Annotated in this window: 47 protein-coding genes (2 of these 47 cut by a window edge); 27 read left to right on the top strand and 20 right to left on the bottom strand. The window is 62.4% G+C overall.

What is annotated here, in order from left to right; translation table 11 throughout:
* The 7 genes from infB to pnp all read left to right on the top strand — a co-directional run.
* Positions 1–1,410 carry the 3' portion of a translation initiation factor IF-2 gene (gene infB, locus B3B04_RS02810; RefSeq protein ID WP_422653062.1) on the top strand. 825 nt of this gene lie to the left of the window's left edge, so only the last 1,410 of its 2,235 coding nucleotides appear in the window; its start codon lies off the left edge, out of view; it ends in the stop codon at positions 1,408–1,410.
* Between the two features lie 138 nt (positions 1,411–1,548).
* Positions 1,549–2,076: a hypothetical protein gene (locus tag B3B04_RS02805; RefSeq protein WP_292039649.1), complete on the top strand. Its 528-nt coding sequence runs from the start codon at positions 1,549–1,551 to the stop codon at positions 2,074–2,076.
* Between the two features lie 2 nt (positions 2,077–2,078).
* The gene (locus B3B04_RS02800) at positions 2,079–2,792 is read left to right on the top strand and encodes a DUF2459 domain-containing protein (protein ID WP_292039648.1); all 714 of its coding nucleotides are present in this window, start codon (positions 2,079–2,081) and stop codon (positions 2,790–2,792) included.
* 96 nt (positions 2,793–2,888) lie between these two features.
* Positions 2,889–3,341 (top strand): 30S ribosome-binding factor RbfA, encoded by a 453-nt coding sequence (gene rbfA, locus B3B04_RS02795; protein ID WP_292039647.1) that lies wholly within the window; start codon positions 2,889–2,891, stop codon positions 3,339–3,341.
* Positions 3,341–4,273: a tRNA pseudouridine(55) synthase TruB gene (gene truB, locus B3B04_RS02790; protein ID WP_292039644.1), complete on the top strand. Its 933-nt coding sequence runs from the start codon at positions 3,341–3,343 to the stop codon at positions 4,271–4,273. The genes rbfA and truB overlap by 1 nt, the downstream gene beginning before the upstream one ends.
* A gap of 12 nt (positions 4,274–4,285) precedes the next feature.
* The gene (gene rpsO / locus B3B04_RS02785) at positions 4,286–4,555 is read left to right on the top strand and encodes a 30S ribosomal protein S15 (protein ID WP_292039642.1); all 270 of its coding nucleotides are present in this window, start codon (positions 4,286–4,288) and stop codon (positions 4,553–4,555) included.
* Positions 4,556–4,814: 259 nt separating this feature from the next.
* Positions 4,815–7,043, top strand: coding sequence for a polyribonucleotide nucleotidyltransferase (gene pnp, locus B3B04_RS02780; RefSeq protein WP_292039640.1), 2,229 nt, complete (start codon positions 4,815–4,817; stop codon positions 7,041–7,043).
* 264 nt (positions 7,044–7,307) lie between these two features.
* Here pnp and B3B04_RS02775 read toward each other — a convergent pair whose 3' ends face one another.
* Complete coding sequence (locus tag B3B04_RS02775) at positions 7,308–7,673, bottom strand: hypothetical protein (RefSeq protein ID WP_292039637.1); 366 nt, start codon at positions 7,671–7,673, stop codon at positions 7,308–7,310.
* Between the two features lie 118 nt (positions 7,674–7,791).
* Positions 7,792–8,511 carry a ribonuclease PH gene (gene rph, locus B3B04_RS02770; protein WP_292039635.1) on the bottom strand — a complete coding sequence of 240 codons (720 nt, stop codon included), beginning with the start codon at positions 8,509–8,511 and terminating at the stop codon, positions 7,792–7,794.
* 223 nt (positions 8,512–8,734) lie between these two features.
* Between rph and hrcA the strand changes: the two genes are divergently transcribed.
* Positions 8,735–9,820, top strand: coding sequence for a heat-inducible transcriptional repressor HrcA (hrcA, locus tag B3B04_RS02765; RefSeq protein ID WP_292039633.1), 1,086 nt, complete (start codon positions 8,735–8,737; stop codon positions 9,818–9,820).
* Positions 9,817–10,440 carry a nucleotide exchange factor GrpE gene (gene grpE / locus B3B04_RS02760; RefSeq protein ID WP_292039630.1) on the top strand — a complete coding sequence of 208 codons (624 nt, stop codon included), beginning with the start codon at positions 9,817–9,819 and terminating at the stop codon, positions 10,438–10,440. Before hrcA ends, grpE begins: the two co-directional genes overlap by 4 nt.
* Positions 10,441–10,517: 77 nt before the next feature.
* On the opposite strand, the gene B3B04_RS02755 is transcribed toward grpE, so the two are convergent.
* Both B3B04_RS02755 and B3B04_RS02750 read right to left on the bottom strand, forming a co-directional pair.
* A complete protein-coding gene (locus B3B04_RS02755; protein WP_292039628.1) occupies positions 10,518–11,429 on the bottom strand; it encodes a dienelactone hydrolase family protein in 912 nt (303 codons plus the stop codon).
* An 84-nt stretch (positions 11,430–11,513) separates the two neighbouring features.
* On the bottom strand, positions 11,514–12,143 hold the full coding sequence (locus B3B04_RS02750) for an alpha-ketoglutarate-dependent dioxygenase AlkB (RefSeq protein WP_292039626.1): 630 nt from the start codon (positions 12,141–12,143) through the stop codon (positions 11,514–11,516).
* Positions 12,144–12,193: 50 nt separating this feature from the next.
* Here B3B04_RS02750 and dnaK point away from each other — a divergent pair, with 50 nt between their 5' ends.
* From dnaK to B3B04_RS02730, 4 genes are all read left to right on the top strand, one after another.
* On the top strand, positions 12,194–14,335 hold the full coding sequence (dnaK, locus tag B3B04_RS02745; RefSeq protein WP_349679359.1) for a molecular chaperone DnaK: 2,142 nt from the start codon (positions 12,194–12,196) through the stop codon (positions 14,333–14,335).
* Between the two features lie 303 nt (positions 14,336–14,638).
* Entirely contained in the window at positions 14,639–15,850 is a 1,212-nt protein-coding gene (dnaJ, locus tag B3B04_RS02740) for a molecular chaperone DnaJ (protein WP_292039624.1), read from the top strand.
* Positions 15,847–16,596, top strand: coding sequence for a 4-hydroxy-tetrahydrodipicolinate reductase (dapB, locus tag B3B04_RS02735; protein ID WP_292039622.1), 750 nt, complete (start codon positions 15,847–15,849; stop codon positions 16,594–16,596). Before dnaJ ends, dapB begins: the two co-directional genes overlap by 4 nt.
* A gap of 19 nt (positions 16,597–16,615) precedes the next feature.
* A complete protein-coding gene (locus B3B04_RS02730) occupies positions 16,616–17,527 on the top strand; it encodes a DMT family transporter (RefSeq protein WP_292039621.1) in 912 nt (303 codons plus the stop codon).
* On the opposite strand, the gene B3B04_RS02725 is transcribed toward B3B04_RS02730, so the two are convergent.
* The 3 genes from B3B04_RS02725 to coaBC are packed head-to-tail and all read right to left on the bottom strand — an operon-like array spanning position 17,524 to position 19,641.
* On the bottom strand, positions 17,524–17,931 hold the full coding sequence (locus B3B04_RS02725; protein ID WP_292039619.1) for a BLUF domain-containing protein: 408 nt from the start codon (positions 17,929–17,931) through the stop codon (positions 17,524–17,526). The genes B3B04_RS02730 and B3B04_RS02725 overlap by 4 nt on opposite strands.
* A 21-nt stretch (positions 17,932–17,952) precedes the next feature.
* Positions 17,953–18,402, bottom strand: coding sequence for a dUTP diphosphatase (gene dut, locus B3B04_RS02720; protein WP_292039617.1), 450 nt, complete (start codon positions 18,400–18,402; stop codon positions 17,953–17,955).
* 9 nt (positions 18,403–18,411) lie between these two features.
* Entirely contained in the window at positions 18,412–19,641 is a 1,230-nt protein-coding gene (gene coaBC, locus B3B04_RS02715) for a bifunctional phosphopantothenoylcysteine decarboxylase/phosphopantothenate--cysteine ligase CoaBC (protein WP_292039616.1), read from the bottom strand.
* Between the two features lie 119 nt (positions 19,642–19,760).
* Here coaBC and B3B04_RS02710 point away from each other — a divergent pair, with 119 nt between their 5' ends.
* Positions 19,761–20,243 carry an S-type pyocin family protein gene (locus tag B3B04_RS02710; RefSeq protein ID WP_292039615.1) on the top strand — a complete coding sequence of 161 codons (483 nt, stop codon included), beginning with the start codon at positions 19,761–19,763 and terminating at the stop codon, positions 20,241–20,243.
* A gap of 3 nt (positions 20,244–20,246) precedes the next feature.
* On the opposite strand, the gene B3B04_RS02705 is transcribed toward B3B04_RS02710, so the two are convergent.
* Positions 20,247–21,110, bottom strand: a complete 864-nt coding sequence (locus tag B3B04_RS02705) for a glutamate racemase (protein WP_292039613.1) — start codon at positions 21,108–21,110, stop codon at positions 20,247–20,249.
* A gap of 118 nt (positions 21,111–21,228) precedes the next feature.
* On the opposite strand from B3B04_RS02705, the gene B3B04_RS02700 reads away from it, so the two are divergent.
* On the top strand, positions 21,229–23,400 hold the full coding sequence (locus B3B04_RS02700) for a M3 family metallopeptidase (RefSeq protein ID WP_292039610.1): 2,172 nt from the start codon (positions 21,229–21,231) through the stop codon (positions 23,398–23,400).
* Positions 23,401–23,539: 139 nt separating this feature from the next.
* Here B3B04_RS02700 and B3B04_RS02695 read toward each other — a convergent pair whose 3' ends face one another.
* Positions 23,540–23,863, bottom strand: coding sequence for a UrcA family protein (locus tag B3B04_RS02695; protein ID WP_292039609.1), 324 nt, complete (start codon positions 23,861–23,863; stop codon positions 23,540–23,542).
* 62 nt (positions 23,864–23,925) lie between these two features.
* The gene (locus B3B04_RS02690; RefSeq protein ID WP_292039607.1) at positions 23,926–24,207 is read right to left on the bottom strand and encodes a UrcA family protein; all 282 of its coding nucleotides are present in this window, start codon (positions 24,205–24,207) and stop codon (positions 23,926–23,928) included.
* Between the two features lie 553 nt (positions 24,208–24,760).
* On the opposite strand from B3B04_RS02690, the gene ffh reads away from it, so the two are divergent.
* The 3 genes from ffh to rimM all read left to right on the top strand — a co-directional run bounded on the left by ffh (position 24,761) and on the right by rimM (position 27,398).
* A complete protein-coding gene (gene ffh, locus B3B04_RS02685) occupies positions 24,761–26,281 on the top strand; it encodes a signal recognition particle protein (RefSeq protein ID WP_292039605.1) in 1,521 nt (506 codons plus the stop codon).
* 25 nt (positions 26,282–26,306) lie between these two features.
* A complete protein-coding gene (gene rpsP, locus B3B04_RS02680) occupies positions 26,307–26,777 on the top strand; it encodes a 30S ribosomal protein S16 (RefSeq protein WP_292039604.1) in 471 nt (156 codons plus the stop codon).
* A gap of 96 nt (positions 26,778–26,873) precedes the next feature.
* Positions 26,874–27,398, top strand: coding sequence for a ribosome maturation factor RimM (gene rimM, locus B3B04_RS02675; RefSeq protein WP_292039603.1), 525 nt, complete (start codon positions 26,874–26,876; stop codon positions 27,396–27,398).
* Positions 27,399–27,490: 92 nt separating this feature from the next.
* Here rimM and B3B04_RS02670 read toward each other — a convergent pair whose 3' ends face one another.
* The 4 genes from B3B04_RS02670 to B3B04_RS02655 all read right to left on the bottom strand — a co-directional run bounded on the left by B3B04_RS02670 (position 27,491) and on the right by B3B04_RS02655 (position 30,185).
* Positions 27,491–27,664, bottom strand: coding sequence for a YegP family protein (locus tag B3B04_RS02670; protein ID WP_292039600.1), 174 nt, complete (start codon positions 27,662–27,664; stop codon positions 27,491–27,493).
* A gap of 104 nt (positions 27,665–27,768) precedes the next feature.
* Positions 27,769–28,923, bottom strand: a complete 1,155-nt coding sequence (locus B3B04_RS02665) for a benzoate/H(+) symporter BenE family transporter (RefSeq protein WP_292039598.1) — start codon at positions 28,921–28,923, stop codon at positions 27,769–27,771.
* A complete protein-coding gene (locus tag B3B04_RS02660) occupies positions 28,916–29,338 on the bottom strand; it encodes a DoxX family protein (RefSeq protein ID WP_292039596.1) in 423 nt (140 codons plus the stop codon). Before B3B04_RS02660 ends, B3B04_RS02665 begins: the two co-directional genes overlap by 8 nt.
* Positions 29,339–29,369: 31 nt before the next feature.
* Positions 29,370–30,185 carry an enoyl-ACP reductase FabI gene (locus B3B04_RS02655; RefSeq protein ID WP_292039594.1) on the bottom strand — a complete coding sequence of 272 codons (816 nt, stop codon included), beginning with the start codon at positions 30,183–30,185 and terminating at the stop codon, positions 29,370–29,372.
* Positions 30,186–30,329: 144 nt separating this feature from the next.
* Here B3B04_RS02655 and B3B04_RS02650 point away from each other — a divergent pair, with 144 nt between their 5' ends.
* The gene (locus B3B04_RS02650; RefSeq protein ID WP_292039593.1) at positions 30,330–30,665 is read left to right on the top strand and encodes a DUF2794 domain-containing protein; all 336 of its coding nucleotides are present in this window, start codon (positions 30,330–30,332) and stop codon (positions 30,663–30,665) included.
* A 103-nt stretch (positions 30,666–30,768) separates the two neighbouring features.
* Here B3B04_RS02650 and B3B04_RS02645 read toward each other — a convergent pair whose 3' ends face one another.
* Positions 30,769–31,515, bottom strand: a complete 747-nt coding sequence (locus tag B3B04_RS02645; protein WP_292039590.1) for a Bax inhibitor-1/YccA family protein — start codon at positions 31,513–31,515, stop codon at positions 30,769–30,771.
* A gap of 124 nt (positions 31,516–31,639) precedes the next feature.
* On the opposite strand from B3B04_RS02645, the gene thpR reads away from it, so the two are divergent.
* The 3 genes from thpR to mmcB are packed head-to-tail and all read left to right on the top strand — an operon-like array spanning position 31,640 to position 33,234.
* Positions 31,640–32,179 carry an RNA 2',3'-cyclic phosphodiesterase gene (thpR, locus tag B3B04_RS02640; protein ID WP_292039588.1) on the top strand — a complete coding sequence of 180 codons (540 nt, stop codon included), beginning with the start codon at positions 31,640–31,642 and terminating at the stop codon, positions 32,177–32,179.
* Positions 32,176–32,760: a GNAT family N-acetyltransferase gene (locus B3B04_RS02635; RefSeq protein ID WP_292039586.1), complete on the top strand. Its 585-nt coding sequence runs from the start codon at positions 32,176–32,178 to the stop codon at positions 32,758–32,760. Before thpR ends, B3B04_RS02635 begins: the two co-directional genes overlap by 4 nt.
* Before the next feature lie 18 nt (positions 32,761–32,778).
* On the top strand, positions 32,779–33,234 hold the full coding sequence (gene mmcB, locus B3B04_RS02630) for a DNA repair putative endonuclease MmcB (protein WP_292039583.1): 456 nt from the start codon (positions 32,779–32,781) through the stop codon (positions 33,232–33,234).
* A gap of 98 nt (positions 33,235–33,332) precedes the next feature.
* Here the strand turns inward: mmcB and B3B04_RS02625 are convergent, their stop codons facing one another.
* Together B3B04_RS02625 and B3B04_RS02620 are read right to left on the bottom strand one after the other, a co-directional pair.
* Complete coding sequence (locus B3B04_RS02625) at positions 33,333–33,887, bottom strand: ActR/PrrA/RegA family redox response regulator transcription factor (protein WP_292039582.1); 555 nt, start codon at positions 33,885–33,887, stop codon at positions 33,333–33,335.
* A 52-nt stretch (positions 33,888–33,939) separates the two neighbouring features.
* On the bottom strand, positions 33,940–35,442 hold the full coding sequence (locus B3B04_RS02620; RefSeq protein WP_292039579.1) for an ActS/PrrB/RegB family redox-sensitive histidine kinase: 1,503 nt from the start codon (positions 35,440–35,442) through the stop codon (positions 33,940–33,942).
* Positions 35,443–35,515: 73 nt separating this feature from the next.
* Between B3B04_RS02620 and B3B04_RS02615 the strand changes: the two genes are divergently transcribed.
* From B3B04_RS02615 to B3B04_RS02605, 3 genes are all read left to right on the top strand, one after another.
* The gene (locus B3B04_RS02615; RefSeq protein WP_292039577.1) at positions 35,516–36,136 is read left to right on the top strand and encodes an SCO family protein; all 621 of its coding nucleotides are present in this window, start codon (positions 35,516–35,518) and stop codon (positions 36,134–36,136) included.
* A 104-nt stretch (positions 36,137–36,240) separates the two neighbouring features.
* On the top strand, positions 36,241–37,500 hold the full coding sequence (locus tag B3B04_RS02610; RefSeq protein WP_292039576.1) for a polyhydroxyalkanoate depolymerase: 1,260 nt from the start codon (positions 36,241–36,243) through the stop codon (positions 37,498–37,500).
* Entirely contained in the window at positions 37,475–38,203 is a 729-nt protein-coding gene (locus B3B04_RS02605) for a M48 family metallopeptidase (RefSeq protein WP_292039574.1), read from the top strand. Before B3B04_RS02610 ends, B3B04_RS02605 begins: the two co-directional genes overlap by 26 nt.
* A gap of 9 nt (positions 38,204–38,212) precedes the next feature.
* On the opposite strand, the gene B3B04_RS02600 is transcribed toward B3B04_RS02605, so the two are convergent.
* Both B3B04_RS02600 and B3B04_RS02595 read right to left on the bottom strand, forming a co-directional pair.
* On the bottom strand, positions 38,213–40,288 hold the full coding sequence (locus B3B04_RS02600; protein ID WP_292039573.1) for a transglycosylase domain-containing protein: 2,076 nt from the start codon (positions 40,286–40,288) through the stop codon (positions 38,213–38,215).
* Positions 40,289–40,375: 87 nt separating this feature from the next.
* Positions 40,376–41,332: an alpha/beta fold hydrolase gene (locus tag B3B04_RS02595; RefSeq protein ID WP_292039571.1), complete on the bottom strand. Its 957-nt coding sequence runs from the start codon at positions 41,330–41,332 to the stop codon at positions 40,376–40,378.
* 110 nt (positions 41,333–41,442) lie between these two features.
* On the opposite strand from B3B04_RS02595, the gene B3B04_RS02590 reads away from it, so the two are divergent.
* A complete protein-coding gene (locus B3B04_RS02590; protein WP_292039569.1) occupies positions 41,443–42,552 on the top strand; it encodes an aromatic ring-hydroxylating oxygenase subunit alpha in 1,110 nt (369 codons plus the stop codon).
* Between the two features lie 81 nt (positions 42,553–42,633).
* Here the strand turns inward: B3B04_RS02590 and B3B04_RS02585 are convergent, their stop codons facing one another.
* Positions 42,634–43,290, bottom strand: coding sequence for a TetR/AcrR family transcriptional regulator (locus tag B3B04_RS02585; protein WP_292039567.1), 657 nt, complete (start codon positions 43,288–43,290; stop codon positions 42,634–42,636).
* A gap of 475 nt (positions 43,291–43,765) precedes the next feature.
* Between B3B04_RS02585 and B3B04_RS02580 the strand changes: the two genes are divergently transcribed.
* Positions 43,766–44,321, top strand: the start of a protein-coding gene (locus B3B04_RS02580; protein ID WP_292039565.1) for a M13 family metallopeptidase. Its footprint extends 1,571 nt past the window's final position; 556 of the gene's 2,127 nt are visible here — the first part of the coding sequence; it begins with the start codon at positions 43,766–43,768; its stop codon lies beyond the right edge, outside the window.

The following is a 44,321-nucleotide window of genomic DNA, read 5'->3' as shown; positions in this document are numbered from 1 at the left end:
ATCACCCAGCACATCGGTGCCTATCAGGTTCGTCTGGAAGGCGGTCAACGCATCACCTTCCTCGATACCCCGGGTCACGCCGCCTTCTCGGCCATGCGTGCTCGCGGTGCGACCGTGACCGACATCGTGGTTCTGGTTGTGGCTGCCGACGACGGCGTGATGCCGCAGACGGTTGAAGCGATCCAGCACGCCAAGGCTGCCGGTTCGCCGATCATCGTGGCCGTGAACAAGATCGATAAGCCCGGTGCTGACCCGCAAAAGGTCATCAATGAGCTGCTGCAACACGAAATCGTGGCCGAAGCCTACGGCGGCGACACCATGATCGTGGAGCTGTCGGCCAAGGAACGCACCAACCTGAACGGCCTGACCGACGCCATCCTGCTTCAAGCCGAAGTGATGGACCTGCGCGCTAATCCGGACCGTTCGGCCGAAGGCGTTGTCATCGAAGCCCAGCTCGACAAGGGCCGTGGCGCGGTGGCGACCGTTCTGGTCAAGCGCGGTACGCTGAAGCGTGGCGACATCGTCGTGGCCGGTTCGGCATGGGGCAAGGTTCGCGCCCTGCTGAACGAGCGCAACGAACAGCTTTCCGAAGCCGGTCCGGCCCTGCCGGTCGAAATCCTCGGCCTGTCCGAGGCTCCGACTCCGGGCGACGTGTTCGCTGTGGTGGAATCCGAAGCCCGCGCCCGCGAGCTGGTGGAATACCGTCAGCGCAGCAAGCGCGAGAAGTCTCAGGTGTCGGGCGGCGCTCTGTCACTGGCTGACATGATGGCCAAGCTGGGCTCGAAGAAGATCAGCGAACTGCCGGTTGTCATCAAGTCGGACGTGCAAGGCACCGCCGAAGCGATTTCGGCTTCGCTGGACAAGATGGGCACGGACGAAGTCCGCGCGCGTATCGTGCTGAGCCAAGCGGGTGGTATCACCGAGAGCGACGTGAACCTGGCCAAGTCGGCCGGTGCTCCGATCCTCGGCTTCAACGTCCGTGCTTCCAAGCAGGCACGTGATCTGGCCGAGCGTGAAGGCGTCGAGATCCGCTACTACTCGATCATCTACGACCTGCTGGATGACATTAAGGGCGTGCTGTCGGGCATGCTGGCACCGATCCAACGCGAAACCTTCCTGGGTAACGCCAAGGTGCTGCAAGCCTTCGACATCACCAAGGTTGGCCGTATCGCCGGCTGCCGTGTCACCGAAGGCGTGGTCCGCAAGGGCGCTCGCGTCCGTATCATCCGCGACGACGTGGTGGTGCTGGAACTGGGCGTGCTCAACACCCTCAAGCGCTTCAAGGACGAGGTCAACGAAGTGCCGTCGGGTCAAGAGTGCGGCATGCAGTTCGCCGGCTTCCAGGACATCAAGGAAGGCGACTACATCGAGTGCTTCACCGTGGAAGAGATCAAGCGCACCCTCGACTAGGATGCGATCTGATCCGCACGGCGGACGTTCAGGACAAGAGGCGCGGTTCACACGAACCGCGCCTTTTTCTTTGGCCTTCACCGCTGCAGGCCATCACGCTAGGGTGGTACGACGCGGGGGTGTCGGGAGAGATTGTGTATGCGACGTATGAGGATGGCTTACAGCCTCATGGCTCCGGTGTCGGGTCTGCTGGCTATGGCGTTCGCCTTGCCAGCTGCGGCTGATGTGCGCTTTTATAGCTATGACGCCGCTGACCGCCTGACCCAGTCGCTGACGCGCGGTATTACGCTGGAGGTGGATCGCGGGATGTTTGGCGCGACCGCGCTGCGGGGCCTGTTTTCGACCACGGCGCGGGGCTCGGCCCGTTTTGTGCGCGGAGGCCCGTCACAGGTGCTGGGCCAACTGCCGGAAGGCTCGACCGCCAACCAGATCTACAGCCTCGGCCCGCAAGGTGACGGCCCAGCTCTGGGCCGCGCCCTGTGTCCGGGGGCCGATCAGACCTGGATCATCGCCAGCCGCCTTCGCACCGGTACGCCCACCACATTACACGCGGTCGGACTATGGGCGGACGGCAAGTATCGCCATTGCGCCGCGCTCAGCTATCGCTATCGCGGCGAATGGGCCCAGCCACCGGGTGCCGTCAGCGAACTGCCTGCGGATCGGTAAAGGTGAAAGTCCGTTGGATCACCCTTCTGTCCCTGCTGGCCGTCGCGGCAGGGCTGGCGGGATGGTGGACTGCTGACTGGAAGGGCCGCTTGCCATCAGGCCCAATCAGTCATACCGTCTACTTGCTGGACAACGGCTATCACACGGATCTGGCCGTACCGCGCGCCTTGATGCTGGCCAAGGATGATGCCTTGGCGGAAGCCGTCAGGCAGACCTCGACACGCAGCGGGCAGGGGGAATGGGTCCTGATAGGCTGGGGTGATCAGACCTTTTACCAGTCCCGCGAACCTATCCGAGATCGCCTGCTGGACGGTGCTCGGGCGCTGTTTTCCCCGGGCGGCTCAGCGGCTGTGCTGCAACTGATTGCGATTGACCGCACGCCTGTGCAGATGTGGGGCGACGAAGCCTATGCCGCCCCGCTGACCGATGAGGGGGCCTTGGCTCTACGCGCACGTATTGCCCGATCCGTCGCCGTATCACCCGAAGGCCAACCGATACTGACCGGCCATCGGGATGCCTATACCCCTGAAGACACCCGATATTTCGCCAGCCGCGAACGGTTCTCGGTGTTCAAGCTTTGCAATCACTGGATGGCGGCGGTGCTGCACGCAGGCGGGCTGGATATGCCTGTCGGTCGCGCGCTTTTGTCGTCCGAAGTGGCCCGGTCTGTCCGACAGTTACCTCCAAGGTCTGACCCTTCGTCCCAAGGGGTCTAACTGGACTTGCGCGCTCAAGATGACTAGACCGCCCCCTTCGCGTTGGTCAGCCGGCGTCCGATCCCCGGCGGCGCGAAGATGAAGGAGGCAGGTCCCATGGCCCGCAAACAACACACCCGCAACGCCACCGGCCCGCAAGGCCCCAGCCAGCGCCAGCTGCGCGCAGGCGAGCTGATCCGTCACGCGCTGGTCGATGTGCTGCGTGAAAACGAAATCCACGACGAAGTCCTGACCGGCGTCTCGCTGACCGTCACCGAAGTGCGCATGAGCCCCGATCTGCGCCACGCTACGGTCTTTGTCGAACCGCTGGGCGCAGGCGTCACGACCGCTGACACCAATGGCCTCGAAGACGACGTCGAAAAGGCGCTGAACGAACACGCCAAATTCGTGCGCGGCCTGCTGGGTCGCCGCATCGATATGAAATACACGCCTGAACTTCGCTTCTTGCACGACAAGAGCTTCAATGCCGCGCACGCCATGGACCAGTTGTTCAGCGATCCGCGCATTCAGGCCGACCTGCAACGCAAAGACGAGCCGCAGGAAGACTGATGGCGCGTCGCAAGAAGGGCGATATCGTCAACGGCTGGGTCTGTCTGGATAAGCCTTACGAAATGGGCTCGACCGAGGCGGTGACCAAGGTACGCCGCCTGTTCAATGCGCAAAAGGCAGGTCATGCCGGTACGCTCGACCCACTAGCCTCGGGCATTCTGCCGATCGCGCTGGGCGAGGCGACCAAGACTGTGCCCTTTATGATGGAGGCGCAGAAAATTTATCGCTTCGTCATCCACTGGGGCATTTCAACCGACAGCATCGACCGTGAAGGCCAGGTGATTGGTCGCTCGGACGTGCGCCCCAGTGTGGACGCGGTGGAAGCTGCCCTGCCTCAGTTCGTCGGCGACATCGATCAGGTGCCTCCTGCCTTCTCGGCGATCCGCGTCAATGGCGAACGCGCCTATGATCTGGCCCGCGAAGGTGTTGAAGTTGAACTGCAATCGCGTCGTGTCACCATCCACGAGGCGGCGGTGACGAATGCGCCGGATGAAGACCATGTCGAAATCACCATGCGCACGGGCAAGGGCGTTTATGTCCGCTCGCTGGCGCGCGATCTTGCCTCGGTACTGGGGGCAGAGGGGCACGTTTCGGTCCTGAGACGCGAAATGGTGGGGCCGTTCAACGTGCAGAACGCCGTCACACTGGATTTTCTCGAGGATTTGGCGCATAAGGGCAGCGCCTCGGATGGCTTACTGCCCGTCTCGACCGCTCTGGACGACATCCCGGATTTGGCCGTGACGGAACAGGACGCCTTCTCTTTGAGGCAGGGACGACCCATTGTTTTGCTTCCCCGACAGGTTGAGCAGCTTGAGGCCCGGCTAAACACCGGATCGCAACTGGTCTCGGCTTTCGAGGGCGAAACACTGGTGGCGCTCTGCAGTCTCAAGGCCGGTCGATTAGAACCCGACCGCGTTTTTAACCTCCCTTAATGGAGTTACACGATGTCGATTACTGCTGCCCGCAAGGCTGAGGTCATCGCTGAAAACGCTCGCTCGCAAGGCGACACCGGTTCGGCCGAAGTGCAAGTTGCAATCCTCTCGGAGCGCATTGCCAACCTGACCGAGCACTTCAAGACCCACAAAAAAGACAACCACTCGCGTCGCGGCCTGCTGAAGCTGGTCTCGCAGCGTCGTCGTCTGCTCGACCACCTGAACAAGGTGGACAGCGCCCGTTACCAGGCGCTGATCGCCAAGCTGGGCCTGCGTCGTTAAGGCGCCCCGGTTGCAGATCGGATAAGATCCACGAGGCGCGGACGGTCACGTCCGCGCCTCGTTCTGCACCTAGTATCTAGTTTCCCGAGCGCCGCGGGACGTCACGGCGCAACCACGCGAGGGCCGAGAGAAAAGGGTCCTCATTCACCGATCTGGAGGCAAGTCGTGCCCTCAGGTTTTCGGGGACCGAAGGACTGAACGGCCTGAAGCTCCGCACACCCCCGACGGGAATACGCCCGCGGGAGACGAAAGAAGAAGAATGTTCGATATCAAACGCAAGACGATCGAGTGGGCGGGTCGCCCGCTGACGCTGGAAACCGGTCGCATCGCCCGTCAGGCTGACGGCGCTGTGCTGGCCACCTACGGCGAGACCGTGGTTCTGGCCACCGTCGTCTATGGTCGTGCACCGAAGCCGGGAATGGATTTCTTCCCGCTGACCGTGAACTACCAAGAAAAGACTTTCGCAGCCGGCAAGATCCCGGGTGGCTACTTCAAGCGTGAAGGCCGTCCGACCGAGAAGGAGACGCTGGTTTCGCGTCTGATCGACCGTCCGATCCGCCCGCTGTTCGTCAAGGGCTTCAAGAACGAGACGCAAGTCATCGTCACCGTTCTGCAGCACGATCTGGAAAATGATCCGGACATCCTGGGTATGGTCGCCGCTTCGGCTGCCCTGACCATCTCGGGCGTTCCGTTCATGGGTCCGATCGGTGCCGCGCGCGTCGGTCTGATCGACGGCGAGCTGGTGCTGAACCCGACCATCGAGCAAGTCGAGACATCGGATCTGGATCTGGTCGTCGCCGGTACGGCCGACGCCCTGATGATGGTTGAATCGGAAGCCAAGGAGCTCTCCGAAGAGAAAATGCTCGAGGCTCTGATGTTCGCTCATGCGGGCATGCAGCCGGTGATCGACGCCATCATCGAACTGGCCGAGCACGCTGCCAAGGAGCCGTTCGACTTCCAGGCCGAAGACCATTCGGACGTTGTCGCTTCGATCAAGGCTCTGGTCGGCGAAGAGATCAAGGCGGCCTACGCCCATCCGGGCAAGTACGACCGTCGCTCGGGCGTTGAAGCCGCCAAGAAGAAGGCTGCCGAAGCCCTCGTGAAGACCGAAGAGAACCCGGACGGCGTTGACTCGTCGAAGTTCTCGGCGGCCTTCAAGGAATGTGAAGCGGACGTCTTGCGTCGCGACATCATCGAAAACGCCCACCGCGTTGACGGTCGTGCGCTCGACAAGGTCCGCGCTATCGTGTCGGAAGTCGGCGTCCTGCCGCGCACCCACGGTTCGGCCCTGTTCACCCGCGGTGAAACCCAGGCTCTGGTCGTTGCAACGCTGGGTACCGGTGAGGACGAGCAGTACATCGACAGCCTGACCGGCACCTACAAGGAAAACTTCCTGCTGCACTACAACTTCCCGCCGTACTCGGTCGGTGAAGCTGGCCGCATGGGTTCGCCGGGTCGCCGCGAAATCGGTCACGGCAAGCTGGCATGGCGCGCCATCCGTCCGATGCTGCCGGCCAAGGAAGACTTCCCGTACACCATCCGTCTGGTGTCGGAGATCACCGAGTCGAATGGCTCGTCCTCGATGGCAACCGTTTGCGGTTCGTCGCTGGCTCTGATGGACGCCGGTGTTCCGCTGATCCGTCCGGTGTCGGGTATCGCCATGGGTCTGATCCTGGAGCCGTCGGGCGAGTTCGCCATTCTGTCGGACATCCTGGGTGACGAAGACCACCTCGGCGACATGGACTTCAAGGTGGCCGGTACGTCGGAAGGCATCACCAGCCTTCAGATGGACATCAAGGTCGCCGGCATCACCAAGGAGATCATGGAGCAGGCTCTGAGCCAGGCTTCGGCAGGCCGTCTGCACATCCTGGGTGAAATGGCCAAGGCCATGGACGCACCGCGTACCGAGCTGGGCGAGTTCGCTCCGAAGATCGAGTCGATCAAGATCGCTGTCGACAAGATCCGCGAAGTCATCGGTTCGGGCGGCAAGGTCATCCGCGAGATCGTGGAAAAGACCGGTGCCAAGATCGACATCGCCGACGACGGCACGATCAAGATCGCTGCCAACGAGCAAGAAAAGATCGACGCGGCGCGCGACTGGATCAACTCCATCGCCGCCGAGCCGGAAGTGGGCACCATCTACACCGGCAAGGTTGTGAAGGTTGTCGACTTCGGCGCGTTCGTGAACTTCTTCGGTGCCCGTGACGGTCTGGTTCACGTGTCGCAAATGGCTCTGGAACGCGTGGCCAACCCGGCTGACGTTGTTTCGGAAGGCCAAGAGGTCAAGGTCAAATTCCTGGGCTTCGACGATCGCGGCAAGACCAAGCTGTCGATGAAGGTTGTTGATCAAACCACGGGTGAAGACCTGACGGACAAGATCAACGCCGAGCGCGCCGAGCGTGGCGAAGCCCCGCTGTCGGAAGACACCGGTGGCCGTCCGAAGCGCGAAGGTGGTGACCGTGGTGGTCGTCGCCCGCGTCGCGACTAAGACTTTCTAAGTCACAAAGAGAAAACCCGTCGGACATTCGTCCGGCGGGTTTTTTCTTTGTTGTGACAGAAGGCGAAGTCTCCTGTCAGGCGCTATCGCTCGCTTCGCGGGAGCTCGCTACTTGAGCGCATATTAGGGCGCTATCGCTCGCTTCGCGGGAGCTCGCTACTTGAGCGCATATTAGGGCGCTATCGCTCGCTCCACGGGAGCTCGCTACTTGAGCGCATGATTGGGCACCATCGCTCGCTCTACTGGAGGTCGCGTTTAAGCGGCGCATTCTGCGGGCTTGGTGCCATCGGCGGGCCAGCTGTCGCAGTTGCGCGTGATCTCGTTTTCCATCATCGCGCAGGGGTTCTGAACATTACATGGCGGGCGCGTGGCACCGCTGACAGCGAGACAACGCTCGACCAGACGATCGGCGGCCACCTTGCCGCGTTCGCTCAGACACGATTGGGGGCTATCGGCTACGGCAGCCGATGCGGTCGGTGCCACGGGCGGCGCCGGCGTTTCGGGCGCGGCAATGGCTGGACTTTCCGGTGCAGACTGCGGTGGCGTGCCTTCATTGCTGCAGGCGGCCAATGGCAGGACCATCAACGACAGACCGGCCATGAGGGTCGTCTTGATAAACATGGAGTGTCCTTTCCCTTCCTTGATTATGGAATGGGAAGCCTCAGGCCGCGTTACTGTTCATTTTTGTGAGCCACAAAATGAAAAAGGGCGGAGATGTCTCTCCGCCCCTTGATGGTTTTTATGCCTCCTCGACGGCCTCTTTCTGCAAGGCAAACAGCTCGGTGCAGCCCTTTTCAGCCAAGGCGAACAACTGGTCGAACTCGGCGCGGCTGAAGCCACGCTTTTCGCCGGTGGCTTGAATCTCGACGATATTGCCATCGCCAGTCAGCACATAGTTGCTGTCGGCCTCGGCGGTGGAATCCTCGTCGTAATCGAGGTCCAGCACGGCCACGTCATTGTAGATGCCGCACGACACCGCCGCGACTTGGTCAAGGATGGGGCTCTTGGTCAGGGTGCCGGCCTCGACCATCTTTTTGAAGGCGATGGCCATGGCCACCCACGCGCCGGTGATCGAGGCGGTACGGGTGCCGCCATCGGCCTGAATGACGTCACAGTCCACGACCACCTGACGCTCGCCTAGAGCTTCCAGATCGACCACGGCGCGCAAGGAGCGACCGATCAGGCGCTGGATTTCCTGTGTGCGGCCCGACTGTTTGCCCGCAGCGGCTTCACGGCGGCCACGGGTGTGTGTCGCGCGCGGCAGCATGCCGTATTCAGCGGTCACCCAGCCTTTGCCGGTGTTGCGCATCCAGCCGGGCACCTTTTCCTCGACGGAGGCGGTGACCAGCACCTTGGTATGGCCAAAGCTGACCATGCACGAACCTTCGGCATAGCGGGTCACACCCGTTTCCAGCGTGACAGTGCGGAGTTGGTCGGGGGTGCGGTTGGAGGGGCGCATAGGGTATCCTTGGAAACAGCTTCAGCGGTGCTTATCTCGAAACCGGCAGCCTGTCCCCCCTTTCCACGCTCCGACAGTTGTCAGGGCTTGATGGACCGAGGCGGGTGACCCACAGCTATGTTTGAGGTGTGGGCTTTATCCCTGCGGGGTGCAGGCTATTTGATAGAGAAGATCGCCTTGGCCGTGCTGGACGGCAAGGCATGGCTGGAACGGAGGAGGATTTATGAGTTTGATCCATCCGACACCGGGTCTGTCCACGCTGGATGCGCGGGCCCGCGATATTTTCCGGCGTGTGGTCGAAACCTATCTGGAAACGGGTGAGCCGGTCGGCTCCCACACCATCCAGCGCGGCGGGGTGACCCTGTCGTCCGCTTCGATCCGCAATACCATGCAGCAGCTCACCCAGGCGGGTCTGCTGCTGTCACCCCATACGTCGGCAGGGCGTGCGCCCACCCATGCGGGTTTGCGCCTGTTTGTTGACGGCCTGATGGAGGTCGGGGACATCGGGCTGGAAGAGCGCCGCGAGATCGACGCCCGTCTGGGTGATGTCGCGCACAAGGGCCGCTCCAACAATGTCGAAGAAGCGCTGGAAGCGGCCTCGGCCCTGTTGTCGGGTTTGGCGGGCGGGGCAGGGATCGTTGCCACCCCGATCAGCGAGTCAGGCGTTCGCCACGTCGAGTTTGTGAAGCTGGCACAAGATCAGGCGCTGGCGGTTCTGGTGGCCGAGGACGGCACGATTGAAAACCGCCTGATGCCGCTCAGCGCAGGGGTGACCCCTTCTGTACTCCAAGAAGCCTCCAACTTCCTTAGCCAGCGCCTGAAAGGCCGCCCGTTGGCCGATGCGCGTCAGGAAATGAAGGCCGAGGTCGAGGTGGCCCGCCGCGAGCTGGATGCTGCGGCAGCGCGTCTGGTCGAGCAGGGGCTGGCCGCCTGGACAGGGCAGGGCGAACGTGACCGCAGCCTGATCGTGCGCGGCCGCGCCAATCTGCTGCAGGACAACAGCGCCGCCGAAGACATCGAGCGGGTCAAGGTGCTGTTCGATGATCTGGAGCAGAAGGAACAGCTGATCGGCCTGCTGGACGATGTTGGTGCGGCACAGGGGGTGCGCATCTATATCGGCGCAGAAACCAGACTATTTTCGCTTTCGGGTTCCGCAGTGATTGCGGCTCCCTATATGTCGGGCAGACAGCGTGTCCTTGGCGCGATTGGCGTGATAGGACCCGCCCGATTGAACTATGCCCGTGTCATCCCGTTGGTGGACTATACCGCCCGGGTGCTGGGCCGGATTCTGGACGGACAGGAAACGTGACGGACCATAACGAAGAGACCCGGGATCAACTCGAGCAAGACCTCCAAGAGTCGATCGATACCCCCGAGACGGAACAGGACGACGACGGCCTTGATGCGCTGGACGCCCTGATCGCCGAGCGCGACCAGTGGCGCGACCGCGCCCTGCGCGCCGCCGCCGAGGCTGAAAACACCAAGCGCCGCAGCGAGACCCAGCTGAACGATGCGCGTGCCTATGCCATTCAGCGCTTCTCCAAGGATCTGCTGGGCGTGGCCGACAGCCTTGAACGCGCTCTGCAAGCGGCGCCCAAGGATTCCGAAGGCGCAACCGCCAGCCTGGTGACCGGCCTTGAGCTGGTGCAAAAATCGCTGCTGTCGGCTTTCGAGGCCAATGGTCTGAAGAAGGTCGCGCCGGAAGCGGGCGATGTCTTCGATCCGAACCTGCATCAAGCCATGATGGAGCAGCCGTCCGAGACGGTGCAGGGCGGCAAGGTCATCCAGACCCTGCAACCGGGCTATGCCCTGTTTGACCGGACCGTGCGTGCCGCCATGGTTGTCGTCGCCGCCAAGGGTTCGGGTGCGGCTGCCGGTGGCTATGGTGCCGATGCCGAAGTGGGCAAGAACCTCGACGAAAAGGCCTAATCGGTTTTAGCGTCGGAGAAAACAAAGCCCGCCGATCTGTCCGGATCGGCGGGCTTTTGCATTATTGGCCCTTGGCGTTAGCTGCCTTTCACGAAGGTGGCGAAATGGACGAACATACGCTGTTCGGCCTCGGCTGCGGCGGCGGGGTTGTACATGGGGCGATAGTCGGCATGGAAGCCATGCTGTGCCCCTTCATAAAGGGTAATGTGGCTGTCGGTTTTGCCCGCCTCTCCCAGCGCCTTGTTCATGGCGGCGACTGTATCGTTGGGAATACCGCTGTCTTGATCGCCATAAAGGCCGATGACGGGGGCACCCAGTTCGCTGGCCAGATCGATCGGCCACGGCTTGCCGGCCTCGATCTGCTCGGGCGTGGCATTGGCAGCAGGCGACAGGCGGCCATACCACGCCACGCCGGCCTTGAGTTGCTGCGGGAAGCGCGCCACGGCCTGCCACACCACCTTGCCGCCCCAGCAAAAGCCGGTAATCCCCGCGCGGCTGGCGTCTGCAAACGGCTGGGCCTCGGCCCAGGCCAGCGCACCGGCCACATCGCCCATCACCTGCTCGTATCCGGCCTGATTGACGATAGCGATCACCTGCTGGAAGTCGCTCAGAGGGGCCGGATCGGCCACTCGCACGAAAAAGGCCGGCGCAATGGCCACATAGCCCTGATGGGCCAGACGGCGGGCGACGTCGCGGATATATTCGTGCACGCCGAAGATCTCGGACACGACGATGACCACAGGATGCGGCCCATCGCCTTGTGGCCGCGCCACATAGGCGGGCAGTTCAAACCTGCCCGATGCCGGATAGGTAATCTCGGCCTCGATCAGGCCGTCGGTCGATGTGCGCACCGGCGTTGCTGATTGGGCGAAGGCGGCGGGAGCATAGGCGGCGAACATGGCCCCGCCAGCGGCTACCACGCCCAATCCGCGTCGGGTGGGCGCGATCTGGTCGGGTGTGCGGCCTTCGGGCGTCGTCAGAATGGTCATCGGCGTGTCCTGCTGCGGGTGAAGTGCCGATGAAAAGGCCACGCTGGCCGAATGTCAAAACGCAGTTTTGTCAAACTGTGCGATCTAGAGTGCCTTGCGCAGCGTCAGATTAATGCGCCCGCCCTGAGGCACCAAGGTCGATGATCCGACCAGCAGGCGATCAATACCGTGCCGTGCCAGTCTCGCTGGCCCTGTCAGGGCGCACACATCGCCGGACGCCAGTTTGACGGACCTCGTGCCGCCACCCTCGGCCGGACCAAAGCGGAACACCGCCGTGTCGCCTAAAGAGATCGACAGCACCGGCGCGCCCAGATCGGCCTCGTCCTTGTCTTGATGCAGACCCATGCGGGCGGTGTCATGATATAGGTTTACCAGACAGGCATCGGGCGGTTCGGGCCATCCGGTCAGGTCGCGCCACAGATCCAGCAATAACGGCGGGATGTCCGGCCACGGTTGGTGCATCACCGGATGGGTGCGCTGATAGCGATAGCCCTGTTTGTCCGACACCCAGCCCAGCGGGCCGAAATTGGTCATCCGTACCGAAAAGGGCCGTCCACCGGGTGTGGCAGGCTGATAGAAAGGGGCGCGGGCCACGCGCGTCTGAACATCGTGGAGCAAGGCCTTCTGGGTGTCGGTGTCCAAAAGCCCCGGCCACAGACGAAAGCCGTCCAGTCCGGTGTCCGTTTCGGTCCAGGGCTTTGCGGGATAGGCCATGGAGTCCAGATAGGCACGAATGCCACTACGGTCGAGCTTTGCAGTAAGGATTGCAAAAAACTCTCGTTGGGAGCCGCATATGGCGTTTCAAGCCCTTGCAGGGACGAGGGACTTTCCCATATCCGGAGCCAAGCGGTGATAACCCCAAATGTGATGGGGGTTTGAACCGAAACAATTTCTGCCGATCCGGCTTGCCGGGGAGGCGTCTCAAGCCCAACTGGGGGCGGTCAAGCGCGGCGCTTTTCAAGGCCGCCGCATCGCCCGCCGCAAGGAGTGAAAAAGACAAGGCCATGGCCAAGATTATCGGCATCGACCTCGGTACCACCAACTCGTGCGTCGCCGTCATGGACGGCACCAACCCCAAGGTGATCGAAAACGCCGAGGGCGCTCGCACCACCCCGTCGGTGGTCGCCATCCAAGACGGTGGTGAAGTTCTGGTGGGTCAGCCCGCAAAGCGTCAGGCTGTCACCAATCCGGCCAACACCTTCTTCGCCATCAAGCGCCTGATCGGCCGCACCTTTGGCGATCCGGTTGTGGCCAAGGACAAAGACATGGTTCCCTTCGAAATCTCGAAGGGCCCGAACGGCGACGCCTGGGTCAAGGCCCACGGCAAGGACTACTCGCCGCAACAGATTTCGGCCTTCACCCTCACCAAGATGAAGGAAGCGGCCGAGGCCTATCTGGGTGAAACCGTCACCCAGGCCGTCATCACGGTTCCGGCCTACTTCAACGACGCCCAGCGTCAGGCCACCAAGGACGCCGGCAAGATCGCCGGCCTCGAAGTCCTGCGCATCATCAACGAGCCGACCGCTGCCGCTCTGGCCTATGGTCTGGACAAGAACGACGGTCAGAAGATCGCCGTTTACGACCTCGGCGGTGGTACCTTCGACGTCTCGATCCTCGAGATCGGCGATGGCGTGTTCGAAGTGAAGTCGACCAACGGCGACACCTTCCTTGGCGGTGAAGACTTCGACATGCGTCTGGTCGACTACCTGGCCGACGAGTTCAAGAAGGAGCAGGGCGTTGACCTGCGTTCGGACAAACTCGCCCTTCAGCGCCTGAAGGAAGAGGCTGAAAAGGCCAAGAAGGAACTGTCCTCGACCACCCAGTACGAGGTCAACCTGCCGTTCATCACCATGAACGCCTCGGGCCCGCTGCACCTGAACATCAAGCTGTCGCGCGCCAAGCTGGAAGCTTTGGTCGAAGACCTGATCGCCCGCACCATCGAGCCGTGCAAGAAGGCTCTGGCCGACGCCGGTTTGAAGGCTTCGGACATCGACGAAGTGGTGCTGGTCGGTGGTATGACCCGCATGCCTGCGGTTCAGGAAGCCGTGAAGAAATACTTCGGCAAGGAGCCGCACAAGGGTGTGAACCCTGACGAAGTCGTGGCTCTGGGCGCTGCTGTTCAGGCTGGCGTTCTGCAAGGCGACGTCAAGGACGTGCTGCTGCTGGACGTGACCCCGCTGACCCTGGGTATCGAGACCCTGGGCGGTGTGTTCACCCCGCTGATCGAGCGCAACACCACCATCCCGACCAAGAAGGCTCAGGTCTTCTCGACCGCCGAGGACAACCAGTCGGCTGTGACCATCCGCGTGTTCCAAGGCGAGCGTCCGATGGCTGCGGACAACAAGATCCTGGGTCAGTTCGACCTGATGGGTATTCCGCCGGCACCGCGCGGCATGCCGCAGATCGAGGTGGCCTTCGATATCGACGCCAACGGCATCGTGCACGTGACCGCCAAGGACAAGGCGACCAACAAGGAGCACTCGATCCGTATTCAGGCCAACGGTGGCCTGTCGGATGCGGATATCGAGAACATGGTCAAGGAAGCCGAAGCCAATGCGGCCGCTGACAAGGCCCGCAAGGAACTGGTCGAAGCCGTCAACTCGGCAGATGCCCTGATCCACTCGACCGAGAAGGCTCTGGCCGAACACGGCGATAAGGTTGGCGAAGCTGAAAAGACCGCCATCCAGACCGCCATCGACGACCTGAAGACGGCCAAGGACGGCACCGATCCGGAAGCTATCCGCGAAAAGACCAACACCCTGGCCCAAGCCTCGATGAAGCTGGGTGAAGCCATGTATGCCGCCCAACAAGGCGGTGACGCTGGCACCGCCGAGCAACCGGCGGAAGAGGGTGTGGTCGATGCCGAGTTCGAGGAAGTCTCGGACGACGCCGACAAGAAGTCCTGATCCTTCGGGGCTAAATCCTGAGATGGCCCCGCTTGCCACATGGTAGGCGGGGTCTTTCTTAAGTCGTCCTACCGCCCTTCGGGCGACTTGAGGGCGGCTTTGTTCAGTTGTCCTACCGCCCTATCGGGCTATTTGAGGACAGTTTAGTTCAGTTGTTCTGCGGGCCGTCGGCCTGATCTCGAGACAGCTTTAAACTTGCATCATTCGATCCCGCACCCAATCTCTGCTGGATCAATCCGCATCCTGAAGGCCTGACACAGACGGGCTACAGAGCGGCGGGGAAGGTAAGAGGACGAACGCCTGATGGCGCAGCGTGACTATTACGAAATCCTGGGCGTAGAGCGGACGATTGACGCCGCCGGCCTCAAGAGTGCGTATCGCAAACTGGCGATGCAGCATCACCCGGACCGTAACGGCGGGTCCGAAGAGTCTGTCGCCAAATTCAAGGAAATTTCGGAAGCCTATTCGGTCCTTTCCGACGAGCAGAAACGCGCGGCCTATGACCGCTATGGCCACGCGGGCGTCAATGGCGGCGCAGGTGGCGGCGGCAATCCGTTCGGTCAGGGCGGTGCCGGCTTCCACGACATCAACGACATCTTCAGCCAGGTCTTCGGCGATGCCTTTGGCGACGCCTTCGGCATGGGCGGGCGCGGTGGCCGTGGCAACCACGGCCCGCGCCGTGGCTCGGACCTGCGCTATGACATGGAGATCACCCTCGAGCAGGCCTATCAGGGCTCCGAGGTCGAGATCGCCATCCCCACCATGATGACCTGCGAGCCGTGCGACGGCTCGGGGGCCAAGGCTGGTACCAAGCCGACCATCTGCACCACCTGTGGCGGTGCCGGTCGCGTGCGTCAGGCCAATGGCTTCTTCCAGGTCGAGCGCACCTGTCCGCACTGCGGCGGCTCGGGCGAGATGATTTCCGACCCGTGCCCGGACTGCCGTGGCCAAGGTCAGGTCCGCAAGACCCGTCGTCTGTCGCTCAAGATCCCTGCGGGCGTCGATGACGGCTCGCGTATCCGACTGACGGGCGAGGGCGAGGCCGGTCAGCGCGGTGGCCCGCGCGGCGACCTCTATGTCTTCCTGTCGGTCAAACCCCACGAACTGTTCGAGCGCGACAACCTCGACCTGCTGGTCACCGTACCGGTGCCGATGATTGTCGCAGCGCTAGGTGGTGTGGTCGAAGCGCCCTGTCTGGTGTCCACCGCTTGCGACGGTGCCTGCCGTCAATCGGTCGAGGTGCCCGCAGGTTCCCAGACCGGCAAGACCGTGCGCATCAAGGGCAAGGGCATGCCCCACCTGAACGGTCGCACGCGCGGCGATCTGGTGGTGGAACTGTTTGTCGAGACCCCCACCGATCTGACCGCCCGCCAGAAGGAACTTCTGGAAGAGCTGGCCGCTTCCTTGGGCGAAAAGCAGACGCCGCGTAACACCAGCTTTGCTGGCAAGGCCAAGCGTTTCTGGGCGGACATTATGGGCGGGGACGCCGACAATTCGAAAGAAGACGCTGCGTGAGTGATTTCTTCCACGCCGGTATTTCCGGTGCCCGGGGCCGCATGGGCCGTGCTGTGTCCAAGGTGCTGGATGATCGGGCCGATGTTGTGGTGGCGGCCCGTTTCGACCGTGGAGAAACGGTCGATCTGTCGATTTGCGATGTGATCATCGACTTCTCGACGCCCGAAGCCTCTGTGGCTTTGGCACAGGCCTGCGCCGAGGCGGGCGGTCCGGCATTGGTCATCGGCTCCACCGGCTTTACCGATGAACAGGAAGCCGCGATCGAGGCCGCTGCCGAAAAGGTCGCCATCGTCAAAAGCGGCAACTTCTCGCTCGGCGTGAACATGCTGATCGGTCTGGTCCGCAATGCCGCCCAGCGTCTGAACGCCAAGGACTGGGACATCGAGATCACCGAGGCCCATCACCGCCGCAAGGTCGACAGCCCGTCGGGCACCGCCCTGATGCTGGGCGATGCTGCTGCCGATGGTCGCCGCGTTGATCTGGCCGAAGTGCGCACCGCCCCTTACGATGGCGTGCAGGGCCCGCGCGAAGAAGGCAAGATCGGCTTCTCCGTCATTCGTGGCGGTGGCATCATCGGCGAGCATTCGGTGATGTTTGCGTCGGACGACGAAGTGCTGACCCTGTCGCACTCGGCCATCGACCGCAGCCTGTTTGCCAAGGGGGCCGTGGCCGCCGCAGCATGGGTGCGCACCCGCCCGGCCGGACTTTACGACATGCAGGACGTTCTGGGTTTCCGTCAGGCCTGATTAGGCCTACACCCCAGACATGATCCGGCAAGGCACCAGCTACGGCATGGCGCTGCGGGCCTGTTCGGCCCTCAGCTTTTCCCTGATGTATGCCCTGATGAAATGGGCGGCGTCTCTGGAGCCGGTTTCGGCGGGGGAGATGGTCTTCTACCGCTCCCTGTTCGGCCTGCCGGTTGTGCTGATCTGGATACTGAGCCAGCACAGCGGTCTGGATGCTATCAAGACCAAACGCCCCATGGTTCACGTCTGGCGTTGCGCGTTGGGCGTGTCGGGCATTCTGCTGATCTTCCAAGGCCTGCGCCTTCTGCCTTTGGCCGATGCGACCACGATCAGCTTCACCTCGCCCATCTTCGCTACCCTGCTGTCGATCGTGGTGCTGAAGGAACAGGTGGGCAAGCATCGTTGGGCCGCTATCGCGCTGGGCTTTCTCGGGGTTCTGGTCGTGTTGAGGCCGGGGCTTGAGGGGGCACCGCCTCTGGGTGGACTGCTGTTTGCGCTGGGCGGTGCCTTTGTGGCGGCGTCTGTCACCGTCACCCTGCGTCAGCTGGGCAAGACCGAAAGCGCGACCTCCATCGTCTTCTGGTTCTTCATCGCCTGCGCTGTGGTGGGCGGGCTGTTCACTCTGTTCGACAGCCATAGCCACAGTCTGAGCGTACTGGCTATTCTGGCGGCGGGCGGACTGGCAGGCGGGTTGGCGCAAATGCTGATGACCACCTCGCTGCAACACGCGCCGGTCTCGGCCTTGGCTCCGCTGGACTATCTGCAAATGGTCGGCGCGGTGATACTGGGCTGGCTGCTGCTTAGCGACGTGCCCACGGTGTTCACCCTGTGCGGAGCCGCGCTGATCGCGGGCAGCGGGCTTTATACAGCTTGGCGGGAGCAGGTGCGCCGCCGCGAGGTCAGTGCCTCTGCGCCGTCTTCCAACCTCTAGGCAGGATCGGCAACCAGTTCGAGCAGAGCGGCCCGCCACGGCGCGATACTTGCCGACGGGTTCGCCAGAAGCTTCGACAACTGGCTATGCGGCTCTCTATTCGCTGGTGGCGCGATCATGGCCCATCCAACGGTCTGTTTGCGCGAAATACGCTCACGCGCCACGACCACGATATCCTCGTGCCGCTCGTCAAAATGCAGATGAATCATCAATAGATCGAGGGCTGCAGGAGCGCCCTCCAACATTTGCACGAAATAGCCGTCCTGAAGGGTCAAAATGCCGGTAATCGACGCCTGAGCATTAAGAAAAGCAGACACCTTTACGATGTCTGCCAGTTCTTGTGCAGAGATCTCTTGCGTTAGCTTCGATCGGCTTATGTAAACCAGGCAGTCCAGCGTGTTCATGACAGTGAGTGTGGAATAGGATTATCGTCCTGTCGAGCCAAACCCGCCTTCACCACGCTCTGTTTTGTCCAAATTTTCAACACATTCTATAAAGGCTTGTTCGTGGCGGGCGATGACCATTTGCGCAATGCGCTCGCCGCGACGGATTTCGAACGGCACCTGACCGTGATTGATCAGGATAACACCCAGTTCGCCACGATAGTCGCTGTCGATGGTGCCCGGCGAGTTCAGCGTCGTGACGCCATGCTTCAGGGCCAGCCCGGAGCGCGGTCGCACCTGCGCCTCATAGCCCGGCTCCAGCGCAATTTTCAGGCCGGTCGGCACCAGTGCGCGGGCCCCCGGCTCCAGTATCATCACCTCATCGGCACCGATGGCGGCGCGCAGGTCCATGCCCGCCGAGCCGGGGGTCTCATAAGCGGGAAGGGCCAGTCCCTCTGCGTGCGGCAGGGGCAGGATACGAAGCGTGGTCATTGAGGAAACTCAGGCCTTGAAATGGTCGGCGATGCGCTGGGCCAGCTTGCGGGCGACGTCGGTCTTGGACTGACGCTCCCAGGTCTCGCTGCCTTGGCGGGTGAACAGGGTGACGGCATTGCCGTCCGATCCAAAAACGTCGTCGGACACATCATTGCCCACGATCCAGTCACAGCCCTTGCGCGACAGCTTGGCGCGGGCGTTGTCTTCCAGGTCCGACGTCTCGGCGGCAAAGCCGACCACCAGTTTGGGGCGCACCGATCCGGACTTGGATACCGATGCCAGAATGTCGGGGTTTTCGATCAAATGCAGGGCAGGCGGCCCGCCGGGAGCCTTTTTGATCTTTCCGGTGGCCACGCCGTCCACGCGCCAGTCGGCGACGGCGGCGCTCATCACGGCAATGTCGACGGGCGATGCATTCAGCTCGGTCTCGACGGCGGCTTTCATTTCGGTCGCGGCCTCGACCTCGACGCGGCGCACGCCCTGCGGAGTGTTGAGGAAAACGGGCCCTGACACCAAAACCACCTCGGCACCCAGATCGGCCAGGGCGGCGGCGATCGCATAGCCCTGCTTGCCGCTGGATCGGTTGGTCAGGCCGCGCACCGGATCGATCGGCTCGAATGTCGGGCCTGCTGTCACGACGGCGCGACGGCCAGCCAGCGGGCGCGATCCCGCCCCGATCAGACGGTCAATGGCCTGAAGTATAACGGCAGGCTCGGCCATACGGCCAAAGCCATACTCGCCGCACGCCATCTCGCCCTCATCGGGACCGACAAAGGCACCCTGATGAAAGCCGGTAAAACTCTTGAGTGTCGCCACATTGGCCTGAACAGCCGGATGCTCCCACATCCGCACATTCATCGCCGGTGCCCAAAGGGTCTTTTTATCGGTGGCCAACAGGGTCGTGGAAGCCAGATCGTCGGCCATGCCATTGGCGGCCTTAGCGATCAGGCCTGCCGTGGCCGGAGCCACCACCACAAGATCGGCCCAGCGTGACAGCTCGATATGGCCCATGGCGGTCTCGTCCTCGGGCATGAACAGGTCTTGCCGGACAGGGTGACCGCTCAGCGCTGCCAGCGACATGGGCGTAACAAACTCTGCGCCGGACTTGGTCAGCAGGGTCATGACCTCGCCCCCTGCCTTGCGGATCAGGCGGACAAGTTCAAGGGCCTTATAGGCGGCAATGCCCCCGCCAATGATCAGCAGGACGCGACGGCCGGAGAGGTGAGCGGTGGTCATGGTGCATCTGTACCGTTCGACATGGCCGCCGTCGAGATGACCCCCGCGCGCTTGTCAGCCCGTCCGAACAAATATAACTGCGTTATGTAAATAACACCGGGGGTGACATGAGGCGTTTTGTGGGGCGAACTGTCACGGGCCTGTTGATGGCGGGGGTGCTGCTGGCAGGGTGCGGTAACGGCGGATCAGCGGTCGAGACCCGCTCGCGCGATGCCGAGCCTGTCTCGCTGCCCTCGGCTGAAAGTACGGCCCCGATCGAGGTCGCGCCGACTGAAACCCTGAAGGCTCCCGCCAAGGCTGCCACGGTTCTCACCGGCAACCGGCGCGAGACGGCCAGCGACAAGGCCATCCGCCTGTTTGAGCGCAATGGTGCCGACTTCGGAGCCAAGGACCCCGAGGACTTTCTCAGAAAGGTCGAGGCCTTCACCAAGGCGCCCCCGCCGGACGCCGAAATTGTCCAGCGTCCCAATGGCGATGTGCTGATCTATCAGGCCAGCTCCAACACCTTTGCGGTGCTCGATCGGAAAGGCGTGGTGCGCACCATGTTCAAGCCGTCCAGCGGACAGGACTACTGGCAAAACCAGAAGGCCCTTATCCGCTAGGCGTTAAGCGGCGTCGAAGGTCAGCGGCGCGCCCCAGAAGCGGGCGATCAGGTCCGACTGCGGCCCCGGCTGGCCGGTGGTCAGGAAGGTGCGGCGCCCACTGTTGCCCAGATCATATTCCGGATGGCGCTTGAAATAGCGCTCCAGACTGTCGGCCACGGCGGCGGGCTGGCTGATCACCTGAACCCCTTCGGGCAGGGCCTCGGCAAACAGGTCGGCGACGATTTCATAGTGGGTGCAGCCCAAAATGGCTTTGTCGGGGTGGCGGCCAATACGGCGGCGCAGGGCATCGACGTGGTCGCCGACCACCACGCGCAGCTCTTCTTCCGGCGCACCCAGCTCGATCAGACCGGCCAGACCGGGGCAGGGCTCGGTGAAGACCGCCAGATCTTCGCGGCGCTTGTCGATTTCGATTTCGTAGACGCGGCTCATAGCCGTCGCGGCCGTGCAAAACACGCCGGTGATGTCGATGGCTTCTTTCTTCTCGCCTTCCAGACGGCCCTCGCGCTCGGCCTCGAACGACCACGGCAGGCCGGTGGCCGCTTCGATGGTGGGCACAATAATGCCCAGCACATTGACCGGACGACCCAGCTCTTCGCGCAAGGTCGGGATCCATGTTTGCTGCAGGCGACGCAGGGCAATGGCCGAGGCGGTGTTACATGCCAGCACGACAACGGACGCGCCTGCGCGGAACAGGGTCTCGCATCCGGCACGCGTCAGTTCGACGATATCCTCGCCGCCGCGCCCACCATACGGCGCATGGGCCTGATCGCCCAAATAGATGAAGTCCTGTGCCGGAAAGCGCGACACAAGTTCACGGTGGACCGTCAGTCCGCCCACGCCGGAGTCAAAAACACCAATAGCCATACTGTCGCGTTTAGACCCCAAGGGTTTCGCCGTCCATCACTTCGCATTACACCTCTGGGAAGAAACGTCGAAGTTGTAGGCTTCGACGGGCGAAACAACCAAGGCTGGGAGAAACCGGATGCATAGACGCCATCTTCTTATCGGGGGCGCGAGCCTGTTTGCACTGGGGGGCTGCGCTGCAGCTGGTGCCGATATGGGCGGGGCTATCAGCCAAGCCGCTTCGGCCAATGAAATCGCAGTCGCCCGCGATGTCCTGCCGAACACGGCACCGCGCGCCGAACTGCTGCAGGCCTGGACCGGCCCGTACGAAGGCGTGCCGCCGTGGGATAAGGTGACCCCGGCCAAGCTGCGCGAAGCCATCCTTGAAGGCATCGAACTGCGCCGCGCCGAAATCAACGCCATCGCAAACAATCCCGAACCGGCGACCTTCGCCAACACCTCGGTGGCCATGCAGCTGGCAGGCGAGCCGCTTGGCCGCGCCATGGCCCTGTTCGGCGTAATGACCGGAAACATCGGCACGCCGGAATACCGCGCCCTGCAAAGCGAGCTGTCGCCCCTGCTGTCGGCAGCCAGCGACGAAACCACCTTTAACGAAGCTCTTTTCGCACGCATCAAGCATGTCCACGACACGGCCGCCTCTGCCGGTCTGAGTGCCGAGCAGGCCCGCATTGCCGAGCGTTCCTACAACAGCTTCGTGCGTAACGGCGCGGCGCTGGATGCGGCAGGCAAGGCCGAACTGGGTCGCATCAACACGGCCCTGTCGAACGCCTTTACCAGCTTCGGCCAAAAGGTGGTCGAAGACGAAAAAACCTACATCCACATCTCTGACGAAGCCCAATTGGCGGGCCTGTCGGCAGGTGACAAGGCCGCCGCAGCGGCGGCTGCGCGCGCCAACAACCTGACGGGTTGGGCGATCACCAACACCCGCTCCAGCGTCGATCCGTTCCTGTCGTTCGGCGATGACCGCGCCATGCGCGAAAAGGTCTGGCGTGCGTTTGTGAACCGCGGTGACAACGGCGATGCCAATGACACCAACGCCACCATCGCCGAGATCGTGTCGCTGCGTCAGCAGCGTGCCCGCCTGCTGGGCTTCACCAACCACGCCGAATGGCGCATGCAGGACACCATGGCCAAGACCCCTGCGGCGGCTATGGAGCTGATGGAGCGCGTCTGGGCACCGGCTAAGGCCCGCGTGGCCGAGGAAGTCGCCGACATGAAGGCGATTGCCGGTCACGACATCGAGCCGTGGGACTATCTGTACTACGCCGAGAAGGTCCGTAAGGCGAAGTACGACCTCGACCAGAACGAGATCAAACCCTACCTCGAACTGAACAACGTCAAGCGCGGCGCCTTCTACATGGCCGAACGCCTGTACGGCTTCACCTTCCACAAGATCACCGACGGTTCGGTGCCGGTGTTCCATCCGGACGTCGAGGTGTTCGAGGTCAAGAACAAGTCTGACGGCTCGCATGTCGGCCTGTTCTATTCGGACGACTTCGCCCGTCCGGGCAAGCGTTCGGGCGCATGGGCGACCACCTACCGTTCCTATTCGTCGTTTGACGGCGAGAAGAACGTTCTGGCCTCGAACAACAACAACTTCATCAAGGCCCCGTCAGGCCCGCTGCTGATCTCGCTGGACGACGCCGAGACCCTGTTCCACGAGTTCGGCCACGCGCTGCACTCGCTGTCGTCCCAGGTCCGTTATCCGGCGCTGGCCGGTACCCCGCGCGACTATGTGGAATATCCGTCGCAGGTGCACGAGCACTGGGTGCTGACCCGTCCGATCATTGAAGGCTTCCTGAAGCACGTCGAGACCGGCCAGCCCATGCCGCAGGCTCTGGTCGAGAAGATCGAGTCCGCTTCGACCTTCAATCAGGGCTATGCCACGGTGTCCTATCTGTCTTCGGCCCTGGTCGATATGGATCTGCACACCCAGGCCACCCCGCCGACCGACATCGACGCCTTCGAGCGTGAATCTCTGGCACGCTTTGGCATGCCCAAGGAGATTGTGATGCGTCACCGTCTGCCGCACTTCAATCACCTGTTCACCTCGGACGCCTATTCGGCAGGCTATTACTCCTACCTGTGGTCCGAAGTGATGGACGCCGATACCTGGGCCTATTTCGAAGAGTCCGGTGACGTGTTCAATCCGGAGATCGGTGCCAAATACAAGGCCATCATCCTGGCCGAGGGCAACTCGACCGACCGCGCCGAGGCCTATCGTCGCTTCCGCGGCCGCAACCCGGATGTGACGGCCCTGCTCAAGGTCCGCGGCTTCCCGACCAACTGATCGGACGGCTAAAAGCCAGACCTAAAAGAAGCGCCGCATTCCTTGATGGAATGCGGCGCTTTGCACTTGGGGGTTCAACATCAGAACTCTACGCAACGCCTACTCTCACTGGGTACGCCGACTAAAAGTATAGGGGGGCTTAGCCCTCGTTCAGGCCGTGGGCTACTGCTGCCTGGCGTACCTCTGTGGCAGGCTCAATGGCCTTGGCGTCTTGATAAGCCAGGCGGACCGGCTCGGGCAGTCGTTCCATAGCCTCGGCGTACACCGCATTGCGGCACTGGCTTTGCTGAATGCCGCGCAAGCCAGCGCACAGGGTGCGGGCGGCGCGGTTGACGCGGGCGTCAAAACGGGCGGCCCCCGCTTCGGTATGGATATTTTCGACCTTGATGGCCACGGGCGCCTGGGCGTGGGCAGCACCGGCGATAGCCATGATGGCGGCCGAGAGGCAAAGCGTTCTCAACATTTCGGATTGTCCTTCGAGCGGCTGATGCGATCAGCGCGTGTGTGGGGTGAAGGCGGCGCGGCTCAGCGCGCTTGACGCGACTGTTTCCAGCGGGTGAAGGCGGCGCGGTCATCGTCTGACAGCTGGTTGACCGCCTCAGCCATGATTTCAGAGCGGCAGCCCGGTTGCTGGGCCGGTGTCAAGCCGCGGCACAGACGCAGCGAGGCAGTGCGCACGTCACGATCGAATTTCATCTTGCCAGCGGGCGATTGCAGATCGCCGACAATGATAACGGAGGAGGTATGGGCTTGGGCCGCACCTGCCGTCAGGCAGAGTGCGACAAGGGCGCAGGCAACTTTCTTCATTTGAATGGCCTTCAGGCTGATAAGGATTGGAGGAGCACTGAGGGCAATACTGCGCAGCTCAATCTGGAAAACTGTCGTTCGGTCAGTGTCCGAAATCGGGCAAAGCAATAATTTTTCTTATGTTTTCAGTTATTTAGTGAACACCCTGTAACCTTCCTGTGTGTGGCGGTAATGTGGGCATTGATAAGCGATACGGTCATGCGAAGGTGCCGCTCGACCCGCCGTGCAAGAGCGTCGACACCCTGAGTCGACATTTGCTTGCAGATGAGGCATAAGCCCCCACTTCCGGCGCAAGTGAAACTCGCGTCTCCACCTGCACGACAGCTTTGTCGAGTGTGCTACCGCGCTTTGCGCTACTTGAGCACGGCCCTTCGGGCACTCAAGATCCGCAAGCGCCGCTTGTCCCTTCGGGGCTCAAGTAGGCCGACCGGCCGATAGCCCCACTCAATAAAGAACGAGGCAGGCGAGAACCCTCTGTCGACGTGTTACGTCCACAGAGGCCGTTGTCGTATGGAGCCGATCTCGCTGTCCCGCCATGGATTTGAGGTTTTGAATGTTTGATGCTCTGAACGAGCGGCTGTCAGGCGTATTCGACCGGATCACCGGTCGTGGCGCCCTGTCCGAAAAGGACGTCGAAGAAGCCCTGCGCGAAGTCCGCGTAGCCCTTCTCGAGGCCGACGTTGCTCTGCCGGTCGTCAAGGACTTCATCAGCCGCGCCAAGGCCCAAGCCACCGGCGAAGAAGTGATCCGCTCGGTGAAGCCGGCCGATCAGGTCATCAAGATCGTCTATGACGGCCTTGTGGAAATGCTGGGCGGCGAAGAGCCGGTCCCGCTGAACACCAATGCCACCCCGCCTGCGGTCATCCTGATGGCCGGTCTGCAAGGCTCGGGTAAGACCACCACCTCGGCCAAGCTGGCCCTGCGTCTGACCAAGTTCGACCGCAAAAAGGTGATGATGGCCTCGCTGGACACCCGTCGTCCGGCCGCCATGGAACAATTGGCCACTCTGGGCCAACAGATCGAAGTCGCGACCCTGCCGATCGTGGCCGGTGAAAGCGCCGTCCAGATCACCCGCCGCGCCTTGCAATCGGCAAAGCTGCAGGGCTTTGACGTTCTGATCCTCGACACCGCCGGCCGTATCACGCTTGACGAAGCGCTGATGAACGAAGTCGCCGAAGTGGCCGACATCGCCAAGCCGATCGAAACCCTGCTGGTGGCCGACAGCCTGACCGGTCAGGATGCCGTGCGTACCGCATCGGCCTTTAACGAGCGTCTGCCGCTGACGGGTCTGGTTCTGACCCGTGCCGACGGTGACGGTCGTGGCGGTGCCATGCTGTCCATGCGCGCCGTGACCGGCCTGCCGATCAAATATCTCGGTGCCGGTGAAAAGGTCGACGAGCTGGACGTCTTTGACGCCCGTCGTGTGGCTGGCCGTATCCTCGGCCAAGGCGACATCGTCGCCCTGGTGGAAAAGGCCGCGGGCGAGCTGGATCAGGCCAAGGCCGAGAAGATGGCCCGCAAGCTGGCCAAGGGTCAGTTTGACCTCGACGATCTGGCGGCCCAACTGGGCCAGATGAAGAAGATGGGCGGTCTGCAGGGCATTATGGGCCTGCTGCCGGGCGTGGCCAAACTCAAGAACCAGATGGCCGAGAGCAATGTCTCGGACAAGCTGATCGATCGCCAGCTGGCCGTCATCTCCTCGATGACCAAGGCCGAGCGCAAAAAACCCGACATCCTCAACGCCAGCCGCAAGAAGCGTATCGCTGCGGGTGCCGGCGTCGAGGTTCAGGACATCAACCGTCTGCTGAAACAGCACCGGCAGATGGCCGACATGGTCAAGTCGCTGTCCAAGGGCGGTGGCAAGAACCTGCAAAAGATGGCTGCCATGATGGGCGGTCTGCCCGGCATGGGCGGCGGCGGTCCGGATATGGCCCGCCTGAAAGCACTGGGCGGCGGCAAGATGCCCGAACCCAGCGCAGACGAATTGAAAGCCCTTCAGGACCGCATGGCCGGCCTGGGTGGCGGACAACTTCCGGGGGGGCTTCCGGGTCTACCGGGCTTCCCCAAAAAATAACTGACTTTCCTAGAAAGAGACTAAAATGCTGAAGATCCGTCTGGCCCGTGGTGGCTCCAAGAAGCGTCCTTACTACCACATCGTCATCGCCGACGCCCGTTCGCCGCGCGACGGTAAGTTCCTCGAGAAGGTTGGCTCGTACAACCCGATGCTGCCGAAGGACGGCGCGACCCCGCGCGTCTCGCTGAAGGTCGAGCGCATCGCTGAATGGCTGGGCAAGGGCGCTCAGCCGACCGACCGCGTCGCTCGCTTCCTGTCGCAAGACGAAGTGCTGGGCGAAAAGGTCAAGTGGGTCCAGGGCAACAACCCGAACAAGGGCACCCCGGGCAAGAAGGCTCAAGAGCGCGCTGCTGAACGTGCTCAACGCGAAGCTGACCGTCTGGAAGCCGAAGCTGCTGCCAAGGCTGAAGCCGCTGCTGCTGCTGAAGCTGCCGCTGCTCCGGCTGAAGAAGCTCCGGCTGCCGAGGCTGCTGCTGAAGAAGCCACCGAAGCCTAAGTCTTTCACAGTTCACACTGTGTCTGAGGGAAGGGCAGCGTCCGCAAGGGCGCTGCTTTTCTGCTATGAGGGCCACAGTTTGATGAGGAGCCCACGTTGAGCGGCGACAACTATATTCTGGTGGCCCAGATCGGCGGCGCCTTTGGCGTGCGCGGCGAGGTCAAGATCACGGCCTACACGGCGGATGCCCAGTCCCTGCTGGACTATTCCCCTCTGCTGGATGCCAAGGGGCAACCCGCGCTGACCATCATCTCGGCGCGTCCGGACAAACACGGTCTGGTCGCCAAGGTGAAAGAGCTGACGACCAAGGAGGAGGCTGATGCCGCCCGTGGGCGCAAACTCTACATCCACCGTGACCAGTTGCCCGAACCGGATGAAGACGAGTTTTACCTGACCGACCTGATCGGACTGGAAGGCCGCGATCCGGACGGTACTGTGATCGGCAAGGTCAAGTCGGTGCAAAACTTCGGTGCCGACGACATGCTGGAAATCACGCCTGCCGAGGGTGGACCGACCTGGTATCTGCCCTTCACCAAGGCGGCCACGCCCGAGATCCACGTCAGCGAAGGCTGGCTGCGCATCGTCAAGCCGACCGAAGTCAGCGAACGCGACGAAGACTGATCGTCGCCAAGCTTTGAGATATGAAAAGGGCGCGTGACCGGCCGGTCGCGCGCCCTTCGTCTTGAAATGGGTGTCGCAGAGCGATCCTGCGCTCAGACCTCTTCGGTCGGCGCATCGACCACATATTTCTTGATCGATTCAATAGCGCGCTTGGCTCCGGACTTGTCCGAATAGCCCTCGGTCGAGAAAATGACCTCGGAATTGTATTTGAAACGGACGCGGTATTCGCCGGCCTTGTCCTGATAGACTTCGAATTTGTGAGCCATGTTTGCCTCGCAGAAAGGGCCGCCATCCGGCCAAGGCAAAGCTGCCACGCGGGGCCGTGATTTGAAAACCGCGTAAATGTAAAATTGTTGTCAGGGCCTGATTTTCAGGTCCGACGCAAAATAACCAGCGCGGCAAAGCCTGCCAGCAAGCCCCAGAATGCGGACCCGATACCCGCGAGGGCCAGCCCCGAGGCCGTGACGCAGAAGGTGAGCACGCCGGCTTCGCGGCCTGACTGATCGTCCATCATGGAGCTGAGGGCTCCGATGAGAGGGGCCAGCAGGGCAATCCCTGTCACAGCCGCCAGCACGTGGGTGGGCATGCCGATGAACAGACCGGCCAGCGGCGCAGCAAACACCGCCACCAGCAGATAAAGCAGGCCATAGATCACCCCGACCCGCCATCGCTGGCTATGGTCCGGATGGGCCTCGGGGTTGGTGCATATGGCGGCAGTGATGGCGGCCAGATTGATCCCGTGGCTTCCGAACGGCGCGGCCATGGTGCTGGCGGCACCGGTCCAGAAGATCAGGCGGTTCGCGGGCGGCTCATATCCCGCAGCCCTCAGTACGACGAGACCGGGGAGGTTCTGCGAGGCGAGCGTGACAAGATACAGAGGTATGGCCAATCCTATGACCGCCTTCATGTCAAAGACGGGCATTACCGGAGCGAGTTGGCCAAGCAGAAGCCCGCCTTCGGGCAGGGTCAGTTGGCCGCGCCATATCAGCACGCCGAAAGCCAACACCAGTACGGCGGGCAGTGCCCATCTGGCTGCGTATCGGCGCATCACGAAATAGGAGCCAACCAGCCCGCCAATCAGGGGCAAGTCCGTCGGTGCCGCTGCAAACAGTTTCAGACAGAAAGGCAGAAGAACGCCCGCCAGCATCCCCGAGGCAATACCGGGCGGAATACGCGCCGCCAGCCTGCCCAGAACCGGCACCATGCCGGTGATGACCATAAGAATCGCAGCCACGACGAAGGCACCGATAGCGGAGGGCCAGTCATACCCCGCCTGTGCCGCCGCCAGCAGGGCGGCGCCGGGTGTCGACCACGCCAGAACAACGGGTATCTTCAAACGCCAGCTTAGCACGGCACCGGGGATACCGATGCCGAGCGCGAGGGCGGCCAACATGGAGATGATCTGGGACGGCGTTGCCCCCAGGGTTTGTCCAGACTGAACGACGAGAGCGACGGTCCCGCCAAATCCGATAGCGACCGCAACGAGGGCCGCGGCAAAGGAGGCGGGAGGAGCAAACCTAGGCACGAACAGGCGACCGCCTCTTGATCAGATGATCCAATGAAACCCGCCCTGCGCCGCCCGAGGCAAGGCTTAGGCCGATAAAGATCAAGATGGCGGGTGGGAAAAGCTGTCGGAAATCCTGACCCACACCCAGTAAAAGCACGACGGCTACGGTGAAGTTTATAGCCAGCACCAGTCCGGCCCATCGGGTCCACAAGCCCGGTATCAACAGTGCCCCGATGGCGAACTGTGCCCACACCGACAGGGGCGCGGCCAAGGCGGGCATAGGACAACGGATGCCGGTCAGAAACTGTTCGAACTCGTCCATCCGAGCGCTTGAAACGATATTGTCCCACACGCCGTAAATCAGGAACGCCCCGAGGAAGAGCCGCAGCGCCAGCAGCGTCAGATCGTGAAAACCGGACCATCTACCTTGCACTGAAACCTCCCTCCCCGGGGCGGGGTCTGATTTAGACCTCCATGTCGTCCGGAAGACCCACAGCGTGGAAGCCGGCATCGACGTGAACCACTTCACCGGTGGTGGAGCGGCCCAGATCGGAGGTCAGCCACAGGGCAGCGCCCGCGACGCCTTCCATCGAGGTCTCTTCCTTGATCAGCGAGAACTGGGCCGACTTGGAGTGCAGGCCACGGCCACCCGAGATACCGGCCAGCGACAGGGTGCGCATGGCACCCGCCGAGATGGCGTTGACGCGGATGTTCTTCGGACCGAGGTCACGGGCGATGTAGCGGGTGGCGGCTTCGAGGCCAGCCTTGGCGACGCCCATGGTGTTGTAGTTCGGGATCACGCGTTCCGAACCCAGATAGGTCAGGGTGATCATCGAGCCGCCGTTCGGCATCAGCTCTGCCGAGCGACGGGCCACGTCCACGAAGCTGTAGACCGAGATGTTCATGGCCAGCAGGAAGCTGTCGCGGGTGGTGTTGTCGACGAACGAGCCTTGCAGTTCGTTCTTGTTGGCGAAGGCGACCGAGTGGACGACGAAGTCGATCTCGCCGAAGGTTTCCTTCAGAGCGGCAAAGGCGGCGTCCATCGAGGCATCGTCGGACACGTCGCACGGGATGATGGCCTTGGCACCCACGCTTTCGGCCAGCGGACGCACGCGGCGCTCCAGGCTTTCGCCCAGATAGGTGAAGGCCAGTTCCGCACCCTGAGCCGCCAGCTGCGAGGCGATGCCCCAGGCGATCGAGTTGGAGTTGGCAACGCCCATGATCAGGCCCTTCTTGCCCTTCATCAGCTCGCCCTTAGGCATATCCCAGCCGTCAGCCATGGTGTGTCTCCTAGAAACCAAATCTGTTGTCCGTCTTTTGGACGCGCCCGCCCGCACTGACAAGACGCAGGGTCAAGATTGCCATGATGTCCTTGAAACAACCGCGGGGCTGGTTTGCGGGCCAAGGGGCACTAGATTGAAAATATGACCTTTGATCTTTCAGCCGAGACGTCGCTGGCCGGCCCCGTCTTCTGGGACCGGCGCGAACTGGACCAGTTGCTGCGCGTCTATGGCCGCATGGTCTCTCAGGGCGAGTGGCGCGACTATTCTATGGCGGGCCTTAAGGATGTGGCCGAGTTCGCCGTCTTTCGTCGCCACGGCGATGCGCCCGTCTATCGCGTGGAAAAGCGCCCGTCCTTACGCCTGAAACAGGGCCAGTATGCGGTGATCGGCGAGGGTGGCCTTGTGCTGAAACGCGGTCGCGAACTGGCGCAGGTCCTGAAGGTCTTCGACAGTCGCAAGTTCACCGTCGTGGAATGAAAAAAGCCCCCGCCATCCGGCGGGGGCTTTCTCGCATCAGGATCTCAGCGCGCTCAAGTCGGCGGCGACCGTGTCGCCGCCATAGCGCACTAGGATGCCTCTACTATTCACGCTGGCCCATGAAGGCGAGCAGGAACTGGAACAGGTTGATGAAGTTGATGAACAGGCTCAGGGCACCGAAGCCGGTGGCCACGCCCAGCGCTTGCTGGTCGCCGCCCAGAGCGTAGTAGGTCATCTTCAGGCGCTGGGTGTCATAGGCGATCAGACCCGAGAAGATCAGTACGCCTGCACCCGAGATGATCAGGTACATGATGCCCGACTGCATGAAGATGTTCACGACCGAGGCAATGATCAGGCCGATCACACCCATGATCAGGAAGGTACCCATGCCGGTCAGGTCCTTCTTGGTGGTGTAGCCGAACAGGCTCAGACCACCGAAGGCAGCGGCCGTCACGAAGAAGGTCGAAGCCAGCGAACCGCCGGTATAGCGCAGGAACAGAACGCCCAGACCGGCACCGATGGTGGCGACCACCGCCCAGTACAGAATGTTCACGCCGCGCGCGGTCGGGTTCTTCATGAAGAACATGGAACCGAACAGCATCACCAGCGGCGAGAACTGGATGATCATACCCAGCAGGGTCATGCCGATGCGGCCGTCCGGCATGCGGGTGAAGAGCAGTTGCTGAACCGCCGGCACATTGCCAGTGATGTAGGCTAGGGCACCTGCAACAACCAGACCGATGGCCAGCTTGTTATAGACGCCGAGCATAAAGGCGCGCAGGCCGGCATCGACGGACATGTCCGCCGACTGCGGGACAGGGCGCGCATAGCCGTTGTTGAAGTCGCTCATCGCGAAATTCGTCTCCCAAATGGTCGGAGTATGCCGACCTTGCCCGAAATATCGGGTCAGCCAGCCTCCTATGCAAGGAAAACCCGTCTTTAAGTCGTGCGTTCCAGCCGCTACCAACAGTCGCATGCTCAGATTGTTCACCGCACTGCACGTCCCCGAACACATCGCCGATACGCTGGCACGCCGTCAGACCGGACTGCCGGGTGCCAAATGGCGTCCGCTGGAACAGTTGCACATCACCCTGGCTTTTTACGGCGAGGCTACCGAGCGTCAGGCCGATGATCTGGCCTCGGAGTTGGTACGAGCCGAAGGCCGCGGCGCGTTTGATGTGGAACTGAACGGGGTAGGGGCCTTTGGCGACAACCACCAGAGCCAGACCCTGTGGGCGGGGGTTAAGCCCAATGAGGCGCTGAGCCAGCTGGCTGCGCGGTGCAAGTCGGCGGGCGCGCGCGCGGGCCTGCCGCCCGAGCGGCGCGAATACCGCCCGCATGTGACCCTGGCCTATCTGAAACCCCATACCGACACGAACAGGATCGGGGCTTGGATGACAGGGCACAACCTGCTCCAGTCGCCACCCATCAGGTTCGATACGTTTGGCCTCTATTCCAGCGTCCTGACCCGCGACGGCAGCGTCTATACTCTGGAGAGGGAATATTATCTGTGACGCCTTGGACCGGAACCACTGAAACCCGCGTCGGGCCCACCCTCGAGACCGGACGACTGATCCTGCGTCCGCCGACACTGGAAGACTTTCCGCGCTGGTGCGAACTGCTGGCTGACGAAGAGGCCAGCCAATTCATCGGTGGTGTCCAGTCCAAACACCAGGTCTGGCGCACAATGGCGACGGTCGTCGGTATGTGGGCGCTTCACGGCGAGGGCATGTTCTCGGTGCTGGACAAGCAGACAGGCCTGTGGCTGGGCCGGATCGGGCCGCTGCACCCTTATGGATGGCCCGGCCGCGAGGTAGGCTGGAGCCTGCACCCCGACGCCCATGGCAAGGGCTATGCGCTCGAAGCCGCCATCGCCACCATCGACTATGCTTTTGACGTGCTGGGTTGGAGTGATGTGATCCACTGCATCGATCCCCGAAACACACCGTCCGAAAAGGTCGCTGAAAAGCTGGGCTCCTATAATCAGGGGCCAAAGCCGCTGCCGGTCCCTTTCCATGAGCTGACCTGCAACATCTGGGGTCAGACCAAGGCCGAATGGCAGATCAACCGCGCGCGTCTTGTAACCGGAACATAGGCGGAACATAATGCGGGCATGGCGTCCGCATCCGTCCCTGCAATCGAACTCGGCTTCACCCGCCCCGAAGTGACGCACGCGGTCACGCGCGGCGCGGCCAAGCTGTTGGCCGACATGGGCTATGCGCCGTTGATGGAGGTGCGGCTGCCCAACGGACGGCGCGCCGATGTGCTAGCGCTGGGCCGTAAGGGCGAGATCATCATTGTGGAGGTGAAGTCCGGCATCGACGACTATCGCGTCGATCGCAAATGGCACGAGTACGCGCCCTATTGCGATGCCTTCTATTTCGCTGTCGCCCCTGAATTTCCCGAAGGCGTGCTGCCGCAAGAACCGGGACTGATCTATGCCGACCGTTTCGGTGGGGCCGTCATACGCGACGCGGCACCAGAGCCTCTGGCTGCTGCCCGCCGAAAAGCCATGCTGATCGCCTTCGGCAGGCTAAGCGCCTTCAGGATGGCGCGGGCTGAGGTGTAGGGATCGCAGGAAAGGCTTTAAGCCCTCAAGCAGCGAGTGTCCGTGACGTGAGCGTTAGGGCGTAAAGCCTCGTTCGACGCTATATGCGTCGAACCAGATCAACGAGGCGCGCGCTTGGCCAGAATCCGTTGCAGCGTACGGCGGTGCATGCCGAGGCGACGCGCGGTCTCTGAAACGTTCTGGTCGCACAGTTCGAACACGCGCTGGATATGCTCCCAACGCACGCGGTCGGCGCTCATGGGGTTTTCGGGCGGCTCGGGCGCTTCGCCGGACGACAGCAGGGCCTTGACCACGTCGTCTGCATCGGCGGGCTTTTGCAGATAGTCCACCGCACCAGCCTTTACAGCGGCCACGGCGGTGGCAATCGCGCCATAGCCGGTCAGCATGACGATGCGGGCATCGTCGCGACGGTCGCGGATGGCCTCCACAATCTTCAGTCCGTTACCGTCTTCCAGTCTCATGTCCAGCACGGCGAAGGCCGGCAGGTTCTGGCGCAGAGCCTCCATGGCCTCGGCCAGAGACGCTGCGAGGGTCACCTGAAATCCGCGGCTTTCCAGAGCGCGGCCCAAACGGGTCCGCAGCGCCTGATCGTCGTCTAACAACAGCAGGCTCTTGTCGGACAGGGCAGCGATCTGGATCTCGAGTTCGGACATATACGGTTCTCCTGAGCCTCAGGTCGGGTTTTGATCGGTCAAGGTCAAGGCGTTAGCCCCTGACTGCGACATTGGGTTCCACCTTGTCGCCCTCATAGTGGCCGGGGACTTCCAGCCGCTGGCGCGGCCAGCGGACGGAAACACGCGCGCCACGGTTTTGGCCTTTATCGGCAGGGCCGGCATCACCGATCGACACCTTTGCACCGGTCCGCTCCAACAGGGTGCGGGCAATAAAGAAGCCCAGCCCCATGCCGCCCTGACTGGGGGCAATGGCGGGGGCGGTCGATGGTGCCTGAGAACGTTTCGTGGCCTGCGTCAGCTGGGCCGCCAGGGCGCGGCGGGCTTTGCTTTGGGGGCGGGTAGTCACGTAGGGCTCACCCAAGCGCGGGATGACATCCGAGGCAAAGCCCGGCCCGTCGTCGATAATGTCGATGGCGATCCAGCCTGCATCCACCGTCGCCGACAGGGTCACGCGGCTGGACGCGAAATCCGCCGCGTTCTCCACCAGAGCCGACAGGCCATGGATCACCTCGGGCAGGCGGCGGATACGCGGTACGGGCTGGTTGCCCGCCGATTGCACCGAAAGATCGAACGTCAGGTCGAAGCCCTCGTGCGGGCTGGCCACCTCTTGCAGCATGGACTTCAACTCGATGTCCGCAAACAGGGCATCGCCTTCGTCGGGCGAGTTGGACAACTGGTTGAGGATGTCGCGGCACCGCTCGGCCTGTTGCAGGATCAGGGCGGCATCCTCGGCCTCGGGCGAGCCTTCGGGCGCGTTCCTCAGCATCTCGCGCGCCACCACTTGAATAGTCGCCAAGGGGGTGCCCAGTTCGTGGGCGGCGGCGGCGGCCAAGCCGCCGATGGCGGCAAGGCTCTGCTCGCGTTGCAGAACGTCCTGCGTTGTAGCCAGTGCCAGCTCCAGCTTGTCAGCGTCGGCGGCGACCTTCCACGTATAGCCGGAGATGAACAGCATGCCCGTCATCAGGGCCAGGCCCAGCTCCTGACGGTACAGACCTGGCAAGTGCAGTTCCTCGTGTACCAGCCACGGCAGGGGCAGGGACCAGTGGTAAAGTACGATCACACAGGCCACACCCAGCAGGCCCAGACCGACCGTGTGCCGGATCGGCAGGCTGGAGGCGGCAATGGTCAGAGGGGCCACCAGCAACAGGCAGAAGGGATTGGCCAATCCGCCCGTCAGCGCCAGCAGCAGGGCCAGTTGCATCAGGTCAAAGGCCAGCTGCACGGTGGTCCGCATGGGATCGGGCTGGCTGAGGCCGATGTGGCGCGAGCGGGCCATGGCGATGATGTTCATCACTATGGCGGCACCGATGACGGACAGAGCCTGCTGGATCGGCAAGGCGAAGTGCAGGACGAAATAGGCGGTCAACACCGCAATCAGCTGCCCCATGATGGACAGCCAGCGCAGGATGATCAGGGTACGAAGCGGAAGGCCACGACCGCGACGCGGACCCTCGGTCAGACCCAGCAGTCCGGACGCACTACCGGCGGCAGCGGCGACAGCCTGCGACAGGGAGGGGGCTTCTTTAGCGTTCACGCCTCTTCTATAGACCCTGTCGGTCCTTCAAGCACTGTGGTGCGTCGTCCTGATTGAAAGTTTGCGAGAAGCCATGCCCCGTCGTTCGATCATCATTCTGGCCGCCAGCTGTCTGGTGATTGCCATTGCACTGGCTCTGGTAACCATGGTGGTCGTCAATGGCCGTAGTCAGGGACAGGGCGGTACCGCCGTTGCCAGTGGCCAACCTCTGGTGGGCGGGGACTTCACGCTGGTCAATCAGGAGGGCCAGACGGTCGATCAGTCGATCCTCGAGGGCAAGTGGAGCCTGGTCTTCTTTGGCTTCACCTATTGCCCGGACTATTGCCCGACCACGCTGGGCGTTCTGGAACGCGTTCAGACCGAACTGGGTGAAGACGCCAAGGATCTGCAAATCGTCTTCATCAGCGTCGATCCCGAGCGCGATACGCCGCAGATGCTAAAGGACTATCTGTCCTCCGACGGCTTCCCGAAGGGCGTTATCGGCCTGACCGGCACGGATGAGCAGATCCAGCAGGCCTCCAAAGCTTACCGCGCCTACTATCAAAAGGTGGGCGAGGGTGAGGGCTACACCATGAACCACTCGCTGACCGTCTATCTGATGGGTCCCGACGGCAAGTTCCGCACAGCGGTGACGCACGATCTGGGACCGGACCGCACGGTCAAGCTGGTGCGTGACACCATGGCTGCGGGCTAAGGTTTACATCCTCAAGCTTCCCTTTGGCGAAAGAGCATGGTTCATTGTGCGTTGCAGCATAACTGTAACCCTCGCCCGTAACCGGGTGTCTTGACCGGACGTCCATGCTCTACGCCCTGCACGAGCTTGCCTATAACTCTGCCGCCCCCTTTCGTTTCGGGGCTCAAATGGCCCGCCAGTTCTGGAGTTCGCCGCTGAACCCCGCCGCCGAGACGGCGCTGGGGCGTACGGCCTTTGCTTCGGCAGAACTGTTCGAAAGCCTGACCCGTCGCTATGGCAAACCCGAATGGCGACTGGATGTGGTGGACGTTGATGGCGTGCCGGTTGCCACCGAGATCGAGGTGGCGTGGCGCTCGCCGTGGTGCCGTCTGCTGCGTTTTTCGCGCCATGCCGAAGACGTGAAGGCTGCGGGCCGCACGCTGGATGCGCCCAAGGTTATTATCGTGGCACCGTTGTCGGGCCATTATGCCACCCTGCTGCGCGGCACGGTCGACGCCTTCATCGCCGACCATGATGTCTATGTGACCGACTGGAGCAACGCCCGTCAGGTCCCCATGCTGGAAGGCCGTTTCGACTTCTACGACTATATCGACCATGTGCGCGAAATGATCGCCGCTGTCGGTGGTCGCCCGCACGTCGTGGCCGTGTGTCAGCCCGGACCCCCGGTTCTGGCCGCCTGTGCCCTGATGGCCGAGGAAGACCATCCGAACCGTCCGGCTTCCATGTCCTTTATGGGTTCGCCCATTGACGCGCGCCTGTCACCGACAGTGACCAACCAGCTGGCCGAGGAAAAGCCGTTCACCTGGTTCAAGTCCAACATGATCCACACGGTGCCGTGGCCCTATCCGGGTCTGGGGCGCCGCGTCTATCCGGGCTTTGTGCAGCTCTACAGCTTCATGTCGATGAACGAGGAAAAGCACATCGACGCCCACCGCCGCTATTTCGGCGATCTGGTGGCCGGAGACGGTGACGGGGTCGAGAAACACGAGGAATTCTACGACGAATACCTGTCGGTGCTGGATCTGACCGAAGAGTTCTACCTGCAAACCATTGACATCGTCTTCCAGCAGCACCTGCTGGCGCGCGGCTTGTTGGAGCATCGCGGACACAAGGTGGACTTGAGCCAAATCCGTGACATTGCCCTGGCTACCATCGAAGGCGAGAAGGACGACATTTCCGGCGTGGGCCAGACCCAGGCCGCCCACGTGCTGACGCCCAATATTCCCGACAGCCATCGCCTGCTTTATGTCCAGCCGGACGTAGGCCATTATGGCGTCTTCAACGGTCGCCGTTTCCGCGAGGAAATCTATCCGCGGCTACGGGATTTCATCGCCAAGCATGAAGCTGTTTCAGCCGAAATATAGTGACGGACAGCGACTGACCCTCAGCAACGGGCAGACGCTCAGGCTTTCGGTAAACCGGCGGGCGCGCAGACTGTCTGTGCGCATCGATGCGCGGGCAGGCGAGGCGGTGGCGATTGCCCCCACGCCGAACACGCTGGCGCAGGCGGTGGCCTTCGCCCGGTCGCGCGCCGACTGGATTGCCGAGTGCCTGCAAGCCCAGCCCGATGCGGTGCCGCTGATCCCCGGACAGGTGATTACCTATCTGGGCCGTACTTTACGGCTGGAAGCTACGGGCGGTGCGGGCGCGGCGCGTCTGTATGAAACCCCCGAAGGTCCTGTCCTGCGATCGGGCGGCGAGGGCGAGGCTTTTGCCCGCCGCATCGAGAACTGGTTCAAGCGCGAGGCCCGCCGTTTTCTGGAAACGCGCACGGCGGTCCATCTGAATACGCTGGGCCAAGGACCGGTGCGGATTTCCATTGTCGATACGCGCTCGCGCTGGGGCTCTTGCAGCCCGCACAACCGCTCGATCCGTTACAGCTGGCGGGTCATCATGGCCCCCGAGGCCGTGGCAGACTATCTAGCCGCGCACGAGGTCGCGCATCTGGTGCGCGCCGATCACAGCCCCGAATACTGGGCCGTGGTCACCCGACTGATCGGGGATCACAGACCCATGCGGCGCTGGCTCAAGGACCACGGCAATGCGCTGCATGCCGTGGGCACCTGAAACCCTGCCCTAGAAGAAGACCGCGTCAGGCTGACGCTCGGCCTGCGGGGCCTTCTTGGGCGCGGGTTGACCTTCCGGAGCCATCTGGACCGGCGGCGGGGCCTGTGCGGGCGCTTGATCCGGCTGGGCGGACGGCGGCGGGCCAAAGCTGGCGACGCCATTTTCGTCATAATAGATCTGGTTCGGGTCATAGGGATCCTCGACCTGACCCATCAGATCGCCAATCGGATCGGGCGGCACCCAGCCTTCCGGTAGGGGCGGACCGTTCGGAATGGACTGGACGGCCAGACGGTTCATGGCCGACTGCATGAAGGCGGCCCAGATCGCTGTCGGTGCCGCGCCCCCGCCTACGCCGCGCATGGCCGTATTGTCGTCCTTGCCGACCCAGACGGCAGCGGTAAAGCCGCCGGTATAGCCGACGAACCACGCGTCCTTATAGTCAGAGGTCGTACCGGTCTTACCGGCGATATCGCGGCCACCGATGTTGGCGGCGCGGCCCGTACCCGAGGTCACCACACCGCGCAGCATCTGGTTCAGATAGTAAAGCGACGGATTGTGAATGGCCTGCTGGCCTTCCGATCCGGCGTGTTGATAGATGACGCGGCCGTCCTTGGTACGGATACGGTCGATGCCATAGGCTTTGACGCGACGACCGCCATTGGCGAAGGCATCATAGGCCTGCGCCATCTCCAGCGGGCTGACTTCGACCGCACCCAGAGCCATGGACGGCTGGACCCCGATATTGCCCGAGATACCCAGACGGCGGGCCACGCTGGCGACATTGTCACGGCCCACCTTGTCGGCCACGTCTGCGGCCACGGTGTTGGTCGACTGGGCCACAGCCTGTGCCAGCGTCATGGGGCCGTTAAAGCGGCCCGAATAGTTGCGCGGCTTCCAGTTGCCGATGGTGACTTCCTGATCCACCACAGGCGTATCGGGGGTGTAGCCCGCTTCCAGAGCGGCCAGATAAACAAATGGCTTCCATGCCGAACCGGCCTGACGGCGGGCATCGACCGCGCGGTTGAACTGGCTGTCAGGGTAGGAGGCTCCGCCGATCATGGCGCGAACGCGACCTTCACCATCCAGAGCGACCAGTGCGGCCTGTTCGACGCCCTTGCCCTTGTCGCGGTCAAGGATACGGCGCACAGCGCGCTCGGCGTCGGTCTGCACGGCCAGATCAAGGGTGGTTTCCACGATCAGGTCCTCGGTCTGGTCACCGACCATGCCGCGAACCTGTTTGTCCAGCCAGTCCACGAAATACTGGGCATGCTGGCTGGCCAGGGTCCGCGACACGCGCACCGGCTCGGCCACAGCGGCGTCGCGCTGGGCGGCCGTGATGGTGCCGGTCTCGACCATGGAGTTCAGCACAACAGTGGCGCGGCCAGCAGCCCGTTCGCTTTCGCTGACCGGCGAATAGCGCGACGGGGCTTTCAGCAGGCCGGCCAAAAGGGCGGCCTCGCCCACGGTCAGGCGCTCGGCGGGCTTGTCGAAATAGCGTTGCGAGGCCGCCTCGATGCCATAGGCCCCCGCGCCGAAATAGACGCGGTTCAGATACAGGGCCAGAATCTCTTCCTTGCTGAACTTTACCTCCAGCCAGACAGCCAGCATCAGCTCCTGAACCTTGCGCTTCAGGTTCTGGTCCGGCGTCAGGAACAGGTTCTTGGCCAGCTGTTGGGTGATGGTCGAGCCACCCTGCACCACGCGACCGGCGCGCAGGTTCGAGGCCATGGCGCGGCTCATACCGATGGGGTCAAAGCCCGGGTGCACCCAGTAGCGACGATCCTCGATGGCCACAAAGGCGGCAGGCACGTAGTCGGGAAGGGCGTCCAGATCGACCGGCGGGGCCATCTGCGACCCGCGCACAGCGATCAGCGCGCCCGATCGGTCCAGATAGGTGACCGACGGCTGTCGCTCGACATTATACAGGCTGGACGTGTCGGGCAGATCGCGCGCGAAGACCGCGAAGAAGACGACCGCAAAGATCAGCCCCCATACGGCCAATACAGCGGCCCAGTAAAACAACCGCCCCAGCAAAGAACGGCGGGGCTTGGCAGGAGCCTGATCGGAGCGGTCTTTACGCGCCATAGAAGTCCTCATGGTATGACGTTCCCGAACCTAATGGCTCGGGAACGCTCGTAACAGCCCATAAACTGTCACCATGAGGATGGCGACTTAATTGGACGTCAGAAAGGCGTCCACTTCTGCCGCAAACACCTCGGGTTGGTCGAACATGATGAAGTGGGCGCTGTCGTCGATACGCTTCAGCGTGATGGCCGGCTGGCTGGCAAAAGACGTGCGATAAATCAGGTCCGTGACCTCGTCGGTCATGCGCGCGTCGTTGAATTTGACGTACAGCACCGTGGTCGGAGCGGTAATGTTCGGCAGCTCTGCGCGCAGATCGGTCAGCATCAACTCGCGGTAGGCCGCGGCGGAGACGGCCTGATCGCTGGCGCGCATGTGCGACAGGGCCTCTTCGCGGCGCTCGGAGGCATTGATCATGCCATTGATGGTCTGGGTGGCGGCAGCCTGATAGGCCTCGGCGGGCATGTTCTTTTGCAACGCCCACATCTGGTCGGCGACCGGTGTGACGGTTTCTACAGTCGCGCCGGGGGCACCGAACATCGCACCGACAAACGGCACCATGTCCACCACCATCAGCTTGCCGATCTGATCGGGATGGCGGGCGGCCACCATCATCCCAAGGGTCCCGCCCAGAGAGTGGCCGATGACCGCAGGCTTGTTCAGTCCGTTCTCGCGGATGTAGCGGGCGATGTCCTCGGCGACAGGTGCAATCAGGGGGCTGGGGGTGTCGCCCTCTTGCGCATTACCCTTGGCAGGGGCTCCGGCAAAGCCCTGCACATGGATGCGGTGAATACGGTGGGTGGCTGCCAACCGGTCGACAGTTTGCTGCCAGATGGCGGGCGAGGAGGACAGGCCCGGGATCAGGACGACATCCGGTGCGCCTTCCGCGCCATCGACGCGAACATGGATGCGATCGGATTGAAACGCGGCGTGCTGGTGTGCGTGGGCGGCGTGGCCATCCTGAGCCACAGCAGCCGGTGCGGCGAGGGCCAGCGGCAGGGCAAGCGGCAGGGCCAACAGAGCTGAAAGCAGGAAATGGGCAGACATGGGCGGTTCCTCTTCGTTCAGTCGACCTTGGCGTTACGGCGACCCTAATTTCAAGACTCCCTAGCATCTCTAGAGAGACAGCCGCCGACCGGATTGGTATGGATCGCCCTATGAGCATCCAAACTCCCGAAGCTAAGCCGGTGGCATCGGCTACACCCCAAACCGCGTTTGGCAAAGGCTTTGTGACCGACGCCTGGTATTTTGTCGCTCTGTCGCGTCAGGTGGCTCCGGCGGGCCTGACCCGCTACGAAATCATGAATGAGCCGGTGCTGGTGGGCCGCACCCGCGCGGGCGAGATCTATGCTTTGCGCGACATCTGCCCGCACCGCGCTGCGCCTCTCTCGGCAGGACGCTTGGTCGAGCGCGAGGGAGAAGGGGAGACAATCGAGTGTCCCTACCACGGCTGGCGCTTCCGTCCGGATGGCGTGTGTGCGGCTATTCCGTCGCTGGTCGAGGATCAGGACTACGACCCCGAGCGGATCAAGGTGCGCGCCTATCCGGTGCGTGAATCCCAGGGCATGGTCTTCGTCTGGATGTCGGCTGATCCGCGCCGCCCGACGGAGCCCGATCACGAGCCACCGTTATTCCCCGGTGCCGACGGTGATGCCAAACTGGTCGAGTGGATGGATTTCGACAGCCACATTGACCACGCGGTTGTCGGCCTGATGGACCCCGCCCATGGCCCCTATGTGCATAAACAGTGGTGGTGGCGTTCCGAAAAATCGATGCACGAAAAGGCCAAGACCTTTGCGCCGCGCGACTATGGCTGGGCCATGGTGCGGCACGCCCCGTCATCGAACAGCCGACTGTACAAGATATTGGGCGGCGCTCCGGCCACGGAGATCACCTTCCGCCTGCCGGGCTATCGCTGGGAGCACATTCAGGTCGGCGAGAAACAGGTTCTGGCGCTGACCTTCCTGACGCCGGTCAATGACACCAAGACCCGCATTACCCAGATTTTCTGGTCGGACCACTGGGTGTTCAATCTGGCTAAACCCTTCCTGCGCGCGGGCGTGGTCGCCTTCCTGCAACAGGACGGGGGCATGGTGAACCTGCAGAACGAAGGGCTGAAATACGATCCCGCCCTGATCTGGATCGATGATGCCGACAAACAGGCGAAATGGTACCAGCAGCTCAAGAAGGAATGGCTGAAGAGCCGCGCCGAGGGCCGCAGCTTCGTCAACCCGATCAAGGAAACCGTGCTGCGCTGGAAGAGCTGAGGCGCTATTCGGTTATTGGGCATAGAAAAAGCCGGAAGGGGTGTCCCTTCCGGCTTTTCTTTTGGACGGTAAGGTCCGGGCTTACTTGGCCAGTTGGCCGGCAACCAGAATGTCCATCTGCTTGCGAGCCAGCGGGGTCAGCTCTTCGATGCCGGCGTTCTGATAGGCGGCGCGGCGGAAGTTCGACAGGTAGATGTCCCAGATCATGCGGGTCATCAGAGCTACGTCGGTGTCCTGACGCAGTTCGCCCTTGGCGATACCGGCTTGCAGGGTGTCCGAGATGGTTTCGGTGATCGGTGCCAGGAACTCACGGATGCGTTGGTCGACATCTTCCGGCTGGAACCACGAACGGGCCACCATGGCCTGCATCAGCGGCAGGTGGTCCAGAGCGCGGTGGTAGCCAGCGGTCAGGCCACCGGCCAGACGGGCCGCAGTCACGTCGTCGATGGCAACGCCTTTAGAAAAGTCCTCGGCCATAGCGGCCATTTCCTCGGCGAAGACGGCTTCGAACAGCTCGGCCTTGTCCTGGAAGTTGGCGAAGACCGCACCGGTCGACATGCCAGCGCCCTTGGCGATGTCACGGATGGTGGCAGCATCATAGCCGCGCTCTGCGAACAGGTTACGGGCAGCTTCCAGCACCTTCAGACGGGTGCGGGCCTTGGCAACCTGACGGCGGTTCACGCGCGGCTTGGCTTCACCCTCGACGGTCGATTGGGCAACAACGACGGACTCGGTCATCGGATTTTCTACTCTTAACTAAACACGGAAAAGCGGGGGGAGGCCCGCGTACAGCCACCGAGCCGGAGGGACCATCGATCAAGAACGCTGACCGACGAACACCGGTATGGTGTGAAATCAAGGGCGAACTATCATCATCGAACAGTGACCAAAATGGGTCTAAAATCCGACAAAACCCCAACCTGCGGGGCAAATCTACGGCGCGCATTTACGTGGAAATACGTATGACGCGAAATAAGATTTCTATTTGAAGTTTAATCTGCGACTTCGCGCATTGTTTCTGCGCAAAACAGCTAAATTCGGTAAGATTTAACTGCAAAAATTTTTAGAGATTGCTGTTTTCGACCAATGTCTTGATTGGGAATGGCAATAGGTGGACGACGGTGATCGTTGTCACAGACGATGAGCCGATAATGTCCGGCGACGGATTTGGTTCCGGTTCGCGTTGAAGTGGCACAACTGAGGGACTTATCTCATGAAGAAATTTCTAGTCGGGGCTGCTTTTGCGGCCTTCCTGCTTCCGGCCAGCGCCCAGGCGCACTCGGGCCACGATCACGCCTGCCTGGACGAGGTGTGCGAGACTGTCAGCCTGTTCTCGACCCCGATGGCCGAAGCCGCCAACGGCGGATGGAAGGGCACAGATGCACCGCGCTATGGCACGTGGGGCTTTGACCTGTCGGGCCGCGACACCTCGGTACGTCCGGGCGAGGATTTCTTCCGCCACGCCAATGGCGCGGCTCTGGACCAACTGGTGATTCCTTCGGACCGCACCTCGTACGGTTCTTTCCCGCTGCTGCGCGAGCTGTCGGACAACCGCATGAAGGAACTGGTGCTGGGTCTGGCGGCCCGTACCGATCTCACGCCGGGCTCGGACGAGCAAAAGATCGCTGACGCCTACCGCGCCTATATGGATGAAGCCCGCATCGAGGCGCTGGATGCCCAGCCGCTGGCTCCGTATCTGGCCAAGATCCGCGCCATCGACAGCCATGAGGCCATGGCCACCTATATGGGTGCCCATAACGGCGACTATG

The organism is Brevundimonas sp. UBA5713 (assembly GCF_002419815.1).
GTDB lineage: Bacteria > Pseudomonadota > Alphaproteobacteria > Caulobacterales > Caulobacteraceae > Brevundimonas.
This window is presented reverse-complemented; position numbering and strand designations above follow the sequence as displayed.

Coding starts and splice junctions, on each gene's coding strand:
- B3B04_RS02805 (WP_292039649.1), top strand. CDS start 1,549: ATGCGACGTATGAGGATGGCTTACAGCCTCATGGCTCCGGTGTCGGGT.
- rbfA (WP_292039647.1), top strand. CDS start 2,889: ATGGCCCGCAAACAACACACCCGCAACGCCACCGGCCCGCAAGGCCCC.
- truB (WP_292039644.1), top strand. CDS start 3,341: ATGGCGCGTCGCAAGAAGGGCGATATCGTCAACGGCTGGGTCTGTCTG.
- rpsO (WP_292039642.1), top strand. CDS start 4,286: ATGTCGATTACTGCTGCCCGCAAGGCTGAGGTCATCGCTGAAAACGCT.
- pnp (WP_292039640.1), top strand. CDS start 4,815: ATGTTCGATATCAAACGCAAGACGATCGAGTGGGCGGGTCGCCCGCTG.
- B3B04_RS02775 (WP_292039637.1), bottom strand. CDS start 7,673: ATGTTTATCAAGACGACCCTCATGGCCGGTCTGTCGTTGATGGTCCTG.
- rph (WP_292039635.1), bottom strand. CDS start 8,511: ATGCGCCCCTCCAACCGCACCCCCGACCAACTCCGCACTGTCACGCTG.
- hrcA (WP_292039633.1), top strand. CDS start 8,735: ATGAGTTTGATCCATCCGACACCGGGTCTGTCCACGCTGGATGCGCGG.
- B3B04_RS02755 (WP_292039628.1), bottom strand. CDS start 11,429: ATGACCATTCTGACGACGCCCGAAGGCCGCACACCCGACCAGATCGCG.
- B3B04_RS02750 (WP_292039626.1), bottom strand. CDS start 12,143: ATGGCCTATCCCGCAAAGCCCTGGACCGAAACGGACACCGGACTGGAC.
- dnaJ (WP_292039624.1), top strand. CDS start 14,639: ATGGCGCAGCGTGACTATTACGAAATCCTGGGCGTAGAGCGGACGATT.
- B3B04_RS02730 (WP_292039621.1), top strand. CDS start 16,616: ATGATCCGGCAAGGCACCAGCTACGGCATGGCGCTGCGGGCCTGTTCG.
- B3B04_RS02725 (WP_292039619.1), bottom strand. CDS start 17,931: ATGAACACGCTGGACTGCCTGGTTTACATAAGCCGATCGAAGCTAACG.
- dut (WP_292039617.1), bottom strand. CDS start 18,402: ATGACCACGCTTCGTATCCTGCCCCTGCCGCACGCAGAGGGACTGGCC.
- coaBC (WP_292039616.1), bottom strand. CDS start 19,641: ATGACCACCGCTCACCTCTCCGGCCGTCGCGTCCTGCTGATCATTGGC.
- B3B04_RS02705 (WP_292039613.1), bottom strand. CDS start 21,110: ATGGCTATTGGTGTTTTTGACTCCGGCGTGGGCGGACTGACGGTCCAC.
- B3B04_RS02700 (WP_292039610.1), top strand. CDS start 21,229: ATGCATAGACGCCATCTTCTTATCGGGGGCGCGAGCCTGTTTGCACTG.
- B3B04_RS02695 (WP_292039609.1), bottom strand. CDS start 23,863: ATGTTGAGAACGCTTTGCCTCTCGGCCGCCATCATGGCTATCGCCGGT.
- B3B04_RS02690 (WP_292039607.1), bottom strand. CDS start 24,207: ATGAAGAAAGTTGCCTGCGCCCTTGTCGCACTCTGCCTGACGGCAGGT.
- ffh (WP_292039605.1), top strand. CDS start 24,761: ATGTTTGATGCTCTGAACGAGCGGCTGTCAGGCGTATTCGACCGGATC.
- rpsP (WP_292039604.1), top strand. CDS start 26,307: ATGCTGAAGATCCGTCTGGCCCGTGGTGGCTCCAAGAAGCGTCCTTAC.
- B3B04_RS02670 (WP_292039600.1), bottom strand. CDS start 27,664: ATGGCTCACAAATTCGAAGTCTATCAGGACAAGGCCGGCGAATACCGC.
- B3B04_RS02655 (WP_292039594.1), bottom strand. CDS start 30,185: ATGGCTGACGGCTGGGATATGCCTAAGGGCGAGCTGATGAAGGGCAAG.
- B3B04_RS02650 (WP_292039593.1), top strand. CDS start 30,330: ATGACCTTTGATCTTTCAGCCGAGACGTCGCTGGCCGGCCCCGTCTTC.
- B3B04_RS02645 (WP_292039590.1), bottom strand. CDS start 31,515: ATGAGCGACTTCAACAACGGCTATGCGCGCCCTGTCCCGCAGTCGGCG.
- thpR (WP_292039588.1), top strand. CDS start 31,640: ATGCTCAGATTGTTCACCGCACTGCACGTCCCCGAACACATCGCCGAT.
- mmcB (WP_292039583.1), top strand. CDS start 32,779: ATGGCGTCCGCATCCGTCCCTGCAATCGAACTCGGCTTCACCCGCCCC.
- B3B04_RS02625 (WP_292039582.1), bottom strand. CDS start 33,887: ATGTCCGAACTCGAGATCCAGATCGCTGCCCTGTCCGACAAGAGCCTG.
- B3B04_RS02615 (WP_292039577.1), top strand. CDS start 35,516: ATGCCCCGTCGTTCGATCATCATTCTGGCCGCCAGCTGTCTGGTGATT.
- B3B04_RS02610 (WP_292039576.1), top strand. CDS start 36,241: ATGCTCTACGCCCTGCACGAGCTTGCCTATAACTCTGCCGCCCCCTTT.
- B3B04_RS02605 (WP_292039574.1), top strand. CDS start 37,475: ATGAAGCTGTTTCAGCCGAAATATAGTGACGGACAGCGACTGACCCTC.
- B3B04_RS02600 (WP_292039573.1), bottom strand. CDS start 40,288: ATGGCGCGTAAAGACCGCTCCGATCAGGCTCCTGCCAAGCCCCGCCGT.
- B3B04_RS02595 (WP_292039571.1), bottom strand. CDS start 41,332: ATGTCTGCCCATTTCCTGCTTTCAGCTCTGTTGGCCCTGCCGCTTGCC.
- B3B04_RS02590 (WP_292039569.1), top strand. CDS start 41,443: ATGAGCATCCAAACTCCCGAAGCTAAGCCGGTGGCATCGGCTACACCC.
- B3B04_RS02585 (WP_292039567.1), bottom strand. CDS start 43,290: ATGACCGAGTCCGTCGTTGTTGCCCAATCGACCGTCGAGGGTGAAGCC.